This window comes from Ruegeria meonggei (assembly GCF_900172215.1).
Taxonomy (GTDB): Bacteria; Pseudomonadota; Alphaproteobacteria; order Rhodobacterales; family Rhodobacteraceae; genus Ruegeria; species Ruegeria meonggei.
In genome coordinates, this window is record NZ_FWFP01000008.1 from 1 (window position 1) to 57,671 (window position 57,671).

The 57,671-nt window shown below is 57.6% G+C and carries 52 protein-coding genes, 1 other RNA gene and 1 riboswitch (1 of these 54 running past the window's edge); of the genes, 15 read left to right on the forward strand and 38 right to left on the reverse strand.

Annotated elements, in window-relative coordinates:
- From RUM8411_RS13765 to rpsL, 4 genes are all read right to left on the reverse strand, one after another.
- On the reverse strand, positions 1–127 hold a 127-nt coding region (locus RUM8411_RS13765), incomplete at its 3' end, for a GTP-binding protein (RefSeq protein ID WP_234995247.1).
- A gap of 60 nt (positions 128–187) precedes the next feature.
- Positions 188–2,305, reverse strand: coding sequence for an elongation factor G (gene fusA, locus RUM8411_RS13770; protein WP_085823297.1), 2,118 nt, complete (start codon positions 2,303–2,305; stop codon positions 188–190).
- A gap of 18 nt (positions 2,306–2,323) precedes the next feature.
- Positions 2,324–2,794: a 30S ribosomal protein S7 gene (gene rpsG, locus RUM8411_RS13775; protein WP_008756926.1), complete on the reverse strand. Its 471-nt coding sequence runs from the start codon at positions 2,792–2,794 to the stop codon at positions 2,324–2,326.
- Positions 2,795–2,809: 15 nt separating this feature from the next.
- Positions 2,810–3,181 carry a 30S ribosomal protein S12 gene (gene rpsL / locus RUM8411_RS13780; protein ID WP_005621086.1) on the reverse strand — a complete coding sequence of 124 codons (372 nt, stop codon included), beginning with the start codon at positions 3,179–3,181 and terminating at the stop codon, positions 2,810–2,812.
- A gap of 394 nt (positions 3,182–3,575) precedes the next feature.
- Here rpsL and RUM8411_RS13785 point away from each other — a divergent pair, with 394 nt between their 5' ends.
- Positions 3,576–4,382 carry a putative rhamnosyl transferase gene (locus RUM8411_RS13785; RefSeq protein WP_085823298.1) on the forward strand — a complete coding sequence of 269 codons (807 nt, stop codon included), beginning with the start codon at positions 3,576–3,578 and terminating at the stop codon, positions 4,380–4,382.
- Here the strand turns inward: RUM8411_RS13785 and RUM8411_RS13790 are convergent.
- The 3 genes from RUM8411_RS13790 to RUM8411_RS22555 form a co-directional block, all read right to left on the reverse strand.
- Positions 4,367–5,236 (reverse strand): DMT family transporter, encoded by an 870-nt coding sequence (locus RUM8411_RS13790; RefSeq protein WP_085823477.1) that lies wholly within the window; start codon positions 5,234–5,236, stop codon positions 4,367–4,369. The genes RUM8411_RS13785 and RUM8411_RS13790 overlap by 16 nt on opposite strands.
- A gap of 589 nt (positions 5,237–5,825) precedes the next feature.
- Positions 5,826–6,698: a LysR substrate-binding domain-containing protein gene (locus RUM8411_RS13795; protein ID WP_085823299.1), complete on the reverse strand. Its 873-nt coding sequence runs from the start codon at positions 6,696–6,698 to the stop codon at positions 5,826–5,828.
- A 3-nt stretch (positions 6,699–6,701) separates the two neighbouring features.
- Entirely contained in the window at positions 6,702–6,944 is a 243-nt protein-coding gene (locus RUM8411_RS22555) for a hypothetical protein (RefSeq protein ID WP_159453902.1), read from the reverse strand.
- Between RUM8411_RS22555 and RUM8411_RS13800 the strand changes: the two genes are divergently transcribed.
- On the forward strand, positions 6,937–7,380 hold the full coding sequence (locus RUM8411_RS13800) for a hypothetical protein (protein ID WP_234995235.1): 444 nt from the start codon (positions 6,937–6,939) through the stop codon (positions 7,378–7,380). The genes RUM8411_RS22555 and RUM8411_RS13800 overlap by 8 nt on opposite strands.
- A gap of 185 nt (positions 7,381–7,565) precedes the next feature.
- On the opposite strand, the gene rpoC is transcribed toward RUM8411_RS13800, so the two are convergent.
- From rpoC to rplJ, 5 genes are all read right to left on the reverse strand, one after another.
- The gene (rpoC, locus tag RUM8411_RS13805; protein WP_085823300.1) at positions 7,566–11,813 is read right to left on the reverse strand and encodes a DNA-directed RNA polymerase subunit beta'; all 4,248 of its coding nucleotides are present in this window, start codon (positions 11,811–11,813) and stop codon (positions 7,566–7,568) included.
- Positions 11,813–14,380, reverse strand: a complete 2,568-nt coding sequence (locus RUM8411_RS13810) for a hypothetical protein (RefSeq protein ID WP_085823301.1) — start codon at positions 14,378–14,380, stop codon at positions 11,813–11,815. The genes rpoC and RUM8411_RS13810 overlap by 1 nt, the downstream gene beginning before the upstream one ends.
- A gap of 155 nt (positions 14,381–14,535) precedes the next feature.
- The gene (gene rpoB / locus RUM8411_RS13815; RefSeq protein WP_085823302.1) at positions 14,536–18,675 is read right to left on the reverse strand and encodes a DNA-directed RNA polymerase subunit beta; all 4,140 of its coding nucleotides are present in this window, start codon (positions 18,673–18,675) and stop codon (positions 14,536–14,538) included.
- Positions 18,676–18,926: 251 nt separating this feature from the next.
- Positions 18,927–19,301, reverse strand: a complete 375-nt coding sequence (gene rplL, locus RUM8411_RS13820; RefSeq protein ID WP_037314964.1) for a 50S ribosomal protein L7/L12 — start codon at positions 19,299–19,301, stop codon at positions 18,927–18,929.
- Between the two features lie 79 nt (positions 19,302–19,380).
- Positions 19,381–19,899 carry a 50S ribosomal protein L10 gene (rplJ, locus tag RUM8411_RS13825; protein WP_085823303.1) on the reverse strand — a complete coding sequence of 173 codons (519 nt, stop codon included), beginning with the start codon at positions 19,897–19,899 and terminating at the stop codon, positions 19,381–19,383.
- 401 nt (positions 19,900–20,300) lie between these two features.
- Here rplJ and RUM8411_RS13830 point away from each other — a divergent pair, with 401 nt between their 5' ends.
- Together RUM8411_RS13830 and RUM8411_RS13835 are read left to right on the forward strand one after the other, a co-directional pair.
- Positions 20,301–21,266: a phosphotransferase gene (locus RUM8411_RS13830; protein WP_085823304.1), complete on the forward strand. Its 966-nt coding sequence runs from the start codon at positions 20,301–20,303 to the stop codon at positions 21,264–21,266.
- Positions 21,267–21,431: 165 nt separating this feature from the next.
- Positions 21,432–22,457, forward strand: a complete 1,026-nt coding sequence (locus RUM8411_RS13835) for a Hint domain-containing protein (RefSeq protein WP_085823305.1) — start codon at positions 21,432–21,434, stop codon at positions 22,455–22,457.
- A gap of 316 nt (positions 22,458–22,773) precedes the next feature.
- Here the strand turns inward: RUM8411_RS13835 and rplA are convergent, their stop codons facing one another.
- Together rplA and rplK are read right to left on the reverse strand one after the other, a co-directional pair.
- Positions 22,774–23,472 carry a 50S ribosomal protein L1 gene (gene rplA, locus RUM8411_RS13840; protein WP_085823306.1) on the reverse strand — a complete coding sequence of 233 codons (699 nt, stop codon included), beginning with the start codon at positions 23,470–23,472 and terminating at the stop codon, positions 22,774–22,776.
- Position 23,473: 1 nt separating this feature from the next.
- Positions 23,474–23,923, reverse strand: a complete 450-nt coding sequence (gene rplK / locus RUM8411_RS13845) for a 50S ribosomal protein L11 (RefSeq protein WP_085823307.1) — start codon at positions 23,921–23,923, stop codon at positions 23,474–23,476.
- A 391-nt stretch (positions 23,924–24,314) separates the two neighbouring features.
- Here rplK and RUM8411_RS13850 point away from each other — a divergent pair, with 391 nt between their 5' ends.
- On the forward strand, positions 24,315–25,562 hold the full coding sequence (locus RUM8411_RS13850; protein ID WP_085823308.1) for a peptidoglycan-binding domain-containing protein: 1,248 nt from the start codon (positions 24,315–24,317) through the stop codon (positions 25,560–25,562).
- 99 nt (positions 25,563–25,661) lie between these two features.
- Here the strand turns inward: RUM8411_RS13850 and nusG are convergent, their stop codons facing one another.
- The 7 genes from nusG to RUM8411_RS13885 form a co-directional block, all read right to left on the reverse strand.
- Positions 25,662–26,195 carry a transcription termination/antitermination protein NusG gene (nusG, locus tag RUM8411_RS13855; RefSeq protein ID WP_085823479.1) on the reverse strand — a complete coding sequence of 178 codons (534 nt, stop codon included), beginning with the start codon at positions 26,193–26,195 and terminating at the stop codon, positions 25,662–25,664.
- Between the two features lie 201 nt (positions 26,196–26,396).
- On the reverse strand, positions 26,397–26,594 hold the full coding sequence (gene secE, locus RUM8411_RS13860; protein ID WP_085823309.1) for a preprotein translocase subunit SecE: 198 nt from the start codon (positions 26,592–26,594) through the stop codon (positions 26,397–26,399).
- A gap of 81 nt (positions 26,595–26,675) precedes the next feature.
- Positions 26,676–26,834: a cbb3-type cytochrome oxidase assembly protein CcoS gene (gene ccoS / locus RUM8411_RS13865; protein ID WP_085823310.1), complete on the reverse strand. Its 159-nt coding sequence runs from the start codon at positions 26,832–26,834 to the stop codon at positions 26,676–26,678.
- Positions 26,835–26,839: 5 nt separating this feature from the next.
- Complete coding sequence (locus RUM8411_RS13870; protein ID WP_085823311.1) at positions 26,840–29,017, reverse strand: heavy metal translocating P-type ATPase; 2,178 nt, start codon at positions 29,015–29,017, stop codon at positions 26,840–26,842.
- Between the two features lie 3 nt (positions 29,018–29,020).
- Positions 29,021–29,479 carry a FixH family protein gene (locus RUM8411_RS13875; protein ID WP_085823312.1) on the reverse strand — a complete coding sequence of 153 codons (459 nt, stop codon included), beginning with the start codon at positions 29,477–29,479 and terminating at the stop codon, positions 29,021–29,023.
- Between the two features lies 1 nt (position 29,480).
- Positions 29,481–30,908 (reverse strand): cytochrome c oxidase accessory protein CcoG, encoded by a 1,428-nt coding sequence (gene ccoG / locus RUM8411_RS13880; protein ID WP_085823313.1) that lies wholly within the window; start codon positions 30,906–30,908, stop codon positions 29,481–29,483.
- A gap of 101 nt (positions 30,909–31,009) precedes the next feature.
- Complete coding sequence (locus tag RUM8411_RS13885; protein WP_085823314.1) at positions 31,010–31,885, reverse strand: LysR family transcriptional regulator; 876 nt, start codon at positions 31,883–31,885, stop codon at positions 31,010–31,012.
- A 100-nt stretch (positions 31,886–31,985) separates the two neighbouring features.
- On the opposite strand from RUM8411_RS13885, the gene RUM8411_RS22730 reads away from it, so the two are divergent.
- The gene (locus RUM8411_RS22730) at positions 31,986–32,156 is read left to right on the forward strand and encodes a hypothetical protein (protein WP_159453903.1); all 171 of its coding nucleotides are present in this window, start codon (positions 31,986–31,988) and stop codon (positions 32,154–32,156) included.
- Positions 32,157–32,260: 104 nt separating this feature from the next.
- Here the strand turns inward: RUM8411_RS22730 and ccoP are convergent, their stop codons facing one another.
- The 4 genes from ccoP to ccoN are packed head-to-tail and all read right to left on the reverse strand — an operon-like array spanning position 32,261 to position 35,668.
- Positions 32,261–33,124: a cytochrome-c oxidase, cbb3-type subunit III gene (gene ccoP, locus RUM8411_RS13890; protein ID WP_085823315.1), complete on the reverse strand. Its 864-nt coding sequence runs from the start codon at positions 33,122–33,124 to the stop codon at positions 32,261–32,263.
- Positions 33,121–33,306 carry a cbb3-type cytochrome oxidase subunit 3 gene (locus RUM8411_RS13895; RefSeq protein WP_085823316.1) on the reverse strand — a complete coding sequence of 62 codons (186 nt, stop codon included), beginning with the start codon at positions 33,304–33,306 and terminating at the stop codon, positions 33,121–33,123. Before RUM8411_RS13895 ends, ccoP begins: the two co-directional genes overlap by 4 nt.
- A gap of 11 nt (positions 33,307–33,317) precedes the next feature.
- On the reverse strand, positions 33,318–34,046 hold the full coding sequence (gene ccoO / locus RUM8411_RS13900; RefSeq protein ID WP_085823317.1) for a cytochrome-c oxidase, cbb3-type subunit II: 729 nt from the start codon (positions 34,044–34,046) through the stop codon (positions 33,318–33,320).
- Between the two features lie 14 nt (positions 34,047–34,060).
- Positions 34,061–35,668, reverse strand: a complete 1,608-nt coding sequence (ccoN, locus tag RUM8411_RS13905) for a cytochrome-c oxidase, cbb3-type subunit I (protein ID WP_085823480.1) — start codon at positions 35,666–35,668, stop codon at positions 34,061–34,063.
- 196 nt (positions 35,669–35,864) lie between these two features.
- Between ccoN and RUM8411_RS13910 the strand changes: the two genes are divergently transcribed.
- Positions 35,865–36,704 carry a universal stress protein gene (locus tag RUM8411_RS13910; RefSeq protein WP_085823318.1) on the forward strand — a complete coding sequence of 280 codons (840 nt, stop codon included), beginning with the start codon at positions 35,865–35,867 and terminating at the stop codon, positions 36,702–36,704.
- 45 nt (positions 36,705–36,749) lie between these two features.
- Here the strand turns inward: RUM8411_RS13910 and RUM8411_RS13915 are convergent, their stop codons facing one another.
- A complete protein-coding gene (locus RUM8411_RS13915; protein ID WP_085823319.1) occupies positions 36,750–37,001 on the reverse strand; it encodes a GlsB/YeaQ/YmgE family stress response membrane protein in 252 nt (83 codons plus the stop codon).
- 75 nt (positions 37,002–37,076) lie between these two features.
- Positions 37,077–37,820: a transcriptional regulator FnrL gene (gene fnrL, locus RUM8411_RS13920; RefSeq protein ID WP_085823320.1), complete on the reverse strand. Its 744-nt coding sequence runs from the start codon at positions 37,818–37,820 to the stop codon at positions 37,077–37,079.
- Between the two features lie 61 nt (positions 37,821–37,881).
- On the opposite strand from fnrL, the gene hemN reads away from it, so the two are divergent.
- Both hemN and RUM8411_RS13930 read left to right on the forward strand, forming a co-directional pair.
- Positions 37,882–39,237 (forward strand): oxygen-independent coproporphyrinogen III oxidase, encoded by a 1,356-nt coding sequence (gene hemN / locus RUM8411_RS13925; RefSeq protein ID WP_085823321.1) that lies wholly within the window; start codon positions 37,882–37,884, stop codon positions 39,235–39,237.
- Between the two features lie 176 nt (positions 39,238–39,413).
- The gene (locus tag RUM8411_RS13930; RefSeq protein ID WP_085823322.1) at positions 39,414–41,342 is read left to right on the forward strand and encodes an elongation factor G; all 1,929 of its coding nucleotides are present in this window, start codon (positions 39,414–39,416) and stop codon (positions 41,340–41,342) included.
- A 20-nt stretch (positions 41,343–41,362) separates the two neighbouring features.
- On the opposite strand, the gene RUM8411_RS13935 is transcribed toward RUM8411_RS13930, so the two are convergent.
- The 5 genes from RUM8411_RS13935 to RUM8411_RS13955 form a co-directional block, all read right to left on the reverse strand.
- Positions 41,363–42,940 carry an ABC transporter ATP-binding protein gene (locus RUM8411_RS13935; protein ID WP_085823323.1) on the reverse strand — a complete coding sequence of 526 codons (1,578 nt, stop codon included), beginning with the start codon at positions 42,938–42,940 and terminating at the stop codon, positions 41,363–41,365.
- Positions 42,937–44,043: an ABC transporter permease gene (locus RUM8411_RS13940; protein ID WP_085823324.1), complete on the reverse strand. Its 1,107-nt coding sequence runs from the start codon at positions 44,041–44,043 to the stop codon at positions 42,937–42,939. The genes RUM8411_RS13935 and RUM8411_RS13940 overlap by 4 nt, the downstream gene beginning before the upstream one ends.
- Position 44,044: 1 nt before the next feature.
- Entirely contained in the window at positions 44,045–45,130 is a 1,086-nt protein-coding gene (locus RUM8411_RS13945; RefSeq protein WP_085823325.1) for a microcin C ABC transporter permease YejB, read from the reverse strand.
- A 6-nt stretch (positions 45,131–45,136) separates the two neighbouring features.
- Positions 45,137–47,083: an extracellular solute-binding protein gene (locus RUM8411_RS13950; protein ID WP_085823326.1), complete on the reverse strand. Its 1,947-nt coding sequence runs from the start codon at positions 47,081–47,083 to the stop codon at positions 45,137–45,139.
- 178 nt (positions 47,084–47,261) lie between these two features.
- On the reverse strand, positions 47,262–47,771 hold the full coding sequence (locus RUM8411_RS13955; protein ID WP_085823481.1) for a c-type cytochrome: 510 nt from the start codon (positions 47,769–47,771) through the stop codon (positions 47,262–47,264).
- A 119-nt stretch (positions 47,772–47,890) separates the two neighbouring features.
- Here RUM8411_RS13955 and RUM8411_RS13960 point away from each other — a divergent pair, with 119 nt between their 5' ends.
- Positions 47,891–48,724, forward strand: a complete 834-nt coding sequence (locus RUM8411_RS13960) for a prephenate dehydratase (RefSeq protein WP_085823327.1) — start codon at positions 47,891–47,893, stop codon at positions 48,722–48,724.
- A gap of 1 nt (position 48,725) precedes the next feature.
- Here RUM8411_RS13960 and RUM8411_RS23040 read toward each other — a convergent pair whose 3' ends face one another.
- Genes RUM8411_RS23040 through nudC form a run of 4 tightly spaced genes read right to left on the reverse strand, consistent with a single transcriptional unit; the run spans position 48,726 to position 50,701 of the window.
- Positions 48,726–48,944, reverse strand: a complete 219-nt coding sequence (locus tag RUM8411_RS23040; protein WP_234995236.1) for a GNAT family N-acetyltransferase — start codon at positions 48,942–48,944, stop codon at positions 48,726–48,728.
- Between the two features lie 3 nt (positions 48,945–48,947).
- Complete coding sequence (locus RUM8411_RS23045; RefSeq protein WP_234995237.1) at positions 48,948–49,196, reverse strand: GNAT family N-acetyltransferase; 249 nt, start codon at positions 49,194–49,196, stop codon at positions 48,948–48,950.
- 17 nt (positions 49,197–49,213) lie between these two features.
- Positions 49,214–49,681 (reverse strand): SRPBCC family protein, encoded by a 468-nt coding sequence (locus RUM8411_RS13970; RefSeq protein ID WP_085823328.1) that lies wholly within the window; start codon positions 49,679–49,681, stop codon positions 49,214–49,216.
- A 39-nt stretch (positions 49,682–49,720) separates the two neighbouring features.
- Positions 49,721–50,701, reverse strand: a complete 981-nt coding sequence (gene nudC / locus RUM8411_RS13975) for an NAD(+) diphosphatase (protein WP_085823329.1) — start codon at positions 50,699–50,701, stop codon at positions 49,721–49,723.
- Positions 50,702–50,906: 205 nt separating this feature from the next.
- Here nudC and RUM8411_RS13980 point away from each other — a divergent pair, with 205 nt between their 5' ends.
- From RUM8411_RS13980 to rsgA, 3 genes are all read left to right on the forward strand, one after another.
- Positions 50,907–52,748 (forward strand): bifunctional 2',3'-cyclic-nucleotide 2'-phosphodiesterase/3'-nucleotidase, encoded by a 1,842-nt coding sequence (locus RUM8411_RS13980; RefSeq protein WP_268808358.1) that lies wholly within the window; start codon positions 50,907–50,909, stop codon positions 52,746–52,748.
- A gap of 39 nt (positions 52,749–52,787) precedes the next feature.
- Positions 52,788–52,886, forward strand: an RNA gene (ffs, locus tag RUM8411_RS13985) — signal recognition particle sRNA small type.
- A 158-nt stretch (positions 52,887–53,044) separates the two neighbouring features.
- Positions 53,045–54,073 (forward strand): ribosome small subunit-dependent GTPase A, encoded by a 1,029-nt coding sequence (gene rsgA / locus RUM8411_RS13990; protein ID WP_085823331.1) that lies wholly within the window; start codon positions 53,045–53,047, stop codon positions 54,071–54,073.
- 24 nt (positions 54,074–54,097) lie between these two features.
- On the opposite strand, the gene RUM8411_RS13995 is transcribed toward rsgA, so the two are convergent.
- On the reverse strand, positions 54,098–54,955 hold the full coding sequence (locus tag RUM8411_RS13995) for an alpha/beta hydrolase family protein (protein ID WP_085823482.1): 858 nt from the start codon (positions 54,953–54,955) through the stop codon (positions 54,098–54,100).
- Between the two features lie 141 nt (positions 54,956–55,096).
- A riboswitch (cobalamin riboswitch) is annotated at positions 55,097–55,318 on the forward strand.
- Between the two features lie 83 nt (positions 55,319–55,401).
- Between RUM8411_RS13995 and RUM8411_RS14000 the strand changes: the two genes are divergently transcribed.
- Positions 55,402–55,809, forward strand: coding sequence for a hypothetical protein (locus tag RUM8411_RS14000; RefSeq protein ID WP_085823332.1), 408 nt, complete (start codon positions 55,402–55,404; stop codon positions 55,807–55,809).
- Here the strand turns inward: RUM8411_RS14000 and RUM8411_RS14005 are convergent.
- Positions 55,794–56,312, reverse strand: coding sequence for a protein-tyrosine phosphatase family protein (locus RUM8411_RS14005; protein WP_234995238.1), 519 nt, complete (start codon positions 56,310–56,312; stop codon positions 55,794–55,796). The two genes, RUM8411_RS14000 and RUM8411_RS14005, sit on opposite strands and share 16 nt — an antisense overlap.
- A 159-nt stretch (positions 56,313–56,471) precedes the next feature.
- Between RUM8411_RS14005 and RUM8411_RS14010 the strand changes: the two genes are divergently transcribed.
- Positions 56,472–57,671, forward strand: the 5' portion of a protein-coding gene (locus RUM8411_RS14010; RefSeq protein WP_085823334.1) for a DNA polymerase III subunit gamma/tau. Its footprint extends 552 nt past the window's final position; only the first 1,200 of its 1,752 coding nucleotides appear in the window; the start codon lies at positions 56,472–56,474; its stop codon lies off the right edge, out of view.

Here is a 57,671-nt window from a genome sequence, read left to right on the forward strand (position 1 = left end):
CATACGCTTGGAAGTCACCAAAATACTTGGTGATCGCTGCGGTCAGCGTCGTCTTGCCGTGGTCAACGTGGCCAATCGTGCCAATGTTCACGTGCGGCTTGTTACGCTCAAACTTTTCCTTTGCCATGATGGCCTCCTTTGTCGGTAATGAAGGGAGCCCGCTAGTCGAGCTCCCTCAAATCTTCGCTTACGCGTATTTCGCCTGGATCTCGTCCGAGATGTTCTGCGGAACGGGATCGTAGTGGTCGAACTGCATGGTGAACTGGGCACGGCCGGACGACATCGAACGCAGAGTGTTGATGTAGCCGAACATGTTGGCCAGCGGCACAAACGCGTCGATCGCGATTGCGTTGCCACGGTTTTCCTGTCCCGAAACCTGTCCCCGACGCGATGTCAGGTCACCAATGATACCGCCGGTGTATTCTTCCGGGGTAATCACTTCGACCTTCATGATCGGCTCAAGCAGCTTCGCACCCGCTTTGCGCATGCCTTCACGCATACCCATACGAGCGGCGATTTCAAAGGCCAGTACCGAAGAGTCCACGTCGTGGTATTTACCTTCGATCAGGGCAACCTTGAAGTCGATCACAGGGAAGCCAGCCAGCGGGCCGCTATCCATGACGGATCTGATGCCTTTTTCAACGCCCGGGATGTATTCCTTGGGCACCGAACCACCAACAACACGAGATTCGAACGAATAGCCTTCGCCCGGCTCTGTCGGTGTGATGATCATCTTCACCTCAGCGAACTGACCCGAACCACCCGACTGTTTCTTGTGGGTGTAAACGATCTCGGCTTCGTGACCGATGGTCTCACGATAGGCCACCTGCGGTGCACCAATGTTCGCTTCAACCTTGAATTCACGCTTGAGACGGTCAATCAGGATGTCCAGATGAAGTTCGCCCATGCCCTTCATGATGGTCTGACCCGATTCCAGATCAGTTTCCACGCGGAACGACGGGTCTTCGGCGGCCAAGCGGCCCAGACCCTGGCTCATTTTTTCCTGGTCAGCCTTGGTTTTCGGCTCAACCGCGATCTCGATCACCGGATCAGGGAAGGTCATGGTTTCCAGAACCACCGGATCACCGGTCGAACACAGGGTGTCGCCCGTGGTGGTGTCTTTCAGACCTGCCAGCGCGATGATGTCGCCCGCGAATGCTTCCGTGATTTCTTCACGGTCATTCGAGTGCATCATCATCATCCGGCCGATACGCTCTTTCTTACCCTTGGTCGAGTTCAGAAGCGTGTCGCCCTTGGCCAGAGTACCCGAGTAGATGCGGGTAAAGGTCAGCGAACCAACAAAGGGGTCGTTCATGATTTTGAACGCCAGGCCCGAGAACGCCATGTCATCATCCGCACGGCGGGCAATATCACGGGTTTCTTCTTCGTCACCGGGTTTGAAGCCCATGTAATCGACAACGTCCAGCGGGCTGGGCAGATAGTCGATCACAGCGTTCAGCAGCGGCTGAACACCTTTGTTCTTGAACGCAGAACCACCCAGAACCGGAACAAACGCGATTTCCAGAGTACCTTTGCGCAGCAGGGCGCGCAGGGTCGGAACGTCGGGCTCATTGCCTTCCAGGTATTCCATCATCGCGTCGTCGTCCATTTCGACGGCCGCTTCGACCATTTTACCGCGCCATTCGTCAGCCATGTCCTTCAGGCTGTCGCGGATCGGTGCTTTGACCCAGCTTGCGCCCAGGTCTTCGCCCTGCCACAGCCATTCTTCCATGGTGACCAGATCGATCAGACCTTCCAACTCGGTCTCTGCGCCGATCGGAATACCAACCGGAACAGCACGTGCGCCGGTACGGTCTTCGATCATTGCAACGCAGTTGAAGAAGTCGGCGCCGATCTTGTCCATCTTGTTGACGAACACCATCCGCGGAACCTTGTAGCGGTCAGCCTGACGCCACACGGTTTCGGTCTGGGGCTCAACACCGGCGTTTGCGTCAAGAACGCAGACGGCACCGTCGAGAACCGCCAGCGAGCGTTCAACTTCGATGGTGAAGTCAACGTGGCCGGGGGTGTCAATGATGTTCAGGCGGTGCTTGGGCGAGTCAGCCGTTTCACCGTCTTCAGTGCGTTCCCAGAAGGTGGTGGTCGCAGCCGAAGTGATGGTGATGCCGCGTTCCTGCTCCTGCTCCATCCAGTCCATGGTGGCGGCACCGTCGTGCACCTCACCGATGTTGTGGGATTTGCCGGTGTAATACAGGATGCGTTCCGAGCAGGTGGTTTTACCCGCATCGATATGCGCCATGATACCGAAGTTACGGTAGTGATCGAGTGTATATTCGCGTGCCATTTCAATAAGCCTCTGGAATTACCAACGGTAGTGGCTGAAGGCTTTGTTCGCCTCGGCCATCTTGTGGGTGTCTTCACGCTTCTTCACAGCGGTACCGCGGGACTGTACAGCGTCCAGCAGTTCACCGGCGAGGCGTTCTTCCATGGTGTTTTCGTTGCGGCCACGCGCAGCAGTGATCAGCCAGCGGATGGCCAGTGCTTCGCGGCGCTCGGGGCGCACTTCGACCGGAACCTGATAGGTTGCACCACCAACCCGGCGCGAGCGAACCTCGACCGACGGTTTGATGTTGTCGAGCGCTTCGTGGAACACTTCGACGGGTGCGCGCTTGATCTTGCCTTCAACGCGATCAAAAGCGTTGTAGACGATGCGCTCTGCAACCGACTTTTTACCGTCGATCATCAGGTTGTTCATGAATTTTGTCAGAACCTTGTCGCCAAATTTGGCGTCAGGCAGGACTTCGCGTTTTTCGGCGGCGTGACGACGTGACATATCAGCCTCTCCTTCTTATTTGGGACGCTTGGCGCCGTATTTCGAACGACGTTGTTTACGGTCTTTGACGCCTTGGGTATCCAGAACACCGCGCAGGATGTGGTAACGGACACCGGGAAGGTCTTTTACACGACCGCCACGGATCAGAACAACCGAGTGTTCCTGCAGGTTGTGGCTTTCACCGGGGATGTACGAGATAACCTCGAACCCGTTGGTCAAGCGTACCTTGGCAACCTTACGCATCGCCGAGTTCGGCTTTTTCGGTGTGGTTGTGTAAACACGTGTGCAGACGCCGCGTTTCTGCGGGCACTGCTCCAGGTGCATGGACTTCGAGCGTTTTACTTTCGGCTGCCGCGGCTTGCGGATCAGCTGTTGGATCGTTGGCATTCCGGTTATATCCCCGTTTTGCAACACATGACATGCACGCGCGATGCGTGCGGTTAAATTCGCTGCACTCGTGCGTCCACAAGCGCAAAACCCGCGAGCGTTCCCATTCCGAGGTGAACGTCACGGTTTGTTATCAGAGGGCGCGAACGAAAAAATTGTCCGGGCCTTGACCAGTTCATTACTGGAATCGGTTGTGGGGCGGCCCCCGGCACCGAGATGACGCGCGTTCTAGGCGGAGTCGCACCAAGTGTCAACAGCACACCGCGACAAGTGCCCGGCAAAGCCGGATGCGTTGAATTATCAGGGCCTGATCTCGATTTCCAGTGCAGCGGACATTGCGGGTATCTGGCCGCGCGGGCATAGTCCGATCACCAGTTCAAGCCATGGATGAATCATGCAAGTCATCGGCCTGTGCCGCTTTTCTTACCCCGCCGTTGGTGGGTTTCAGGTCGAACATGAAACGATCGAAGACCGCCGCCGATACTTGTACGACCCGGCCCGGCTGGACGAGCGGTTCCGCCTGTTCGAAACCACCACCCTGCCCTGCTTCAAAGAACAGACGGATCAGGATTATCAGTTTCTCATCGTCATCGGAGAATGCCTGCCCAAACCCGCACTGGATCGATTGCACGATCTGACCGCCGGAATAAAGCAGGTACAGATCATTGCACGCGAACCGGCCCGGCACCGCAGGGTGATGAAACAGATCCTGAATGACGCCCGCACGGACGCTGCCAAACCCTGCCTGCAATTCCGCCATGATGATGACGACGCGGTATCTGTGGATTTCGTCGAACGGCTGCGCCTCGCAGCCAAGGACGGCAAGGGGTTGATGGAAAGGAGCAAGACCGTCGCCATCGACTACAATCAAGGATTTCTGGCCCGTTTTGGCGCCGGTGGCATTCAAGCGGCACAAGTGTTTCGCCCCTTGCTTGGCGTGGGCTTTGCCATACACGTGCGTGGCGGGTGCGAGCAGACAATCATGAATTTCGCCCATCACCGGATCGGGAATTTTATGCCGGTGATCAGCTACCCGGACGCGCCGATGTGGGTGCGGACCCTGAACCAGTTTAATGACTCTCCGCATGCCCGCAACAGCACCACCCAACTGTCCGCACTGACGCCCGAACAACAGGGTGAATTCATCGCGCGGTTTGCCATTGATCACGATGCCGTCCGGCGAGTTCACTCGGTTGAATGAGCCGCGCGTTCGCGAAACAGTGTAAACAGGCCCGCACCAACTACCAAAACAACGCCGCACATCGTCACCGCGTCTGGCCAATCCCCAAACACAATCCAGCCTAGGGTCAACGCCCAGATCAGGCTGGAGTACCGAAACGGTGCAATGAACCCGACATCGCCTTCGCGCATGACCAGAACGCTGCACAGATACCCGGTCAAAACGAACACTGCTGCACAAGCCACCATTGCCCCCGCCCCGGATGGCACCACCTGCCATCCCGTAACAGTTGTCGCAATGCCCGCCGCCAACGTGATCGACAAGGACGTCGCCAAAGTAACAACCAGCGAGGGGATACGGGCTGACATGCGCCGTGTGATCAAATCTCTGGCCGTGACTGAGACCACGGCAACCAGCGCATAGAGTGAATAGATGCTGAACCCGTCGGGACCCGGTCGCACAATCAGCAGCATCCCGGCAAATCCCAACCCAATCGCCAGAATGCGACGCCAGCCGATATGTTCCGAGAAAAACAGCGCCGCGCCCAAGGTGACCGTCAAGGGCAAGGCTTGTAGAACCGCCGTCACATTGGCCAACGGCATGTGCAGCAAGGCGGTCAGAAAGAAAAACGTCGCCGCAAGCTCGGCCAGGCACCGGAACGCAACCAGCCATTTGTCGTGACGCGGAAAGTTTAGATGCAGAGCACCCTGATGCCGCGCCAGCAGGAAAATCAGAACGGTCGCCAAGGCACCACGCATGGCGACCATCTGGAACAGAGGCACCTCTCCACCGGCAACTTTTATCAACGCATCGTTAACAGTAAAGGCCGCCATACTGCCCATCATAAGCAGCGCGCCTTTCACGTTCGGGGTCATAAAGCAAAAGTCCAAAGCTAAAATCTCGGCCATTGGCCGGAAACAGTGCCTTGTTGTCAACAACAACGACACCTCTGATCAGGACTAGCTGATCACCGTCGTCCAGTCAGGCGTCAGCCAGAGAAACTAGCCAACATGTGATCTAGGCCCGACAAAGCCGCGTCAATTCGCGGCGCAATCTCGGACTACTCACCGCGTGCAAGACCAGCGTCAACCCGCAGGCACCCGATCCGAGCCGACGGAAAAACCCGCGCGACCGCCTCAAAACACACCGGGATGGCATCGTATTCGACCCTCCTGCCCCGCCCTCGACAATCGAATTGAGCATAACCGACAACAAAAATTCGACGCCTTCATCTACTGGCACGCTGAAAACAGCGCTTGGTGATCCTGTTCTCTGACAGGCATAGAAAAGAAAAGGCTTACGCAGTTCGGTAAACACCGTTGGAATGGCACATACCCGACAAGATGACTCGCACAGTGTAGGATATATAGGCACCAACTTAAGGTCGGCTTTGCGGACGAAGCTGCCACACAAGCCGGAGATTCCAATGTCCGGTCTCAATTCAACGCTGCCGTCAAGCCCGTGTCACGAAACAGCTCGCAGGGGTGCCCTTCCCAGTTTTTCTATCAGAAAGTCGGCCGCTAGGGACACGTGCGCTTCGCAGGTGTTCGGTTGATGAACGGATATCACTACTTCGGGCAGCGAGGGTAAACCTGCCTGTCCGTTAATGATCCTGAGGCCAGGTGGTATTACAGAGGCCTCCATTACGGAAACTGACGATCCGTCAAGAAGGGCTTTCTCGATCAACCCTATGCTGCGCGTGGAATATGCAACGCGCCATCGGCGGTCGATGCGCTTCAATACGTCCAAGGCGATTTCCCTGCACACACAACCAGATGGGAAGAGAACGAGCGAAAGAGGTTGATCGTGATCGTCAATGAAATCGGGCGAGGCAACCCAATGAAGCGGTTCATGCCTCGCGACCTGTCCAGCGACCGCATCTGGACGGTGCGTCGCAACGACCACATCTAGTTGTCCCCGCGTCAAGAAAGGCAGCAGATCGCTGGCATTGTCGCATGTCACCTCGAACTGCAATCGGGGATGCGCTTTCGCCAGAGCGGACAGAATTGGAGGCAGCAGGAAAGTCGCGTAGTCATCAGGCGCGCCGATCCTGATCAATCCTTCCGCCTCTGGGCGTTGCAGATGTGACAGCGCAGCATCGTTCGCGGCCAGAATGCGATTTGCATAGACCAGCAGCGCTTCGCCGGTCTGTGTGATCGACACGGACTGACGGCTCCGCTCAAAGAGGCGTTTCTCCACGATGGTTTCAAGCCGTTTGATCTGAAGGCTGACAGCTGATTGCGTGCGTCCAATGGCCTTTGCTGCATGCGTGAAGTTTCGATGCGCCGCGACGGCGACGAAGGATCGCAGCAGGTCGATTTCGAGATCACGCTTCATGAACTAAGATTTCCATATCTCATCACGCTTAGCAATATTATTCGTTTCCGCAATAATCAGCTCAAGCCTACTGTCGCCGAAGGAGGCCCGCTCAATGCTTGGTTTGATCGCACAAACGATCTTCGTGGCGACACGCATATCACCGCCGCACAATTCGGTTTCAGGTTGTGGCTGGCGTTCATCATCAGGCCCGAGAGGCCATGGCATAAAGAAGATAACGGACAAGGAAATGCAAAGCATGGACATCAACAAACTCAAAACACGCACAGGCACAGTGGAACGCGTATGGCAGATCGAGATTCAGGCGACACCTGAAGATGCGGACAAGATCATCGATAACGTGATGGAGGTCGATCCACTGATCTATGGCCGGTACAAGCGCAATGCATTTGTCAGCGCTATCGGCAGCGAGACTTACTTGCCGGAAGAAAACTCAACCAGTGCCGTGCATCTGGGAGCCGCCAATAAGGTTCAGACCTTCCCAAGCGTCCTTGTCGTTATTTCGGTCGAGCAGAACCCCGAAACGCTTGGGCGCGTTCTGGATGCGATACGCGATGTGCATCATTACGAAGAGCCTTTGATCTTCATCAAGAATTGTTGGGCCAGCCGCGCCAGCTACGACCCACACAATTCCAATCCCAATCGTTGGTGGAACCGCGACAAGGTAAACGCAGGAAACTGATTTCGGAACGATTGCTGTAGGTTGTCACTACCGATGGCTACCCACCCTTGGCAGTCGGTGGAGTGGGCTCGGAACTGCCGTTCGAAGCGAAGGAAGCACTTACAGAAAAACCTCTGGTGACAGTCGTCGACAAAAGAAAAGGCCCCGCGAAGTCGCGGGGCCTCTAATTGGGTATGGCAGACCGTTTACTCGCGGCTTTCCGGTGTTTCCACCAGAACGTCCAGTTCGTCTCCGACCATGTCGTCGTCCATCATCGGCGCAGCCAGGGCAGCGGCGGCTTCGGCCTCTTCCCGACGGGCTTCGATCACGACGTTGTCGCGGCCCTGGGCAACCTGACGCACAGCCTGTGTCGCGCCACCGGTGCCGGCCGGGATCAAACGGCCGACGATGACGTTCTCTTTCAGACCAACCAGCTTGTCTTTCTTGCCCTGAACCGAAGCCTCGGTCAGAACACGAGTGGTTTCCTGGAACGACGCCGCCGAGATGAACGAACGCGTCTGCAGCGAGGCTTTGGTGATCCCCAATAGGATCGGTTCGCCCTGAGCCGGACGTCCACCACGCGAGAGGGTCTTCTCGTTGGCAGCGTCGAACTCTTGCTTGTCGACATGTTCGCCTTTCAGCAGGGTGGTGTCACCTGAATCCAGGATCTCCCACTTCTGCAGCATCTGGCGCACAATGACCTCGATGTGCTTGTCGTTGATCTTCACGCCCTGCAGACGATAAACATCCTGCACTTCGTCGATCATGTAATCCGCCAGCGCTTCGACACCCATGATGGACAGGATGTCATGCGGGGCCGGGTTACCGTCCATCAGGTATTCACCCTTCTGGATGAAGTCGCCTTCCGCAACCGGGATATGTTTGCCCTTGGGCACCATATACTCGATCGTTTCCATCGACTCATCGCCTGGTTCGATGCTAATGCGGCGCTTGTTCTTGTAGTCGCGGCCAAAGCGCACGTAACCATCAGCTTCTGCGATGATCGCGTGATCCTTGGGACGACGGGCTTCGAACAGTTCGGCCACACGCGGCAGACCACCGGTGATGTCCTTGGTCTTGGCACCTTCGCGCGGGATACGCGCAACAACTTCACCAGCTTCGATCTGCTGACCATCTTCGATCGACAGGATCGCATCCACCGACATCGGATAGTGAACCGGGTTGCCCGCGTCGTTGCGGACCGGCTCGCCATCTTCGCCGACCAGAATGATTTCGGGCTTCAGGTCGCTGCCTTTGGGAGCCGCGCGCCAGTCGATCACGATCTTCTGGGTCATGCCGGTTGCATCGTCAGTCTCATCGCGGACAGCAATGCCCGAAACAAGGTCGACATACTTTGCAGTACCGGATTTTTCGGCGATGATCGGCAGGGTGTAGGGATCCCATTCGTACAGCTTGTCACCACGGGCAACCTTGGCACCGTCCTTGACGAACAGCTTGGAACCATAGCCCAGCTTGTGGCTGGCACGTTCCTCGCCGTGTTCGTCTTTGATCACCAGCTTCATGTTCCGGCCCATGACCAGGATTTCACCTGCGGAATTGGCCAGAACCTGCGGGTTCTCGAACGAAACCACACCGTCTTGGCTGGCCTCCTGGAACGACTGCTGACCACCCTGCGCAACACCGCCGATGTGGAAGGTCCGCATCGTCAGCTGAGTCCCGGGTTCACCGATGGACTGCGCGGCAATAATGCCGACAGCTTCGCCTGTGTTGACCCGCGTACCGCGAGCAAGGTCACGACCGTAGCAGGTCGCACAAACGCCTTCCTCGGACTCACAGGTCAGAGGTGAACGGATGCGCATCGATGCAACGGCAGCCTCGTCAATGATGTCGGCCATACGTTCGTCGATCAACTGACCCGCGGCCACCAGCACCTCGTCCGTACCCGGACGCAGAACGTCATCGGCAGAGACACGGCCCAGCACACGTTCGGCCAGCGAAGCAACAACTTCACCGTCGTTGACCGCAGCTTCGGCCGTGATCGCACGCTCGGTTCCGCAGTCGATCTCGCGCACGATGCAGTCCTGCGCAACATCCACCAGACGGCGGGTCAGGTAACCCGAGTTCGCCGTCTTCAGAGCGGTATCCGACAGGCCCTTACGGGCACCGTGGGTCGAGTTGAAATACTCAAGAACGGTCAGACCTTCTTTAAAGTTCGAGATGATCGGCGTCTCGATGATGTCACCGTTTGGCTTGGCCATCAGGCCACGCATACCGCCCAGCTGTTTCATCTGAGTGACCGAGCCACGCGCACCGGAGTGGGCCATCATGTAGACCGAGTTCGGTTCCTGCTCGGATCCATCCTCTGCCCGCTCGGACGACGAGATCGTGCTCATCATCGCCTCGGTGACACGGTCGTTACACTTCGACCAGGCATCGACGACTTTGTTGTACTTTTCGCCCTGAGTGATCAGGCCGTCCATGTACTGCTGTTCAAAGTCTTTCACCTGACTGCGGGTTTCATCAACGATGCCCCACTTGTCGTCCGGAATAACCATATCGTCTTTACCAAACGAGATACCGGCCTTGAACGCCTCTTTGAAGCCCATCGACATAATCTGATCACAGAAAATGACGCTCTCTTTCTGACCGCAATAACGGTAGACGGTGTCAATCACCTGCTGCACTTCTTTCTTGCGCAGCAGACGGTTGACCAGCTCAAACGGGGCTTTGTTGTTCATCGGCAGCAAGGCACCCAGACGCAGACGGCCCGGCGTGGTCTCAAAACGCTGAAGAACTTCGTTGCCCTCTTCGTCGATCTGAGCGATCCGCGCAGTGATCTTGGTGTGCAGATGCACCTCGCCGGAATCCAGCGCGTGCTGAACTTCGTCGATCGATCCGAACACTTTACCTTCGCCGATCATGCCTTCACGTTCCAGGGTCACATAGTACAAACCCAAGATCATATCCTGCGACGGAACGATGATCGGTGCGCCGTTTGCAGGCGACAGAACGTTGTTTGTCGACATCATCAGAACACGCGCTTCCAGCTGGGCCTCAAGGCTCAGCGGAACGTGTACAGCCATCTGGTCACCGTCAAAGTCGGCGTTAAAGGCCGAACAAACCAGCGGGTGCAGCTGGATGGCTTTCCCTTCGATCAGAACCGGTTCAAACGCCTGAATGCCAAGACGGTGCAGCGTAGGCGCACGGTTCAGCATGACAGGGTGTTCGCGGATCACCTCGTCGAGGATATCCCATACTTCGGGACGCTCTTTCTCGACCAGTTTCTTCGCCTGTTTGACGGTCGAAGACAGACCTTTGGCTTCAAGGCGCGAGTAGATGAACGGCTTGAACAGTTCCAGCGCCATCTTCTTTGGCAGACCACACTGGTGCAGCTTGAGTTCCGGGCCGGTCACAATGACCGAACGACCCGAGAAGTCCACGCGTTTCCCCAGAAGGTTCTGGCGGAAGCGGCCCTGCTTACCTTTCAGCATGTCCGACAGCGATTTCAGCGGGCGCTTGTTGGCGCCGGTGATCACGCGGCCACGACGGCCATTGTCGAACAGAGCGTCCACGGATTCCTGCAGCATCCGCTTTTCGTTGCGGACGATGATGTCAGGTGCGCGCAGTTCGATCAGACGCTTCAGACGGTTGTTCCGGTTGATGACGCGGCGATACAGATCGTTCAGATCCGAGGTCGCGAAACGGCCACCATCCAGCGGCACCAGCGGGCGCAGCTCCGGCGGAATGACCGGAATAACAGTCATCACCATCCACTCAGGCCGGTTGCCCGACTCAAGGAAGGATTCAACAACTTTCAGACGTTTGATGATCTTCTTGGGCTTCAATTCACCGGTGGCTTCGGCCAGATCAGCGCGCAGCTGCTCGGCTTCGGCTTCCAGATCAATCTGGGCCAGCATCTCACGAATGGCTTCGGCACCGATGTTGGCGGTGAACGCATCCATGCCAAAGGCATCCTGCGCGTCCATATACTCTTCTTCGGTCAGCATCTGGCCATATGACAGGTCGGTCAGACCGGGCTCGATGACGACATAGTTTTCAAAGTACAGAACGCGTTCCAGATCACGCAATGTCATGTCCAGCATCAAACCGATGCGGGACGGCAACGATTTCAGGAACCAGATATGCGCAACGGGTGCTGCCAGTTCGATATGGCCCATACGTTCACGGCGGACTTTCTGAAGGGTGACTTCAACACCGCATTTCTCGCAGACAACGCCGCGATACTTCATCCGCTTATATTTGCCGCACAGACATTCGTAATCCTTGATCGGGCCAAAGATACGCGCACAGAACAGACCGTCACGTTCAGGTTTGAACGTCCGGTAGTTGATGGTTTCGGGCTTCTTGATCTCACCATAAGACCAAGACAGAATCCGTTCCGGGCTGGCCAATGAGACCTTGATCTCGTCGAAAACCTTCGGCGGGGTCAGCGGGTTGAAAGGATTATTTCCTTGAGTCAATTCCTGGTTCATCACAGGTCTCCAGCAGGTTTGGCCGTCTCGGGTGCTTTGGCATTCAGCCCACGCTTGCGCTCTTTACGCGCTTTAACGTGTCCTGAAAATGCCGTCAGGCCATATTTCAATCGGGCAATTTGTAAGTTGTCGACCCCGCAATATTCCTTTCGAAGTTGCGAAGCGATCGGCGAAGGCGGAAAGCCGGTTTGGGTCACGGCCAGATGGTTCAGTTTGCCACGGACAAAAAAGCCGTCCTGAACCGTGGGCCAACCGTTAAGTTGCATATAGTGCGTGTGTGGGTTTTCTTCCAGTTGGTGCTCAAAACCCCAAGGGTCGTTGACTCCGGCCTCCAGCTTTCGTTCAGCCATCCAGATCAGGTGATCTATGTTCCAGATGGCGGTCACCAGGGAATTGGGAGCGTCCCAGTCCTTTTGCATCGGTGCCAGCTCGACATCGGGTCCGATGATGGTCGGCGCCGAGGTGCGGTCAAAAGTCCAGCTGAAATCGCCCGGCCATGGGAACAGGGCATATTTCAGATCATTCTCGCGCACTTTCTTCATGGCGGTCTCGACAACCTCGGTATCAACCGGGGCCAGAGGGCACAGATCCTCGAGCATCAAAAAGATATGCCGGGTCGACGGGCGATCTTCTTTGATCTTGCGTGCAGTGGCCAACAGAAGCTCGACAAAGGTCTTGTCCTTGAACCGGATGACACCGGGCACATCCAAATCCCCGTCCGTGGCCACGACACATTCGGGGTGACCGGGCCAGAACATGTCCAACGTCTTCAGAATCGCCGGGATATAGTGCTCATTACGCGAATAGGTCGATACTAGAAGAACAGTGTCTTTGAACGCCTCGGCGGGGCCGTCCTCCGGCGCTCGCTTTGTGATCTGCTTCATCATCTTCCGACGTTCTGCAGCCTTGGAGAATCGCCGGGTCACCTTGGCCAGCCCATATTTTTTACGAGCTTTGCGCAAATCATCCGCGCCGCAGTAGTCCTCGCGCAGTTGTGTCATCAAAGAAGACTGCGGGAAATAGGTCCGGGTCACGGCTTTTGGATTGACCTCACCGTCAATCAGGAACCCGCCGTCCAATGTGGGCCAGCCGTTAAGCTGCATGTAGTGAACGGCCGGGCTTTCCGGCAAAGGATGCTGGAACCGGCGGATGTCATGAATCCAAGCCTCTTTCTTGGTATCGATCACCCACTGAAGGTGGTCGATGCCCCAGATCGCAGGTGCGACCGCGTTGATAGTTTCCCAGTAAGGCCGCATCGCCGTAAGCTCTAGGTTCCCTGCCACCACAGAAGGGGCAACTTCGGAATCCAGGGCAATCCGGAAGTCTCCGGGCCACTGAAACAGCACGAACTGCAGATCCTGGTCGAGGACCTTGGTCATCGCAGTTTGCAACATCAGCGTGTCGACCTGACCCAGCGGACAGAACTCATTTGGCAACAAAAAGACGTGGCGCGTATCGGGGTGCTCTTTACGGATCCGCTGTACGGCACCGTCCAGCCTTTGCAGGAACGTTTCTTCCAAATCATCCGGCACCCCGGTGCCTTCACTCTCCCCACCGTGCGCAAAAACACAATTGGGGTGGCCCGGCCAAAACCGATCCAACGTTTCACGGACTGCCGGGATGTATTTCTCGTTGTCGGCTTGTGAAAGGACCAGCAGGATAGTGTTCTTGAATACTTCAGCGGCACCGTCTTCGGGCGTCCACTGTGGAGCGTCTTTTAGCGCCTTGCTGTGCTTTGCTTTTTTGCTTAGGCCGCGCGTTGCCTTGGCCAGCCCGTATTTCTTGCGGGCTTTGTTCAGATCATCCTGTCCGCAATATTCAACGCGCAGCTTCGACGCCAGCGGAGAAGCAGGGAAGTAGCTTCTGGTAATCGCCTTGGGGTTTGCCACCCCGTCGATCAAGAACCCACCATACAGGGTCGGCCAGCCATCTTGCTGCATGTAATGCACAGCAGCGACCGGCACCGGATTCGGGAACCGGTCGGCGTCATGAATCCATGCGCCCATTTTGGCGTCAATCACCGACAACAGGTGATTTATGTCCCAAATCGCTGGAGCGAGTGAGTTGATGCCATCCCGGTTCTGCTGCATCGCCTGCAGGTCCACGCCATCAGCAACCACAGGTGGCGCGACATCGGAATCCAAATAGCTTTCAAAATTCCCAGGCCATTGGAAAAGGACAAATTCCAAATCTTGCGCCTGAACCTCACCCATCGCCGTTTCCAGCATCCGGGTGTCTACCGGTCCCAGCGGACAAAACACGTCGCGCATCAAAAAGATATGGCGCGTTTCGGGACGATCCTTCTGTATCCGGCGCACCGCTTTGTCCAGTTTCTGCAGGAAAGTCACGTTCTGGAAAGTCAGCGTCGCATCATCCTTAAGCGCACCGTCGGTTGCAACGACACAGTCCGGATGCCCCGGCCACAGCAGGTCCAGGTTTTCGCGAATCTCAGGGATGTATGCCTCGGTCTCAGCTTCGGTCACGACCAGAAGCACCGTATCTTTGAATACGGTGGCTGCTCCTGACTCAGAGAGCTTGGAACCGGTCATATGCACGGACTCCGTCATCAAGCGACCTCCCCACTGGGGCGGGCGCACGGGACAGCACGTGTCCCGAACTGGTTTATGAACATGTCATGGCTCATTCAGAACCCTCATGATCTAGAGACAGGGGATGGGCCATTGGCCCATCCCGTAGAACGCATACGGAAAAGGGAAGACCCTTAACCTTCGTCCTCAACTGCATCCAGCAGTTCCATGTTCAGGCCGAGGCCACGGACTTCTTTGACCAGAACGTTGAACGATTCCGGTACGCCCGCTTCAAAGTTGTCCTCGCCCTTGACGATAGACTCGTACACTTTGGTCCGGCCGGCGACGTCATCCGATTTGACGGTGAGCATCTCCTGCAGGGTGTAGGCGGCGCCGTAAGCTTCCAGAGCCCAGACTTCCATCTCACCAAAGCGCTGACCACCGAACTGCGCCTTACCACCCAGCGGCTGCTGGGTAACCAGGCTGTACGGCCCGGTCGAACGCGCGTGGATCTTGTCATCCACAAGGTGGTGCAGTTTCAGCAGGTACTTGATGCCTACGGTCACCGGACGCGCAAACTGCTCACCCGTACGACCGTCGAACAGAACCGACTGACCACTTTCCGAGAAGCCCGCACGCACCAGCGCATCGTTGACGTCAGCCTCTTTGGCACCGTCAAAGACCGGGGTCGCGATCGGAACACCGCGGGTTACGTTGCCCGCCGCTTCGATCAGGTGACCTTCGTGCATGCCGGCAATGCCTTCTTCATAGACATTATCGCCATAGGCCAGCTTCATGGCTTCACGAACCGGGGTCAGGTCGCCGGACCGGCGGTATTCACCCAGAGCGTCATCGATGTTCAGACCCAGACCACGTGCGGCCCAACCCATGTGGGTTTCAAGGATCTGACCAACGTTCATCCGCGACGGAACACCCAGCGGGTTCAGACAGAAATCAACCGGCGTACCATCGGCGAGGAACGGCATGTCTTCCATCGGAACAACCTTGGAGATCACACCTTTGTTCCCGTGGCGACCGGCCATCTTGTCGCCCGGCTGAAGCTTACGCTTCACAGCGATGAAGACTTTGACCATCTTCATCACACCCGGCGGCAGGTCGTCGCCACGGCGGACTTTCTCGACCTTGTCCTCAAAACGGGCGTCCAGAGCACGCTTTTGCACTTCGTACTGCTCGTTCAGAGCCTCGACGATCTGGGCGTCCTTCTCGTCTTCCAGCGCCAGCTGCCACCACTGACCGCGGGTCAGCATTTCCAGCAAGTCCTCGGTGATCACCGAACCCGGCTTGACACCTTTGGGGCCTTTGACCGCGGTTTTACCCATGATCAGACCTTGCAGACGCGCATAGATGTTGCGGTCAAGAATGGCCAGCTCGTCGTCCCGGTCACGGGCCAGACGTTCGACTTCTTCCCGCTCGATCTGCAACGCACGTTCGTCTTTTTCGACGCCGTGACGGTTGAAGACACGCACTTCGACAACTGTCCCGTAATCACCCGGCTTCACGCGCAGCGAAGTATCGCGCACATCAGATGCTTTTTCGCCAAAGATGGCGCGCAGCAGCTTTTCTTCCGGGGTCATCGGGCTTTCGCCCTTCGGAGTGATCTTGCCGACCAGAATATCGCCCGGCTCAACATCCGCGCCGATGTAAACGATGCCCGCCTCGTCGAGGTTACGCAGCGCTTCTTCACCGACGTTCGGAATGTCGCGAGTGATTTCTTCCGGGCCCAGTTTCGTGTCACGGGCGGCGACTTCGAATTCCTCGATATGGACCGAGGTAAAGACGTCATCACGCGCGATACGTTCCGAGATCAGGATCGAGTCTTCGTAGTTGTAGCCGTTCCACGGCATGAACGCGACAACCACGTTCTTACCCAGGGCCAGCTCACCGATATCGGTCGATGGACCATCGGCGACAACCTCACCCTTCTGGACGGTGTCACCCACTTTGATCAGCGGACGCTGGTTGATGCAGGTGTTCTGGTTCGACCGCTGGAATTTGCGCAGACGGTAGATATCCACACCAGCGTCGCCCAGTTCCAGATCCTCAGTCGCACGAATAACGATACGCTGAGCATCAACCTGGTCGATGATACCGGCACGTTTCGCCTGGATCGCAGCACCCGAGTCGATGGCAACCTTTTCCTCGATACCGGTGCCGACCAGCGGCGCCTCGGCCCGCAACAGCGGAACCGCCTGACGTTGCATGTTCGAACCCATCAGGGCGCGGTTGGCGTCGTCATTTTCAAGGAACGGGATAAGCGAAGCAGCGACCGATACCAACTGTTTCGGCGATACGTCGATCAGGTCTACATTCTCGGAAGGCGCCAGCGTATAGTCACCCGACTGGCGGGTCGACACCAGGTCGTTCTTGAACTTGCCGCCTTCGTCAAGCTGAGCATTCGCCTGCGCAACGGTGTGGCGCATTTCCTCGGTCGCGGACATATAGTGGACTTCGTCCGTAACCTGGCGCTCTTTGACAACGCGATAAGGTGTTTCGATGAAGCCATACTTGTTCACGCGAGCAAAAGTAGCCAGCGAGTTGATCAGACCGATGTTCGGACCTTCGGGCGTTTCAATCGGGCACATCCGACCATAGTGGGTCGGGTGAACGTCGCGCACCTCAAAGCCTGCACGTTCGCGTGTCAGACCACCGGGGCCAAGCGCCGAAAGGCGGCGTTTGTGGGTAACTTCCGACAGCGGGTTGGTCTGGTCCATGAACTGCGACAACTGCGACGAGCCGAAGAATTCGCGGACAGCAGCCGCAGCCGGTTTCGCGTTGATCAGATCCTGCGGCATGACGGTGTCGATCTCGACCGACGACATGCGTTCCTTGATCGCGCGCTCCATGCGCAGCAGGCCAACGCGGTACTGATTTTCCATCAGTTCACCGACCGAGCGCACACGACGATTGCCCAGGTGGTCGATATCGTCGATATCACCTTTGCCGTCGCGCAGCTCAACCAGGGCCTTGATGCAGGCCACGATATCTTCGCGACGCAGAGTGCGCAGCGTGTCTGGTGCATCCAGGGCCAGGCGCATGTTCATCTTCACACGACCAACAGCCGACAGATCATAACGCTCACTGTCAAAGAACAGCGTGTCGAACAGGGCCGAGGCCGCTTCGACGGTGGGCGGCTCGCCCGGGCGCATGACGCGGTAGATGTCCATCAGAGCCGTGTCGCGGCCCATGTTCTTGTCCTGCGCCATAGTGTTGCGCATGTAGGGGCCGACATTGATGTTGTCGATGTCCAGAACCGGGATTTCGGTGATGCCTGCGTCGATCAGCTCTTTCGCTGTTCCGCCGATCAGTTCACCGTCTTTGTCGTATTCCAGCGTCAACTCGTCACCGGCTTCGACATAGATCGCACCAGTTTCTTCGTTGATCATGTCTTTGGCGACGAATTTGCCGACGATGTGATCAAATGGAACCAGCAGGTCGGTGACCACACCCTCGTCGATCAGTTTTTTGACTGCGCGCGGAGTGACCTTCTTGCCAGCCTCGGCAATCACTTCACCGGATTTCGCGTCAACCAGATCATAAGTCGGACGGGTGCCGCGAACACGCTGCGGGAAGAACGGTGTGACCCAGCCCTTCTTCTTGTCCAGCTTATAGGACACCGTGTTGTAATAGGCGTCCATGATCGCTTCCTGATCCAGACCCAGCGCATACAGCAGGGTTGTCACAGGCAGTTTACGGCGACGGTCGATACGGGCGAACACGATGTCCTTGGCGTCGAACTCGAAGTCCAGCCAGCTGCCGCGATACGGGATGATGCGGCAGGCAAACAGCAGCTTGCCCGAGGAATGCGTCTTGCCCTTGTCATGGTCAAAGAACACACCGGGCGACCGGTGCATCTGGGACACGATCACACGCTCGGTGCCGTTCACGATGAACGTCCCGTTCGGTGTCATCAGGGGCATATCGCCCATGAACACGTCCTGTTCCTTGATGTCTTTGACCGACTTGGCGCCTGTGTCCTCATCGACGTCAAACACGATCAAACGCAGTGTAACCTTCAGCGGTGCGCTGTAGGTCATGTCGCGCTGCATGCACTCTTCGACATCATATTTGGGTTTTTCCAGATCGTATTTCACGAACTCCAGAACGGAGGTTTCGTTGAAATCCTTGATCGGGAAAACCGATTGGAACACGCCTTTGATGCCTTCGCCGTCTGTGGGCACATCTGCATCGCCGGAGCGCAGGAATAGATCATAAGAAGATTTCTGTACCTCAATGAGGTTCGGCATCTCCAGCACTTCGCGGATTTTGCCGTAATATTTACGAAGACGTTTCTGGCCAAGGAACGTTTGAGCCATGTCAGATGTCACCTTTCGATGTTCTCAGCGGGCAAAGACACCGTCGGGCCCCGGCGCCTTGCACATTAGAGACGACACGTCCGGATCAATTCGTGGCCACCGTCCCGAATGGTGGCCTCCCGATCCGCGAACCGCGTCTTAGAAAACGCCCCAACCCCTGAGGCCCTTTCTAAGACAGGTTCGGCTGGACCCGGATTTCTCCGGATCCAGCCAAATCTTGCGGCGCATCAGTGATGCACCTTTCGAATGGCTTAGGCCAGCTCGACTTCGGCGCCAGCTGCTTCCAGCTTGCCTTTGACTTCTTCGGCTTCGTCTTTCGACACGCCTTCTTTGATCTTGCCGCCAGCTTCGACCAGTTCTTTGGCTTCTTTCAGGCCCAGACCGGTGATGCCGCGAACTTCTTTGATCACGTTGATTTTCGAAGCGCCGGCGTTCTTCAGAACGACGTCGAATTCGGTTTTTTCTTCCTCAGCTGCGCCACCGGCGTCGCCGCCGGCTGCCATGACAACTGCGCCGCCAGCTGCGGGCTCGATGCCATATTCGTCTTTGAGGATGGTTTTCAGTTCTTGTGCTTCCAGCAGGGTCAGACCCACGATGCTTTCTGCGAGTGCTTTCAGATCAGCCATTTTATCAGCTCTTTCCGTTTACAGTGTGTGTTCCAACGTCAGGGTATTCACCCTACGCAGATCAGTCAGTGCCAACCGCTTACGCAGCTTCCGCCTTCTCTTCGATGGTGGAAAGGATGCTTGCGATGTTGCTTGCAGGTGCGCCAATTGCGCCAGCGATGTTCGAAGCAGGTGCGCCCAGCATGCCCGCGATAGTAGCAATAAGCTCCTCGCGCGAAGGCATTTTGGACACGGTTTCGACACCGGCACGATCCAGAGCGTTCTCACCCATTGCACCGCCAAGAATTTCGAACTTTTGGTTCTCTTTGGCGTAATCCTGGGCCACTTTGGCTGCTGCCACAGGGTCCTCGGAATAGGTCAGAACGGTCATCCCTGTCAGCAGGTCAGCTATGCTTTCACACGGCTTACCCTCAAGGGCGATTTTGGCGAGCCTGTTTTTGGCAACACGCACGGAGCCACCCGCGTCACGAGCACGTGCGCGAAGGTCCTGCATCTCGGCAACTGTCAGACCGGCGTAGTGAGCAACCACTACGACGCCAGAGCTTTCGAAGATTTGGCCGAGCTCGTCGACCACTTTCTCTTTCTGGGCTCTATCCACAGTTTTCTCCAAGTTAGGGGCGATATCTCACCCCGGCTCATATTTGCCGCAGCTTTCGCTCCGGCGTTCAGGTCCGTTGTTACGGGATTGCCCAAAATGCGCCCGAGGGTGGGACCCTCAGAAATCTTTGGTCTTACCCGTCTCAGGCAGGGAATTAAGGGGCCAAATGGCACCACCCACCGTCTTGGACGAAACAAAATAAAGCGCACGACGAATCGCACGCTTTACTCCGCAGTTCTCTTTAGGGCAGTTGCGAGGGGTTTCCAAGGGCAAAATGGCCTGCAATATCGGATTGAGCCAAACGGCGCCAAGACCCCTTGTTCAACCTCCGAGATTGACATGCTTCCTGTGCTGAGGTCCTGTCAAGCAACGCCCGCCCTGAGCCAAAAAATCCTGCCCGAATGCTGACCCTGACCGACGATGAACACAACCGCGCAACCGAGTTTGTGCAGGAATTCTCAGACCACACCCTATCCGGGCGGTCGCTGGGGTTTACATGCATCTACCGGTCACATGATTTTCCCTACACGCGCATGGTCCTAAAGCTTACGGGGGCAGTACAGGATTATGCGCTGAAGATCGACACGATGTCCCCGACCTCGGGCAGGTTGCAGAAAGAGTTCGCGCTGTTGACCACTCTGTCGCGCTATTTTGAACAAAACGAATCCGGGCGGGTGATACAGCCAATTTACCTGTCGCAGGGGCACAATTTCTTTGTCACCGAGTTCATCAGCCGCCCAACTGCAGCTGAGTTTATTCATAACAGTCAGGACGACGATCAGGTTGCCCAGATATATCGCCGTGCCGGGGCGTGGCTACATGACCTTCACGGCTTTCAGCCCGCCATAGAATACGTGTTTCGCCCGCGCTGGATGACCCTCAGCATTCACGAGCTTCTGAACGCCGTGCCGCAGGAGATTGTGGCACAATCCCAGGCCATGGCCGACGTGCTGACCGAAACCGCCCAGCATCTGAAAGGCATTGTCGAAGCGCGGGTGTTTTCGCATGGGGATTTTCACGGCCAAAACCTGATTGTCGGTCAAGGCGAGATGATTGGCCTTGATTTCACCGAAGCAAGTGAAAAACTGGCCGTTTACGACATTGTCGATTTCCTGAAATCCGATGTTTTTCGGGATGCACCGGCCTCGGAAATCGATCGAAGCGGGATCATCAAAGCCAACAAGGCGATGTTCATGCGCAAATACAGGCATCCAATTCACCTGGACATCCTGGATTTCTGCATGTGTGCCCGATTGCTGAAAGACTGGTTGGCGCTCTGGCAGATCGGTCACATCTGCAGCCCCTATGAAGAAGACAGGCGACACCGCCTGGGCATTCGACTGCAAGCCGCATTTCAGCACTGGTGACTGATTTGGAACGCATTGTTTAGATGACATAAAAGTGTAGCCCAATTTAGGCGGACTGCCGGTTGACTATACCCCAGTTAGATCACTTATATCGCGCAAAAATCGTGACTGGCTTTCAACAGGATTCGCCAGAGTTAAAAAGTTTCGAAGGGACTGATCGAACAGATGGTACTCCGTAGTTTTTTTGCGCAGGACAGTGATGGCCTTGTCATTGCGTCAGGCTCGCCCTCGGGCACCCCGGGCGATCCGATCATCAACAACTCGGACACGCCGAACGGCACCATCTTTACCTATTCCGGTGGCTTTGGGACAACCGTGACACTGAATGACACCAGCGGCGGGACTAATACATTTAATGATGACCAGACATTTGGCCATGTCATCACCGACGGCGGCGGAATCGTGGCCGACGGCACACCTGTCGAAGCGGAATCGATCATCACTGTGCGTGCCCTGGACACGAACGGGAACCCAATCGGGCCCGAGATCGATGTCTATGTGTTTTCTCAGAACGGAGTAACGTCAGATGTCTGGGGCTTTGCGACCTCGGCGCCGCTGACGCCAGGCACGTCTTATGTCAAAACGACGGGCTCTAACATCGGTACGTCAGATTATACTGACTATATCACCTGTTTCGGCTTAGGCACCTTGATCGAAACCGCAGACGGCGAGGTTCAGGTTCAGGATCTGAGGCAGGGCCAGCGCGTCTGGACCCGGGATGGCGGGCTGCAACCCATACTCTGGATCGCAACCACCGAGGTTCACGGACGCGGCCCTTATGCGCCTGTCGTGATCGAGGCAGGGGCAATCGGAAACACACAAGAACTGGTTGTGTCGCAGCAACACCGGGTGTTGATCACATCCCCGGCCATCGACATGCTGTTTGCTGCGCCCGAGGTATTTGTCGCGGCCAAGCATCTCGCCGGTCTTCCCGGTATTTCGATCCAGGAAACCGAGCGCGTCGCCTATACGCATTTCATGTTCGACCGTCACCACATCGTCCGCTCGAACGGCGCGTTGACGGAAAGCTATTATTACGGCGACACCGCGAAGAACGCGCTCTCGTCGCCTCAACGTGCTGAAATCTTGTCGCTGTTCCCGTCGGTAGATCATGCCAGAGACGCGTTCAGGCATACGGCGGCGGCGACAATCGGGGCGCGTGAAGCCAGTGTAATGCGCGCTTATCTCTGACTTGGGCGATAAACCCGGTGTTTCAGGTGATACCGTGACATTTGCCATCAAAGGTCTGTTCGAATGCGGGGCATCTGAAATCTGTCACCGCAAATGACGCAATTGGACCAGCCGAACCTTCGTCGCTTGTGACCTAAGAAAGCCTACGACGAACCATATGCTTTTCCGCGTATTTTTCCATTGAGATGACGGATTGTCTGTTCAATGTACGCACAACATTTGGAATGTCCGGCCGCCATATTCAGACTCTTCAACAAAAAAGTCCCGGGTGGTTCGCACCACCCGGGACCAAATCTTCGCAAATCTGCGTTAAGGCTTATTCGCCCGAGGCGGTCGCCACGTCCAAAGTCACGCCGGGGCCCATGGTCGAGCTCAGCGCGATTTTCTTCATGTAGGTGCCTTTGGCGCCTGTCGGCTTGGCTTTGGCAACGGCCGAGATGAAAGCACGGACGTTTTCAACCAGCTTGGCTTCGTCGAACGACGCTTTGCCGACACCGGCGTGCACAACGCCGCCTTTTTCCGCCTTGAACTGAACTTCGCCACCTTTGGCTGCTTCCACGGCTGCTTTCACGTCCATGGTCACGGTGCCAACTTTGGGGTTCGGCATCAGGTTGCGCGGGCCCAGAACCTTACCCAGACGACCAACGATCGGCATCATGTCCGGGGTTGCAATGCAGCGATCAAATTCAATGGTGCCGCCCTGGATGGTTTCCATCAGGTCCTCTGCGCCAATGATATCCGCACCGGCCTCTTTCGCCTCGTCCGCCTTGGGGCCACGAGCGAAAACAGCAACGCGCATCGACTTGCCGGTGCCATTCGGCAGACCAACAACGCCGCGAACCATCTGGTCTGCGTGACGGGTGTCAACGCCCAGGTTCAGTGCGATCTCGACGGTTTCGTCGAATTTCGATGTTGCGTGGGCTTTGACCAGTGCAACCGCTTCTTCCACCGACAGTTCTGTCTTGCCAGCGAAAGCTTCGCGCGCAGTGCGCGTACGTTTACCGAGTTTTGCCATCTTACTTCACCTCGATGCCCATAGAGCGGGCCGAGCCCAGGATGATCTGCATTGCGCCTTCGACGTCGTTGGCGTTGAGATCTTTCATTTTGGCTTCGGCGATTTCACGCACCTGCTTCGAGGTCACGGATGCCACGGTCTCACGACCTGGGTTTTCCGCGCCACGAGGGCGGTTACGCTTGCCAACCGGCTTCAGGCCAGCTGCTTTTTTCAGGTAATAAGACGCAGGCGGCGTCTTGATGTCCATGGTAAAGGACTTGTCCTGATAATAGGTGATCACGGTCGGGCAAGGCGCGCCTTGCTCCATGTCTGCGGTCTTGGCGTTGAACGCCTTGCAGAATTCCATGATGTTGATGCCGCGCTGACCCAGCGCCGGACCAACTGGCGGCGACGGGTTCGCCTGACCTGCAGGAACCTGCAGTTTCATTGTACCAGCAAGCTTCTTGGCCATTTGGTTTTCCTTTCAACCTAGGTGAAACGCGTCTCACCCTGTTTATGTTGCGTGGTCCGATCCGGGATCGCGATCCCAGTAACCTCCCACGAGAGAATCTCGCCTGAAGACGATAGAGGCGGCATTTACAGGGGAATTGTAGGGTTGGCAAGTGACCTATCCCGCCCCGATCGGGAACATCGAATCGAACCTAATAGGCTTCCCCCTGTAAAGGAATGCGGCCTGTCGGAGGTGTGGCAGTGCTGTCAGTTACCAAGAATACTAAGAACGCGAAAATACAGCGAAAACTTGAACAAGGAAGCCCGTCGGTTAGGATTTTGGCGCTTGTATCAAAAATACTCGCGGCTGTGCTATACTCTGAAAAAATACTTGTTTTTAGTGGAGGTTGATTATGATCATTCGTTTTATTGCAACACTTGGCATCGCGCTCTCTTTATCAGCGACCGCGCCGCAAACCGCGCGCGCCGATGCTGGCGAAATTTTGGGCGGCGCGGTCGTCGGCGGGGTCATAGGCTACGCGATTGGCAAAGACCAACAGAGGAAACAACAGGCCCGGACGACGACAAGAACTACCCGGACCTACCGGCCGGGCATCCCGTCGACCTCACAAGGTGCTCAGACCCAAACGGCACTCAACTATTTTGGCTACAATGCCGGAAGGGTCGATGGTCAAGTCGGTCGCGGTACCCGAACAGCGATCGAACGCTACCAGGCTTCAATGGGTTATCCTGTAAATGGTTATGACTTCCAGCCTTATCAGTATGACTTCCTGAATCAGGCATATTACTGGGCGACCAGCGGCGGACAGGCCGCGACCCAACTCTCGGGTCAACCTCTCCTGATGGCGTACCGCCGACAGATTCAAACCGGGACTACTCTGGCTGCGACCCCTCAGGTAGCGGCGCCAGCCACCCCGGTTGTGACACCGCAGCAGCCGGTTGTTGCGCCCCAGTCGGAAGTCGCTCCTGCGACCAGCACGACCGAAACTGCATCTAACAGCTTGCCAACGCTTTTTTCCGGCGGGACTGCGCGCCCGTCGCTCGCCAATCGCTGCAGTGCGGTCATGCTCCAAACCTCAACCAATGGCGGGTATACGACATTGGCAAATATGTCCGATCCTGATTTCGCACTCAGTGAACAGTTTTGCCTCGCCCGTAGCTACGCGATGGCGCGTGGCGAGGATCTGATGCAGAACATCCAAGGATTGACGCCGGATCAGGTAAGCGCCCAGTGCGATTCTTATGGTGAAACCTTGGCGCCGCAGGTCATTGCGCTTTCCCTAAGCTCTAAAGCAGACGCTGAAACTCAGATGCGCAAATACGCGTTGGATACTGGACTTAGCCCCGAAGATCTTGCCGCGACAAGCAAGGTTTGCCTGGCGTTCGGCTACCGTCAGGACAATATGAATACTGCGGTTGGCTCTGCTCTGATGTTGGTCGCAATGGGCGAACCTGCCTATGGAGAGCTAATTGGACATCACCTACGTGAAGGATTTGGCGTCCAGGAGCGCCGCGATCTTTCGATGCAGTGGTATGACGCGAGCCTTTCGGCATTGGACGCCGGATCGCAGGCTGTCTTCTTGCCGTCCCAATCCGACCGCCCGCAACTCTTGCGAGCTGCTATGATACAGGCGCAATAAGTCGATACGCGACGCAGTGCCGGCCCTTAATCGGCTGAAACAAAAAAACGCCGCGGTGCCAATGGCATCGCGGCGCTGCTAATTTCACTGAAGGCTTCCTCAGCTCTGCTTGGTAACCTGCATGAAGTCCAGCTCGACCGGTGTTTCCCGGCCAAAGATCGAAACCGAAACTTTCAGTTTCTGGTTGTCGTCGTCCACGCCTTCGACCATGCCGTCGAAATCCTCGAACGGGCCGTCGTTGACCTTGACCTTTTCTCCGATCTCAAAGCTGATCATCAGCTTGGGCGCTTCTTCGCCTTCCTGAACACGGTTGAGGATCTGGTTGACCTCGGCATCGCGCATCGGCATCGGGCGACCCTGGGGGCCTAGGAAACCGGTGACCCGGTTGATCGAGTTGACGAGGTGATAGCCCTGATCTGACATTTCCATATGCACCAGCACATAACCGGGCATAAAGCGGCGTTCGGTCGTGACCTTCTTGCCCCGGCGCACTTCAATCACCTCTTCGGTGGGCACCAGAACCTCGTCGATATCGTCCTCAAGACCCTGCTCGGCCACCGACGTGCGGATCTGCTCTGCGATCTTCTTTTCGAAATTCGAAAGAACGCTGACCGAGTACCACCGTTTCGCCATGAACCTGTCGTCCTTGTTTGCCTTTGGCCGCATCCAGAGTGCCGGACGCGCCGTCATTGAAATTCTGTCACGTCACCCGGAATAAAAAGCGGCGCGCAGCCCGAATCGCCGCACGCCCATTCCGAATAGTTCCGCGTCACCTACTCTGACATTGCGCGCTGTGCAAGGGGGCAGAGGCGTTTCCGCGCGCTCGGTTCGGGCTTATCCGAAGGCGCTCAGCACGAATTGCAGACCCCAGCGAATGCCCAGATCAACCAACGCAAAGAAAACAGCTGTCAGCGCCGCCATGATGAACACCATGACCGTGGTCAGCAGCACCTCGCGACGCGTCGGCCAAACGACCTTCGCAACTTCGGCGCGGACTTGCTGAATGAACTGGATCGGATTCATAGTTGCCATTTGGCTTGGTTCTCTCTGCTAGCGGATAGGCCGGACATAACCGGGCATTGCGGCAATTTCAAGAGCGCTCAGCGCCACGTCTCAGGGCTTGGGATTGTCGTCCCATTCATCGCTCAGGATGCGCCGGGCGTCACCTTCGGGATCGTCATACTGGTTAGAGCGTACCGTGTAGACAAACGCCACCAAGCCAACCCCGCCCAGAAACAGGGAAATCGGTATCAGATAAGCCAGAACTTCCATATCAACTACCTCAGTCGCAGAGCATTCAAGGAAACGGTGATAGACGACGTCGACATTGCCAAGGCCGCAATCAGCGGTGTGGCCAATCCAATAACAGCCAGCGGCACCGCGATGATATTGTAGATGGTCGCAATGCGGAAGTTCTCGCGAATCCGTTTGGTGGCTTTTACAGCCGTATCGCAGGCGTCCGCAATCGGTGCCAGATCGTTGCCCAGCAGAACGATATCCGACGCCACCCGTGCCGCGTCCAGCGCCGAGGCCGGAGAGATCGACACATGAGCCGCCGCCAGCGCGGCGGTGTCATTCAACCCGTCACCGACCATAAGAACATGATGTCCCTGATCCCGCAGGTGCTGTACATGGTCGGCCTTGTCCTGCGGCAGGGCTTGCGCGATCCAGGTTTCGATCCCCAACGTCCCTGCCAGCGCCTTGACCGCTCCGCGGGTGTCACCCGAAATTAGGATGACCTTTTTGTCCGCTTGGCGGAACGCCTGAACGGCCTCGACCGCGCCCGCGCGCAGCGTGTCAGTGAACACAAAGGGAACCGACGCCTGCCCTTCTACGGACAACCAGGCGGCGGTCTGATCGCCTTCGGTACCCCCAGTCCAGGCAGCGCGGCCCAAACGCGCGCGCAGGCCATGATAGGTGCCCTCGGTGCCGTATCCCGGCACCTCGGCGACGTCCTGCACGTTGGCAGGCTTGATCCCGGACGCGCGCGCTGATTTTGAAAGGGCAACGGATAACGGATGTGACGAAACCTCAGCCAGCGCCAGCGCGACCTCAAGATCAGTGCGGGCGTGATCGCCAAGATTAGTCAGTGCGGGCGTGCCGGAAGTAAGCGTGCCGGTTTTGTCGAACACGACCGTGTCCACCTCGGCCAGACGTTCCAGCGCGGTGGCGTGTTTGATCAGCATCCCCTTGCGGAACAAACGACCCGAGGCAGCTGTGGTGACCGCAGGCACGGCCAGACCCAACGCACACGGACAGGTGATGATCAGAACCGCCGCCGCTATGTTCAGTGCGGTGCGGATATCACCGGAGTAAATCAACCAGCCCAGAAAGCTGAGCGCCGCCAGTATATGGACACCCGGTGCGTAAAGCTTGGCCGCCTTGTCAGCCAGCGAGGTATAGCGAGACCGCCCCGACTCAGCTATGGCCACCAGATCTGCCATCCGGTGCAGCGACGTGTCCTCGCCCACTGCGGTTGCGCGGATTGTCAGGGGGCCAGTCAGATTAACCTCGCCGGCGCTGACAGTCAGGCCCGCCTGCGCAAAGACCGGCAGGGTTTCCCCGGTCAACAGGGATCGATCCAGTTCCGACTGGCCCGAGACGATCTCTCCGTCCACCGGCATGCGGCCGCCGGGACGAACAAGAACCAGATCGCCAACGGAAAGCGCCGACACGGCGACGTCCTTTTCCGCGCCGTCGCGTAGCATGACGGCCCGAGGCACCTCAAGTGCGGTCAGTTCTTCGGCGGCGGATCGGGCGGCGGCACGGGTGCGGTAATCCAGATAACGCCCGGCCAACAGGAAGAAGGTCAGCGTCAGGGCCGCATCGAAATAGGCATGTTCTCCGCCAAGGGCGGTTTCCCAAAGCGAAGTGATCAGTGCCAGCAGGATCGCCAGAACAATCGGCACATCCATGTTCAGTCGACGCACGCGCAAGGCGCTCCAGGCGTTGGCAAAGAAAGGCTGGGCGGAAAAGGCAATTGCAGGCAGCGCAATGGCTGCAGAGATCCAGTGGAACATATCACGCGTGGCATCCGCCGCGCCCGACCAGACCGAGACCGACAGCAACATCACGTTCATCGAAGCGAACCCGGCCACTGCCAGCCGCATCAACAGATCCCGCCCGGCCTTGTTTGCCTGCGTGGCCGACAGCGCGCCGGGGTCCAGCTCATGCGCTTCAAAGCCCGCCTGCTCCATCACTGGGATCAGGTCGGCAGCGGTCAGCTCTGGCGCGGCCTTTATCATCGCGCGTTTGAGGGTCAGGTTCACCCGAGCCTCTTCCACACCGGGCTGTGCGTTCAGCTCTCGTTCGACAGTAGCGATACAGGCCGAACAATGGATGCCCGGCAGGGACAGGGCAATCTGAACATCCTGCGGAACAGGTCGCGCCGGTTCCGCTGGGCTTGCAATGCACCCCGGGCACGCCGCCGTACCGGATGAAAGCTGCGTCGTCATCCGCTATCCCTTTACGTACAATGGCACACGCTGGGCGAACTCTGCGCCCTCGCTGTCTTTGGCCACCAGACGGATGTTCCAATTGCCCTTGCCCAGCACCGCAGGCGTGGCATAGGCCTGACCGTCAAAGGTGAAATCGGGCGAGAAGTCATCCTTTACATGCGTGGCCCGCCCCACAACGGCCTGCAATTCGGCCACCTGGACTGGGGCGCCGGTCCTGTCGGTGATATGCAGGATCAACAGCCCGCCCGATACCTCGGCCTGAATTTCCCACCCCAGGGCCTGATGTTCCTGCAGGCGGTCGTTGAACTCCTGACTGGCGACGTAAGAGTTTTTGACCTCGAGCCCCGGAAAGGTTTTGACCGCACTATAGGCCAGCACCAAATTCACAGTAATGATCACGCCGAAGGCCGTGACAAAGACCGCCAAGGCGTGCTTTCCGGTAAATTGACGCTGAGCCATCTTAGTTTCCTCGTCCGTTAAACGTGGTGTCCTTATAGGCACGCTCACCACTTTGCAGGTCTTCCACCCAGATGCGAACCGGCGTTGTGTCCGCGGCCGCCGGGCCGGTATCTTTCAACGCGACGATGTAAACACGCTGCAATTGCGTCGTGTCAGCCGTGACATTCACAGTATCAATGTTCGTCCCCTCGATCATCACCTGCATCGACGGATCGCCGGTCAGGGTCAGTTTGAACAGCCGGTCCTCTCCGTGTTTGTTGCGCAGACGCACATCATAGGTGTTGCGGATTGTGCCATCGGAAAGGGTAACAAAGGTCGGGTTGCGCACAGGCGCCACCGTCAGGTCGATATCCGAGCGGATGAACAGCGCAAACAGCAGGGCAAAGCCAACCGCCGCCCACATCGCTGTGTACATGATCGTCCGGGGCCGCAGGATGTGTTTCCAGATATTCTTGGGCGGGTTCCCTGCCCGTTCACTGGCCTCATCACTCAGCGCCATATAGTCGATTAGGCCACGGGGATTGCCAATCTTGGCCATCATGTCATCGCAGGCATCAATGCACAGCGCGCAGGTGATGCATTCAAGTTGCTGACCATCGCGAATGTCGATGCCCACGGGGCAAACGTTCACGCAGGCCATGCAGTCGATGCAATCGCCCAACTCAGACTCTGCTGTGCGTTTCCCTTTCCCGCGCGGCTCACCCCGCCATTCGCGGTAGCCAACGACCAAAGTGTCCTCGTCCATCATCGCCGCCTGAATACGGGGCCAGGGGCAGGCGTAAATGCAAATCTGCTCGCGCGCGAACCCGCCGAACAGGAAAGTCGTGCCTGTCAGGATCAGCACTGTCGTGTAAGCCACAGGATGGGCATTTCCAGTGACCAGGTCCCGGGCAAGGGTCGGTGCATCAGCAAAGTAAAACACCCAAGCCCCGCCGGTTGCCAGACCGATCAATAGCCAGGTTATCCATTTGGTGACCCGCAACCGCGCCTTGCGGAAATCCAGCTTTTCCTGACGGTGCAGCCGCAGGCGGGCATTGCGATCGCCTTCGATCCAACGTTCAACCAGAATGAACAGGTCCGTCCAGACCGTCTGCGGACAGGCATAGCCGCACCACACACGCCCCAGCGCCGAGGTAAACAGAAACAGCCCCAGACCCGCCATGATCAAAAGGCCCGCCACAAAATAGAACTCATGCGGCCAGATCTCGATCCAGAGGAAATAGAACCGCCGGTTTGCAAGATCCAGCAGAACAGCCTGATCAGGCAAGCTTGGCCCGCGATCCCACCGGAACCACGGCGTCACATAGTAGATGCCCAACGTGACCGCGAGAATGATCCATTTCAGATTTCGGAAAGGGCCGGAAACACGCCGGGGAAAGATGGGCTCCCTTGCAGCGTAAAGGCTGGGGGCGGGGTCGGAATCGCTCACGGGCTGGCTCCAGATATGGCTGTTTTTTTAGCGTCTTGTCCCAGATCACACAGGTAGTCTCTTTGACATGGGTCAAAAGAGCATCGCACAGACACCTTTTGTCACATCTGACCGACCTGTCGCCTGAGCCAGCCCACAAAGGTTTTGACCGCAGGGCGCATGGGCGCGGCACCAATAACTGTATAATATCCGCGCATGCCCGGTTCGCAAAACAATTCGATGATGCGACCTGCTTTGATATCGGCCTCGACAAAATGTCGCGCCGTGACGGTCACGCCCTGCCCGGCGCGCACGCCTTCCAGCAACAGGTTTCCCGGCAATGCGATGCGTCCGGCCCGGGGGCCGTGCTCGACCCCGTGTTCGGCCAACCAGGTGGTGGCCTCGGTCGTACCAAATTCCTCAAGCCAGGGCAGTTGGCTCAGTTCGTCCGGTGTCATCTTGGTCTTGCCACCCAGCAACGCGGGCGCTGCGACGATCACAATCGGGCTTTGCAACAGCAGCTCGGAATCCACGCCCGGCCAGTGCCCCGCCCCGTAACGGATCGCCACATCCACGCCACCCGGGCCCAAACTGACCAGATTGGGCGAGGGGTCCAGCGCCAGGTGAACATCCGGGTGTTGCGCCTGAAACGCTGGCAGGCGCGGCATCAGCCACGAGGCCGCAAACGACGCTGTCAGCGAGATATGAACCGGGCGATCCTCGGTTGCGTGCATCAGATCGCTCACCGCCGCGCCAATTGCCCCGAACCCAAGGTGCAAAGCCCGCGCCAGCACCTCGCCCTCAGGCGTCAGGGTCATGGATTTTCCGGATCGGTCCAGCAGAGCGACATTCAGATGTTTTTCAAGAGCGCGCAATTGTTGGCTGATGGCAGCATGGCTGACATTTAGGGATGCACCAGCCTGCACGACGTTTCTCGCCTCTGCAAAGGCAGAAAAGGCCTTGAGCGCGGCCAGTGGCGGCATCTTCATCCAATCCATATGTAAGCCTTAGTTACATAACTAAATGCCAATTGAGTCGCATTTTCCCGCCCGAAGATCAATCTTGAAACTCAGTAGAACCCAACTGAGGAGAGGTCAGATGCTCTCAATCCTTGCAAGAACATTCATGGTCGCCACCCAAACCCAAACAGGTAGTGGCACAAAGAAACGGGAATGGTTGCCCGAAGATCACTGGTGGAAGGAAAGCAAACGCACGTCGTATCTATCCGAAAGCAAAGGTCCTCTGGACCGGGTCGGATCGGATCAGTAGTCTGAGAAAACAGCACCGGCTGTTCAGGAAACGCGCGAACAGATCGAACAGCCGGTGCCTCAACCTTCGGGCGGCGAACCGTCCGAAGGTATTCTTTTTCGCTGTTACTGGCCGCCACCCAGCTGGTGGACGTAAGCAGTGACAGCGCGGATTTGCGCATCGCTCAGGCGGTTTTCCCACGCTGGCATCACACCAAAACGACTATTTAAAACTGTCTGAGTTACGGCTTCTTGGCTGCCTCCATACAGCCAGATGGCATCAGTCAGATTCGGCGCGCCCTGGAAGACATCGCCAGTCCCGTCTTCGCCGTGACAAGCGGCGCAATTGTCTTCGAAGACAACCTTTCCAGCTTGTGCCGCCGCATCGTCGGTTTGCGCATTGGTCAGCGACATGACGTACTGAACCACCTGCGTGATCTCGTCACGTTCAAGAATCTCACCAAAAGCTGGCATCTCGGAGTAACGCGCATCGTCGCTTTCCTCGTTGCGGATACCATAGGCAACGGTGGTCTCGATATCCTCGAGTGAACCGCCCCAGAGCCAAGCGTCATCCAGCAGGTTCGGGAAGCCCGGCGCACCTTGCGCACCTGAACCGTGACACTGCGCGCACCATGTGCGGAACACAGCACCGCCAGCGTTTACCGCATATTGCTGCAGCTCCGGGTCCTTCGAGATGTCTTCCAGCGGTGTTTCCACCAGACGGGCATTCCACGGCGCGTTGGCCTCCTGGAATGCAACCAGTTCTTGCTGCGCTTCCCCGCGCGAGGACCAGCCGGTCACACCAGCCGTTGCCGACTGAACCAGAGGCCATGCGGGATACATGATCGTGTAGATCACAGCCCAGAAGATCGTGGCGTAGAACGTCCACAGCCACCAGCGTGGCATCGGATTGTCGAACTCTTCGATTCCGTCCCAGGTGTGGCCAGTGGTGTTCGGATCACCCGGCTGCTTTTCAGGTGTCTTGCTCATTTCCTCGCCTCCTCGGATGTGGCGGGTTTGTCTTGATGACGGAACGGGATGTTGGCGGTGTCCTTGTATTCCTTGCTGGCGCCGGGGCGGAAGACCCACACAACGATGCCGACAAAGAAGACAAATAGGACCAGCAGCATCCAGCTATCCGCGAACTGCCGTAAGAGAGTATAGTCTTCCATCACACCCTCCTTTAGCGGTTTGCATCCGGGGTGAAGGTCGAAAAGTCGACCAGCGTTCCCAGCATCTGCAGATAAGCGACCAGCGCATCGGCTTCGGTCAGTTCAGCCTGACCATCGAAGTTACGAATGCTGACCTTTTCACCATAACGTTCCAGCAAACCGTCATAGTCGCTGTCCGGATCCGCCTGAGCCCGGAAATCCGCCTGGGCGTTCTCCAGCATCTCATCGGTGTAGGGCGTGCCAACAAGTGCGTTTGCGGCCAATACATCACCGATATACTTGCCGTCGATGATGCGGTGTTCGAGGAAGCCATATTTCGGCATCACCGATTCCGGCACAACCGACTGAGGATCCCGCAGATGGTCCACATGCCACTGGTCCGAATACCGGCCACCGACACGCGCCAGGTCAGGCCCGGTCCGCTTTGACCCCCACTGGAACGGGTGGTCATACATTGACTCGGCCGCCAGGGAATAATGGCCATACCGTTCGACCTCATCCCGCATGGGCCGGATCATCTGGCTGTGGCAGACATAGCAACCTTCGCGGATATAGATATCACGCCCAGCCATTTCCAAGGGGGTGTAAGGGCGCATACCCTCCACCTTTTCGATCGTGTTCTCAAGATAGAACAGTGGGGTGATCTGTACGATGCCACCGATGGTTACGACCAGAAAGCTGAATACCAGCAAGAGGGTCGCGTTGGTCTCGAGGATTTTATGTTTGTCGAGCATTGCCATTGCGCCGGCCCTCCTTATTCAGCCGGGACCGCGACGGTCAGGCTGGCCTCTTTGGCCGGCGCTTTCCGCACAGTCATCCACAGGTTGTAGCACATGATCAATGCACCAGCGACGAACATCACGCCACCCAAAGCACGCACCACATACATCGGGAACTTGGCAGCTACGGTGTCAGCGAACGAATTCACCAGGAAACCGTTGGCATCCACTTCGCGCCACATCAGGCCTTCCATGATACCGGTGACCCACATCGACGCGGCGTAGAGCACGATGCCGATGGTGGCGAGCCAGAAGTGCCAGCTGACCATCTGCAACGAATACAGCCGTTCACGCTTCCACAGGACAGGCACCAGGAAGTACAGCGCACCAAAGGTGATCATGCCATTCCAGCCCAACGCACCCGAATGCACGTGCCCGATGGTCCAGTCGGTATAATGGCTCAGCGAGTTGACAGCGCGGATCGACATCATCGGGCCTTCGAATGTAGACATGCCGTAGAAGCCGACCGAGATCACCATCATCCGGATCACCGGGTCTGTGCGCAGCTTGTCCCACGCGCCCGACAGGGTCATCAGACCGTTGATCATACCGCCCCAGGACGGCATCCACAGCACGATCGAGAACACCATGCCCAGCGTCGATGCCCAGTCAGGCAACGCGGTATAGTGCAGATGGTGCGGACCAGCCCAGATATACAGGAAGATCAGCGCCCAAAAGTGGATGATCGACAGCTTGTAGCTGAACACCGGACGTTCGGCCTGTTTCGGGATGAAATAGTACATCATACCCAGGAAACCGGCGGTCAGGAAAAAGCCCACAGCATTGTGGCCGTACCACCACTGGATCATGGCGTCTTGAACACCCGACCAGACGATGACCGATTTCGAGCCCCAGATGCTGACGGGGACGGTCATGTTGTTGACCAGGTGCAGCATGGCGACGGTGACGATGAACGCCAGATAGAACCAGTTGGCCACATAGATGTGGGGTTCTTTCCGTCTGACGATGGTGCCCAGATAGACGGCCAGATAGGCCACCCAGACAACTGTCAGCCACAGATCAACATACCACTCAGGCTCGGCGTATTCCTTGGACTGTGTTCCGCCCAGAACATAGCCGGTCGCAGCCAGAACGATGAACAGCTGGTATCCCCAGAACACGAACCACGCCAAGTTGCCGCCCCAAAGACGCGCAGCGCTCGTCCGCTGCACCACGTAGAACGAGGTCGCGATCAACGCGTTGCCGCCAAAGGCAAAAATTACCGCCGAGGTATGTAGCGGGCGCAAGCGGCCAAAGTTCAGGTATCCCTGCGCCCATTCAAAGTTCAGTACCGGAAAGGCCAGCTGAAACGCGATGAAGGTCCCCGCCAGGAATCCGACGACGCCCCAAAAGGCGGTTGCGATCACGCCATAGCGTATCACGCCATCCATATACTCGCCTGAACGATCAGCAAGGATATCTGGCTCATCTGTGTTTCGAAGCGTCCAGATGAACAATCCACCGGCGATCAGCATCACCAGAATTGCATGCACCTGATACGCCAAATCCCGTGCATAATTGGTCCCGATCGCGGCAAACACCACGACCAGCCCAAGCACGATCAGCTTGATGTAATTTGACATATTGCGTCCCTTTGCCATGCCCCACGCGATTCTTTATGTGTCGCAGGACCTGTTTGACTGGCTGCTGTTTTGTCCGACAGAGACCAGTGCTGCTTTGATCTGTGTCAAGACAATACCCTGATTTCTGTGACAATCCTATTTGAACAACTGGGCCAACCGGTCGCAGTCTGACGCGTTTTGAAAGCAAGAGGTCAAAATGGCTTACAAATCTCTTCTTACTGTGTTGACGGACACCAAACAGAGTGAGTCCGCGCTGGCACAGATGGCAGCATTGGCAAGCGCGCAGGACGGGCACGCCGAAGCCCTGTGTCTGGGTGTCGACCGCAGCCAAACCGGCTATTACTACGCAGGTGCAAATGCCCTGATCCTGCAGGAAACGCTGAATCGCGCCAATGCCGAGGCCGAAGAGGTCATGGCCTATGCCAAGGATTACCTGGTCAAGACCGGAACGCGCTGGTCCGCCGAAAGCGGCGTGGCCCAGATTGCCGATATCGGACGTCATATTGCCCACCGCGCCCGATTTTCGGATCTTGTCATTCTGCCGCGCCCCTACGGTCCCGATTGCGGGGCCGAGGCGGAACCCATTGTCGAGGCTGCCATGTTTGATGGCCACGCTCCGGTTTTGATCACACCAGACGAAGCAACACCCTTTGATCGCCCTCGCACAATCACCATCGGGTGGAATGAAAGCGTCGAGGCCATGCGGGCCATTCGCCGCGCGCTGCCGTTCCTGTTACAGGCTGATCTGGTGCGGATCGTAGTGATTGACCCGCCGCGCCACGGCCCTGACCGTTCTGACCCCGGCGGGATGCTGTCGCAAATGCTGGCACGTCACGGAGTAAAGTGCGAAATCGACGTGCTGAGCAAAACCATGACGCGCGTGTCAGACATCTTGAATCGCCATGCCCTGGATACCGAAGCGGATATGATTGTCATGGGTGCGTACGGTCACTCTCGGTTCCGCGAAGCCATTCTGGGCGGTGCCACGCGCAACATGCTGGAACAGGCCTCGGTGCCAGTATTCCTCGCCCACTGATCATCAAGAAACCACAACTTACAAACCGTCCTTCGGAGCAGTTTTTTACTTTCTAACCAAGCCGATCAGAAATAGCAGGATCACCGCCCCAATTGTCGCGAACAGGATCGATGAGAACACGCCACCGCCCACGACAAATCCCAAGGCAGGGAAAATCGTACCGGCAAGAAACGCGCCCACAATGCCAACGATGATATTGCCGATCAGACCAAATCCGCGGCCTTCCATGATCTTGCCCGACAGCCATCCGGCGATTGCACCAATGAACAGCATCGCCAGAATACTACTGAATTCCATAGGGTTGCTCCTGAAGTTCGCGTCGTTCAGCCACACTTAAACACAGCAGGCCCTGCCAGTCACGCGGTAACAGGATCAGACCAGGAAACCGCCATCCGAATCGTCGCCTGCCTCGTCCATCAGGCGCCCCATATCCGGGATGGTGACGTGGCGCTTGCCTTCCAGCTCAATGACTTTGTCTTTCTTCAGCGCTGAAATCTGCCGGCTGACTGTTTCAAGCGTCAGTCCAAGGTAGTCCGCCATGGCCTCACGCGTCAGGGGCAAATCAAAGACGATTGGCTCCGTGCTGGTCTTCGGACCTACTGATGCATCCCTTCGGGCAATAATTGACAATAGGCTAGCAATCTTTTCCCGCGCGGTTTTCCGACCCAGCACCAGCATCCATTCCCGTGCGGCGTCAAGTTCGTCCAGGGTCATCTGCAACAGCCGGTGCGCGATGTGCGGCGTTTTATTCATCAACTCTTCGAACGGTTTCTTGCGAAAACAGCACATGACCAGATCGGTTGTGGCCAGCACATCATAGGGTGCCGAATCCCGCCCCGGTCGCCCGACAAAGTCGCTGGGCAGTAAAAGACCGACCATCTGTGTGCGGCCATCTTCCATGGTCTGGGTCAGCGACGCGATGCCGGACACGACAGAGCCTACAAAGTTCATCTGATCCCCGGACCAGATGATCGTCTGGCCAGCTTCAAAGCTGCGGTAATACTTGATGCCCTCAAGCTCTTCCAGCTCATCTACCTCGCAATGCGCGCACACGGCCCGATGGCGGATCGGGCAGTCAGCACAGTTCGCGTGGTCGATCTTAAAATTTGGTGTCATGCACGTTTCCACTTGATCTCTGTCAAGGTGCCTTTCAGGACCGTCCCATAAAGGTATCGCTATGATAGTGAAACCACAATTGGCACAGCTTGGACTATTTGACGCGAAAGTCCCGCGTTACACAAGCTATCCCACCGCGCCTCACTTCAGTAATGACGTGGGGGCAAGTCTTTATGATGACTGGATTTCCGGGCTCAAACCCGGCAGCGCCGTGTCTCTGTACATCCATGTTCCATTTTGCCGCAGGCTGTGCTGGTTCTGCGCTTGTCGCACGCAAGGCACCCAAACCGACAATCCGGTGATCGCCTATGTGGACGTGCTCAAGGCCGAGTTGGATTTGTTGGCCGCGCGCCTGCCCGAAGGTGTAACCATGTCGCGCCTGCACTGGGGCGGGGGCACACCTACTTTGCTGAATCCTGCCCTGATGCGTGATCTTGCATCACGTATTCTGGACGTGGTGCCGCTGGGCCAGAACGCTGAGTTCTCGGTCGAGATTGACCCCAACGAGATCGACGAAGACCGCTTGGATGCGCTGGCCGAGGCTGGCATGAACCGCGCCTCGATCGGTGTTCAGGATTTCGACGATGAGATTCAGAAAACCATTGGGCGTATCCAAAGCTATGATACCACGCGCAAGGCGGTGGACATGATCCGCGCCCGCGGGATTGCAAGCCTGAATGCCGATATTCTGTATGGCCTGCCCCATCAGACCAAAACGCGGATGACGGAAAGCGTGCAGAAACTGTTGTCTCTCACTCCGGATCGCGTGGCGCTGTATGGGTATGCCCATGTGCCGTGGATGGCCAAGCGACAGCAGCTGATTCCATCAGATGCCCTTCCCACACCGGAACAGCGACTTGACCTGTTCGACACCGCCCGTCGCCTGTTTCTGTGGGACAATTACGCCGAGATTGGTATCGACCACTTTGCCACGCAGGATGATGGTTTGACCCACGCCCTGAAGGCTGGGCGTCTCAAGCGGAACTTCCAAGGGTACACCGATGATCAGGCCGAAGTTCTGATCGGTGTTGGCGCCAGCTCGATCTCTCGGTTTCCGCAGGGCTATGCGCAGAACGCGCCCGCGACATCGGCCTATACCAAAGCGATCCGCGAAGGTAGGTTCTCAACCTCGCGTGGACATCTGTTCAAAGGACAGGACATCCTGCGCTCAAGACTGATCGAAGCGCTGATGTGCGATTTCCAGATCAACAGCGCTGAAATTCTGCGCGATCATGACATCACTGCGGCAGAACTGACCAGCATGTATCAGACAGCAAATGCCACTTTTGACGGCCTGCTGCGCGTCACCGAGGAAGGGCTATACATCCCACCCGAAGCCCGTGCCCTGACCCGGATGATCGCCCGCAGTTTTGACGCCTATGACCTGAGCAAAGCCGGCCACAGTTCGGCGATCTGACACAACAGCAGCACAAGACTTGACGCCGAGGGTCGGTTTTCCCCACACTCTCAGGACGGGCGGCACCCCGCTCCGCGTCCGAGGCAGGCTAAAAACAGACAATCCGCGCCGACGTACCCGCGTTGGGCAACCCCTTTCGTGCAGCTGAACTGCAATTTGAAAGAGGGACTGCACCTATGCGCGTTTTTACCGTCCTTGGCCCCAGCCAATCGGGCAAGACCACTCTGGTCGAGGCCATCAGTCGCCTCGATGGCCGCCCCACCACATTCGATGTATCCGGAACCGTGCATTTGCACGGTTTTTCTTACCTGGACGAACCATGGTGCGCCATAGACGTGGATGGCGGCAGCGACAATCTGGCCTATGTCGGCCCGGCCATGGCAATCTCGGACGCCGCCGTCGTGGTCGTGCCGCCCGATCCAAACGCGGCCGTCCTGTGCGCGCCCTATCTGCGGCTGGTCGAAGAAGCGGGCATCCCCTGCTTTTTATTCATAAACCGCATGGACAACCCCAATGGTCGCATCCGCGACATCATCTCTGCCCTGCAGACCTATTGCACCCAACACATCGCCTTGCGGCAGGTGCCGATCCGCGATGGGGAAACAATTGTTGGAGCGGTCGATCTGATCTCGGAACGGGCGTGGAAGTATCAGGAAGGGCAACCTTCGGCCCTGATTGAACTGCCGCAATCGGTTGAAGACCGGGAACAGGAAGCCCGTACCGAATTGCTGGAAACCCTATCGGATTTCGACGACCACCTTCTGGAACAGTTGATTGAAGATAAACAGCCCCCCAGTGCCGAGGTCTATGATCTAGCCGCGCAGGTGCTGCAACACCATCAGCTGATCCCGGCCTGTCTGGGCGCAGCCAGCCACGGCAACGGCCTGACCCGGTTGATGAAAGCCCTGCGGCATGAGGCACCGGAGTTTGATATCGCCGCCGGTCGCGACGAGGCGGAAGACAACGCCAGGGCCATCGCCGGATTTGCAGATGTGAAGAAACATATCGGCAAGATCGTTGTGCTGCGCGGGCTGGGGGACGGCGTCAAAGCACATGAAAACCTGGGCGGTGACACGGTCGGGAACCTGACGGCTTTGGATGCCAAGACCCAAATTGCAGAGCTTCCTGCCGGGCAAATCGGCCTGGCTGTGAAATCCGATCACCTGAATCCCGGCAACCTGTATGACAGCGGCGTGGCGACCCCATTGCCGGAATGGGCGGCGTCTCATCCGGCGGCCTACCGGCAAATTGTGTCTCCGGCGCATGAGCGCGACGATGTGCGTCTGTCCAACGCGCTGTCTCGTCTGGTTGAGATCGACCCGGGCCTGCATCAGGAACAGGACGAACTGACTGGGCACGCCATTCTGGGCTCGCAAGGCCCGCAACATATGCGGCGCGTCACCGCCAAACTGGCCGAGGATTTCGGGATCGAGATTGCCACCGACCATGTCGAGACCGCCTATCGCGAAACCATTCGCACCTCGGTCGAATATCGCCATCGTCACCGCAAGCAATCCGGCGGTGCAGGGCAGTTTGCCGATGTGGTGATCTCGGTCGCGCCGATGCCACGCGGATCCGGGTTCCAGTTTGAGGAAATCGTCAAAGGCGGGTCGGTGCCCAAGAATTATATCCCCTCGGTCGAGCACGGCGCCAAGGAAGCGCTGGCGCAGGGGCCTGAAGGTTTTCCAGTTGTTGACGTCAAAGTCACGCTGAGCGACGGCAAGCACCACAATGTGGACAGCTCGGATTACGCCTTTCGCATGGCCGGCAAGAATGCGGTCCGCGAGGCGCTGCCACAGGCGAAGCCGGTGGTCCTGCAACCCATCCTGAACGCCGAAATTCACCTGCCGTCAGATTTTGTGGGCGATCTGGTTCCAACCATCAGTTCGCTCCAGGGTCAGGTTCTGGGATTTGAAGGCAACCCGAACGCCTCGGGCTGGGAAATTTTCAACGCCCAACTGCCCGCCGTGGCCGAGGACGAGCTGCACCGCACCCTTGCCAGCGCCACGCGGGGCACCGGCTGGGTCAAGCTGCAGTTCGATCACTACGAAGAACTGCGCGGTCCGGTTCCAAATTCCGCCTCACGCGAAACGGCAAGCGCCTGAATACCAATGGCGGGCCGTTTTCAGCCCGCCGCCGCGATCAGTTCACGGGTATAGTCGGTTTGAGCGTTCTCGAATAACGCCTCTGCCGAACCCATCTCGATGACGTCACCGTTCCGCATGACGATCACGTTATGCGACATGGCACGCACGACCTTGAGGTCGTGGCTGATGAACAGATATGCCAACCCGTATTTGCGCTGCAGGTTACGCAGCAGGTCAACGATCTGAACCTGCACAGTCATGTCCAGCGCACTAGTGGGTTCATCCAGCACCAACAGTTTGGGTCGCAGCACCATGGCGCGCGCAATGGCGATGCGCTGACGCTGCCCGCCTGAAAACTCGTGCGGATACCGATCCATCGCAGCCGGGTCCAAGCCAACTTCGGTCATCACTTCGGCCACCAAATCGCGCGGAGCACGGTGGGGATCGACCTTGTGGATCGCCAGACCCTCGGCAATGATCTGCTGGCAGGTCATCCGCGGGCTGAGGCTGCCGAACGGGTCCTGAAAGACGATTTGCATGTCCTTGCGCAGCCGCCGCAGCTCACGCGTGGACCAGCGGCGCACGTCCTGATCGCGGAAAGTGATGCTGCCCTCGGATGCGATCAGGCGCATGATTGCCAGCGCCAGGGTCGTCTTGCCCGACCCGCTTTCCCCGACGATGCCCAGCGTTTCACCCGCGCGCACGCTGAGCGTGGCGTCGTTGACGGCCTTCACGTGACCGACGGTGCGCTTTAGAAAACCGCGCTGGATCGGGAACCACACTTTCAGGTGATCTGTCCGCGCAACCTCTTCCGCATCCTGTGCCACCGGATCAGGCTGGCCCGCAGGCTCTGCCGCCAGCAGTTTGCGTGTGTAAGGGTGCTGAGGGTTGTCGAATATCTCGGTCGTGGCACCGGTTTCCACGATCTCACCATCTTTCATCACGCAGACCCGGTCGGCAATGCGGCGCACGATGCCCAGGTCGTGGGTGATGAACAACATCCCCATATTCTCGGTCTTCTGAAGGTCGGCCAGCAGTTCCAGAATCTGTGCCTGAATGGTCACGTCCAGCGCGGTTGTCGGCTCGTCCGCGATCAGAACGTCCGGCTTGTTGGCCAGCGCCATGGCGATCATGACACGCTGCCGCTGCCCGCCGGACAGCTGGTGCGGATAGCTGTCCAGCCGCTCGCGGGGGTCGCGGATACCAACCTTAGTCAACAGCTCGACAATCCGGTCGCAGGCTAAATCGCCCGTCAGCCCCTGATGCAAGGCCAGAGACTCGGCCATCTGCTTCTGGATCGTGTGAAGCGGGTTCAGCGAGGTCATCGGCTCTTGAAAGATAAAGCTGATATCGTTGCCGCGCACGTCCATCAGACTGTCCTCAGACGCGCCGATCATTTCCTGCCCGTCATACCGGACCGAGCCTTCGACCACCGCGCTGTCGCCCAGCAGGGATACGGTCGACAACGCAGTAACAGATTTTCCCGAGCCGGATTCACCCACCAGCGCAACTGTCTCGCCCCGGTCCACGGTGAAGGACACACCCTTGACCGCCGCGCTCAACTGCCCGTCCTGCCGAAACGAAACTTTGAGGTTTTGTACGTCCAGCAAGCTCATGAAAAGGTCTTTCTGGGATCAAACGCATCGCGGACACCTTCAAAGATGAAGACCAGCAGCGACAGCATAATGGCAAAGGTAAAAAAAGCGGTGAAGGCCAGCCAGGGTGCCTGCAGGTTCTGCTTGGCCTGCAAGGTCAGCTCACCCAGAGATGGGGCCGAGGAAGGCAAGCCAAAGCCAAGGAAATCCAGCGAGGCCAAGCCCCCGATCGTGCCCGTCACAATGAACGGCATAAAGGTCAACGTCGCCACCATGGCGTTGGGTAGCATATGCCGGAACATAATGGTGCCGTTCCCCACGCCCAGCGCTCGCGCGGCGCGCACATATTCCAGATTTCGCGCCCGCAGGAATTCGGCGCGCACAACGCCGACCAGCCCTGTCCAACTGAAGAGGATCATCAGAGCGACCAATAACCAGAAACTGCGCCCCAAAATGGCGAACATGATGATGATGACATAAAGTGACGGGGTGGCCGACCAGATCTCGATAACCCGCTGGAAGATCAGGTCCAGCCAGCCGCCAAAAAAGCCTTGAATGGCCCCGGCAAAAATACCGATCAAGCTGGCGACACCGGTTACCATCAACGTAAACAGGATCGACAGGCGGAAGCCGTAAATCACCCGCGCCAGCACGTCACGCTTGGTGTCATCTGTTCCCAGCAGGTTTTGACCATTGGGCGGCAAAGGGGCCGCGCCCGGGCGATCCACGCTGGTGGTGTAGGAGTAGGGAATCAACGGCCAGATGGCCCAACCACGTTCGAACCCGTCGGCCTGGAACGTGCCGGCCTGGATCTGGTCAATGATGCCGTCCGGGTCGTCGAAACAGGCTTCAAGCCCACCGCTGTCGATCAGGCATTGCACCTCGGGGTCGCGGTAGATGGCTTCGGTCTGAAAGTCCCCGCCAAAATCAGTTTCGGCATAGAAGTTGAAAACCGGCGTATAGAACTCACCCCGGTATTTAACCAGGATCGGTTTGTCGTTTGCGATGAACTCAGCAAACAGGGACAGGCCGAACAGCACCGAGAAAATCAATAACGACCAGAACGCCCGACCATTGCGCCGGAAATTGCGCCAGCGGCGCTGGTTCAGGGGAGACAGTGCCATGTTACCCCTCCCGCTTTTCGAAATCGATACGGGGGTCGACCACCACATACATCAGGTCACTGATGATGCCGACAACCAGCCCCATCAGGCCAAAGATAAACAGCGTGCCAAAGATCACCGGGTAATCCCGAGCGACAGCGGCCTCAAAGCCCAGACGTCCCAGACCGTCCAGCGAGAAGATGGTTTCGATGATGATCGAGCCGCCAAAAAACACCCCGATGAACACGGCTGGGAAACCCGCAATCACGATCAGCATCGCGTTGCGGAACACATGCCCGTACAGCACCTTGCTTTCGCTCAGCCCTTTGGCACGTGCGGTCATCACGTATTGTTTTTTGATCTCGTCCAGAAACGAATTCTTGGTCAGTAGCGTCAGCGTTGCAAAGGCAGAAATCGTAAGCGCAATAATCGGCAATGCGATATGCCACGCGTAATCTGCGATTTTGCCGAACAGGCTTAGGCTGTCCCAATTATCCGACGTCAGCCCGCGCAGGGGGAAGATCTGCCAGTACGACCCGCCAGCAAACAGCACCAACAACAGGATCGCGAACAAAAAACCTGGAATCGCATAGGCAACAATGATGGCCCCGCTGGTCCAGGTATCAAAGGTCGAACCGTCCTTGATCGCCTTGCGAATGCCCAGCGGGATCGACACCAGATAGGCGATCAGGGTGGACCACAGGCCCAGTGAGATCGAAACGGGCATTTTTTCCAACACCAGATCAATCACGCTGATCGACCGGAAATAACTTTGGCCAAAATCCAGCGTCATGTAATTGCCCATCATCGTCAGGAACCGTTCGAGCGGTGGTTTGTCGAACCCGAACTCCTTCTCCAGATCTTCGATGAATTCCTTCGGCAGACCGCGCGCGCCTATATATTCGCTATCAGAGCCAAAGGTTTCTTCGGCAGGGGCACCTTCGCCGCCTGCAAAACCGGCAAAAACATCTCCCTCACCCTGCATTTGGGCAAGAATTTGTTCGATCGGACCGCCTGGAACAAATTGCACCAGGGTGAAGTTTACGATCATGATGCCCAGCAACGTCGGAATAACCAGCAACAGCCGGCGAAGAATATACGCGCCCAAAGTTCTTTACCTCACCGCGCCTGCGGCTTTGAGTTTCTGATACTTCTCTTCATTGAACCACCAGAAGTCAAACTGCCCAACGGCCAGAGGCGGAAGAACCTCAGGGTGCTCGAACATGTCGTAATAGGCAACCCAGGTATCCGACACATATCCAGTAGGAACCTGAATGCGCATATGCCGTAAGACACGGTCCAACGCCTTTAACGCAGCAATTTCCTCTTCGCGCGATTTGGTTTCGAGCGACGCGTCGATTATGGCATCCACAAGCGGGCTTTGCAGTGATTGAGGATTATAGGACGACACAACCGCCGTTTCCGAGCCATAGGATTGCTTCAGCCCCGTACCCGCCTCCAGAAACGTTTGATTGCGGAAAAATATCATGTCGAAATCTTTGTCGTAATACCGCTGTATCCACTGCGCGCTATCGGCCTTTTCAACAGTCACGCCAACGCCAAAGCTTTCGAGGCTACCGGCATAGGTTGTAACGATGGCCTCAGCCGTGTCCGACGAAGAGGCATTCAGCATGATTGTAACATTCAGCGGATTGCCATCGGAATCCCGCAACTTCCCGTCACCAGAAACTGACCATCCCGCCTCTTCAAACAGCTTCAATGCCGTTCTCTTGTTGCGGCGATCCACGGTGCGAGAGGCGTTTGAATTGTGCGCGCGCACGGCCTCTTCAGAGAATATCTCTGCGGGAACAAGATCGCCCAACGATTCCAGGAAGGCTTTTTCAGCACCGGTGGGTAGCCCATCAGCCGCGACTTCGGAGTTCTCTGCAAAGGAATGGCGCTGTTCCGTTAGGCCATATTGCAGCGACTCGGACGTCCATTCAAAATTGAAAGCCAGCCCAAGCGCCTCGCGCACTTTGATATTGTCAAAAGGCGCGCGCTGCATGTTGAAGATGAAGCCCGTGGGCGAGGGCGGCGTCATGACGGGAATGCTCTCGCGCTTTACGTACCCCTTGTCGACCGCCGGAAAATCATAGCCGGTCGCCCATTTCTTTGTACTGCCTTCGGCCCGGAAATTATAAACGCCAGCTTTGAACGCCTCAAATTCTGCAGCGTCATCTGCGAAATACTCGACCCGCACGGTTTCGAAATTGTGCCGACCGACATTGATGGGCAATTTCCAGCCCCAGTAGTCCGGATTACGCCGATAAAGGATGTACCGGTTCAGTTCAAAATCATCGACCACATATGGACCGCTGCCCATCGGTGTCAGCAGGCTTTGCTTGTCCAACCGCTCGCCTGTTTCTTCATACCAGGCTTTTGAAAACACAGGCGTTCCGCCGACTTGCGAGATCAGAGACCGCCGTGAAATCCCGTCGACAAAATTGAATTTGATCGTATGGTCATCAATGATCTCATACCCTTCGATGCGCTGCTTAACTGCACGCGCATAACTGCGAATACCCTGCTCCAGGAAAAGGTCATGAGTGAACGCCGCGTCATGTGCCGTCAAAGGCGTGCCGTCGGCGAACCGGGCCTCGGGCCGCATGTAAAAGATGCACCATTCCTTGGTGCTTGGGTACTCTACGGCTTCAGCGAGCAGACCATAGGCCTCGGTAATGGAATCCGCCGGTGAGGCTGACCCGAACGGACTGTCTCCAAACATGCTTTCTGCGATCAACCCGGAATAGCGACCGGCTTTGCCCTGCCAGTTAAAGCGATTCATGCCATCAAACGTGCCGCGGGTTGAAACCGAAATCTCGCCGCCAATCGGCGCATCTGGATTCACATAGTCAAAATGCTTGAAATCCGGGGGGTATTTAAGATCACCAAAGTAAGAATATCCGTGCGCCTTGATGATTTTTTCGCTGCCCTCACCTGCGGCAAACACCCCATTGATACCCGGCGTCATCGCGGCCACCGCACTCCCGCCCAACAGCTGCAAGGCAGTCCGCCGTTTTATGGTAGTGGTCTGCGTCGATCTGTTGCGAATCTTTGTCATGCTCGCCTCTCCTACAACCCTATTGGACGTCTTAATGCGCCTAAACCTTGCTAAAAGGCCAGCACTGTCAGTTTCAAGTTTAGAATGCGTGAACGCTTTGTGAAGTTCTTCTTAGACAAAAAAATAAAGCCGCTGCACAGGGCAGCGGCTTTGAAACTCATCGTTGCAGGTCGCAGGATCAGTTGCCGATGGTCTGCAGGTAAGCAATCAGGTCTGCACGGTCCTGTGGCTTTTTCAGGCCTGCAAAGCTCATGGAAGTGCCCGAAATATATGCGCTTGGGCGCGTTATGAACGCATCCAGGGCTTCGGGTGTCCAGTTGCCGCCATGGGCCTGCATTGAGGCCGAATAGCCGGTGAAGCCTTTGGCCGACGCAACCGGGCGGTCGACGACGCCAAACAAGTAGGGTCCAGTGCCGTTTGCGCCATCTTCCAGCTTGTGGCACGCGGTACACTTGCGGAACACTCTGGCGCCCTTTTCCGGATCGGCGGCGGCCAGCATTTCCTCAAACACCACCTCTTCACCGTCAGCGCTTTCACCGGCGCTTTCGGTCTCGATGATGTAGGAAGCTGTCTCACCATGCCCGTCGGCGTGGTAAAGCATTTCGGCGCCCCATTTGGCGAGAAGCAGCACCAGGAAGGTGCCAAACAGGCCTGCCGCGGCCTTGGTAACTGTCATCGTGTCGAACATTGATCGCGTGTCCATTTCAGCTGTCTGCGGGGTGTCTAAGGCTTCCCCTTGCAAGAGGCAAGGTATAGACACCGCGACTAAACGCCCAATTCAAGAACTTGTTGCACGGAATCGACCAAATGACCAAACGTATCGCATTTCAGGGTGAACCCGGCGCCTATAGCCACGAGGCCTGCCGCAATGCCCGCCCCGATATGGAGGCCCTGCCCTGCCGCACGTTCGAGGATGTTATCGAATCGGTTCGGGCCGGTGACGCTGATCTGGCCATGCTGCCGGTCGAAAACACCACCTATGGCCGGGTCGCTGATATTCATCGCCTTCTGCCCCATAGTGGGCTGCATATCATCGACGAAGCTTTTGTCCGCGTGCATATCAACCTGCTGGCAGTCCCAGGTGCAACGTTGTCCGACGTGACCGAGGCGCATTCGCATCTGGTATTGCTGCCGCAATGCGCGGGTTTTCTGAAGGAACACAACATCCGGGGTCGGGTGAGCCCCGACAACGCCCGCGCCGCGCGCGAGGTTTCGGAACAGGGCGATTTGCATTCGGCGGCGCTGGCCAGCGAACTGGCCGGGGAAATCTATGGCCTCAACGTGCTGGCGCGCCATATCGAGGACCGCGACAACAACACGACCCGGTTTCTGGTGATGTCACGGCAAACAGACATGTCACGGCGCGGTGATCACGGCATGATCACCAGCTTTGTGTTTCAGGTGCGCAACATTCCGGCGGCGCTGTACAAGGCGATGGGCGGGTTCGCGACCAATGGGATCAACATGACCAAGCTGGAAAGCTACATGGTCGATGGCTCGTTTACTGCGACCCTGTTTTATGCGGACATCGTCGGTCACCCGGACGACCGGAACGTGCAGCTGGCCATGGATGAGCTGCAGCATTTCACCACCAATGTGGAAATTCTGGGTGTCTATCCGGCAGCGCAACCGCGCGGATAGATCAGGCCGCCGTGTATCGTTTGGACACGGTGCCGGTACCTTGCCGGTAATCGACAAACCCCATTGCGCTGTAATAGGCCAAACCTTCGTCATTCCGGGAGGAAATCGTCGCGTCTATTACCGTAGTTCCTGAGGCCTGCACAGCCCTCAGCGTCGGGTGAAACAAAGCGCGCCCCACGCCGCGGCGGGCAGCGGATGGGCGTATATGTGTCCCGATCACACCTCAGCCTTCGGGGGCGCCGTAAGGATTGCCCTCGATCGTGTGTTTCACCGCTTGAAACCCCAAGACCTGACCCTGTGCATCCAAAGCCAAGTTACAACACAGCTGATCGGGATGCGCGGTGTAATGCGCCAGAGCAAACCTCGCATCGCTGTCCTTTCTGCGTTTCTCTGCAACCGCAAGATCCTGCAATATAGCAGAAATGCCTTCGACATCGTTTGTGGTGGCGTCGCGAATGATCAGCTTATCCATGCCAATGTCCGGTTGAACTAGGTCCCATGCAGGTGCCGCTCTTCAATTTCTCTGGCAAATTCTTTCAGACGCAGCTGGAAACGCCGCCGAAACCGGGTTTGCCCCAGCCGGAAGGATTGCAGCAAAAGCCGCGCAGGCAAGGATTTGGCCGCAAGCGTCATATCCACACTCAGCCGCGTTCTGCGCTGCGACAGGGCCAGAAATTCGATCAGCGTGAATCCGTTCATGCCTTTGCTCGAAGCCTCAAATCGCATGTGTGACGGGGGCTCACACTCGGCCATTTGAATATCAACGTGACGCGGTTTGCCGCGCAGACGGAATTCGGTTTGCCAACTGGTACCGGGTACAACGCCCATATGGCCCGATATACGCCGTACCTCAATCCCACGTCTCATCGCCATGCGTTCAAACCGTTCAAAGTCGGCAACCATCTCGAACACCGCATTTACGGGGGCTTCGATATCTTCGCGCGCTGAAAACTGCATAGTGGTTCTTGGTCTCTTACCTTTTGGCCCAGTATTTTGTCAGTCAAGCGTATCCGCAAGCCAGTTTTGCAGCAGAAAATGTGCGATGGCCCCTTTTCGGGCTGGCAGTATCGTCGGGTGTTCGCCAGCAAAGGCCTGCATCATCTCGGACTTGGTGACCCAGATCGCGTCTTCGATTTCGACCGGGTCTATGGTGATTTCACGCGCCAGCGCCTCACCGGCACAACCGAACATCAGCGAGGCCGGAAAGGGCCAGGGCTGGCTGGACAGATAGCTGACCGCCCCAACAGGCACACCGGCCTCTTCCATGACTTCGCGCCGGACCGCGGCCTCAAGCGTCTCGCCGGGCTCAACAAATCCGGCCAGCAGCGAATACATCCCCTCGGGCCAGCCCGGAGACCGCCCCATCAGCACCGAATCGCCATATGTGATCAACATGATCACCACCGGGTCGGTGCGCGGGAAATGCTGACCGCCGCAAGACGGGCAACTGCGCTGCCACCCGGCCTGCACAAGGTCGCTGGCCGCGCCGCACCGGGCGCAAAACCGATGCGTCTCATGCCAGCCGATCACGGCTTTGGCGGCTGCAGCCAATTCGGCGTCACGGGCGGACAGGCGGGTCATAATCCGACGCAATTCGGCAAACACATGGCCCTGGGGCAGATCCGGGTGCTGTTGTTCTGACCGGTCAAGAAAGGCCCCGACATCGGACAAGTCCAACCCCTCGGCCGTCCAGTCCGAGATATCGAGGGCGAAGACCGGTGCCCCGTCCGACAGGCCCAGAAAGATGGGTTGCTCCACTTGGCCGCCTGGCCCGTTTTCGACCAACCCGTGCGTCATGGGTATGAGGCCCAATTGATCCAGCGCCTCTCCCTGCACCAGCGGTTTGCCGCGCCAGAACAGAAGACATGCCGCCCGAGGATGCGCCCGCGCCTGCGCCATCTGATCGGCGTCGCCCCGCATATGTGCCGCCCGATCCAACCCCGAGCCCCCAAACGTCACAAGTTCTGCGTGTTTCATAGATTATCCTTCGGGTCGTCGGCACAGGGCTGCCATGGCTGCACCTGTGTTGCAATGGCAATTCACGCCCCGGGATCTTTTGGCGCAATATCACCGCATGTGCGCCTTACAAGTTGCATTCATTATACCTTTTGTTGAAAATGATTAAGGAATAACTGCCAGTAGTAGAAATTTGACACGTTCCCCTCCTCTGTTGCACGCCGTCTTGAAACTACGTATTCTTGCGACATCCGATTTACATATGAACCTGAATGGCTTCGATTATTATACCGATGCCCCGGAACCGACGATCGGGTTCACACGTACGGCCAGCCTGATCCGCGCCGCCCGGCACGAGGCCGAGGGTGATCTGGTGCTGCTGTTCGACAACGGAGACTCGCTGCAAGGGACGCCGATCGGCGATTGGGCCATGGGACCAGCAAAAGCGCCGCATATCCTGATGCAGGCGTTCGGCGATCTGGGGTATGACGCGATTGGGCTGGGCAATCACGATTTCGGATTTGGCCTGGATGTGCTGGATCGGGTTCTGGCGGACGCTCCTTGTCCGGTGATCTGCAGCAATGCACACCGTACAGATATGGCCTCGGTCTGGCAGGATCATGTGATCTTGCACCGTACGGCACAGGTTCAGGACCAGAAGATTCCGCTTAAAATCGGCGTTTTTTCGGTTCTCCCATCGCAGACTGCCAAATGGGAAGCGCACCACTTGCGAGACAAGGTTGTCATGGACGATATCCTGACTTGCGCGCGGGATAAGGTGCAGGCCCTGCAAACGCAGGGCTGTGATCTGATCCTTGCCCTTGCCCATACCGGATTGGGATCCGCGGACGCGACACCCGGTTTGGAAAATGCCATTATTCCTCTGGCGGCCATTGACGGCATTGACGCGCTGATCGCTGGGCATTCCCATCTGACGCTGCCCGGTGCCGCGCATGACGGGATTGAACATGTCGATGCTGCCCGGGGTCTGGTGCATGGAAAACCGGTGGTCATGCCGGGATCGGCTGGGTCCTATCTTGGGCTGATCGATCTGAAACTTGGTGCGACAGAAGCGGGCGGATGGTCCGTGCGGGACCGGCGGGCAGAACTGCGGCCCGTGTGCCCCGCACATTCCAAGGGATCGCCAGACCCGGTTGTCGAAGACCCGCGTTTGCTTGGTATTTTCGCCAACAGCCATGCCGAGACCCGCAAACGCGCGGCAGAACCCGTGGGCCGCTCTGACAGGCATTTGCACAGTTTCTTCAGCTTTTGCGCCCAGGATCGCGGGCTTTCTTTGGTTGCGGCGGCACAGGCGGCTGGTTTGCGCCCCTATCTTGTAGACACGCAGTTCAGAGATTTGCCCGTCCTGTCGGCGGTCTCTCCTTCCAAATTCGGCGGCCGTGCGGGCCCTAGGTTTTTTACCAATGTACCACCCGGTGAAATCTGCCTGCGCCACGTGAATGACCTGTATGTTTTCCCTAACGAGCTGCAGGCCGTGGTGGTTACAGGCGAACAGATCCAGGACTGGCTGGACATGTCCGTTGGGGTTTTCAATCAGCTTTCACCGGATCATCAAACCGCTCTGGTCGATCCGAACCGGGCCGGGCACAACTTCGATGTTCTGCAAGGGCTGACCTATCAAATCGACCTGTCCCAGCCGCCACGTTTTGGCGCTGACGGAGGATTAATCGACCCGGGCCATCGGCGGGTTCAGGACATCCGCCATGACGGTCGCCCGTTGATGAACGATCAGCGCTTTGTTGTTGCGTTGAACAATTACCGGGCTATCGGCGGGGGGCTTTTCCCCTTTGTCGATCATGTCGATCGCATCACCCTGCCGGTTTTGTCCATTCAGCGATTGCTACAGGATTACCTGTCAGGACAATTGCCACCCGACCCGCTGGAACAGACCCCACACCCGTTTAGGTTCGCGCCCATGAACGCGTGTCAAACAACCCTAAGAACCGGTCAGGCCGCCCGTCAACATCTGGCAGAAATTGCAGAATTCGAACCACATATAGTTGGCTCGGATGAAGAGGGCTTTCTATTGATCCGATTGACACTCTGACGGGTTGTCTTTCCGCCATCTGTTGCCTATATCCACCCCTGAGAGGTTGGCGCGGGCGAGCGCCTCGCCAACCTGGTCAGATCCGGAAGGAAGCAGCCACAACGAGCCCCGCTTGGGTCGATGTCCAACCTCTCACTTAAACAGACCATCAGCCGCAGGAGGGCTTTTATGATTGTAGCAAAACCCCTTCAGGCAGAGCGTCTCTGAACCCTGTTCCTACACCTGCCTAAACACATCACCGACGGATGCGCGACCGCCATCCCGCCGGTTCGCTGTACCTGAACACAGGCAGACCAATGACCCTTACTCTATCGGACCTGGGATGGTCCTCTCACTTTGCCGCGCAGCATGCGGCCAATCCTTCATGCAATCCTTTTCGCGTTCACGCCGTTCACCGCGATCGCCTGATCGGTGTGAACACACAGGGCGACTTTCCCCTGTTGACCTCGGGCCGGCCCACCGGTGATTTCACGGTCGGCGACTGGGTGCTGGCCGACAGCCAAAACCGGGTCCAGCACCTTTTGGACCGCCGCAGCCTGCTGCAACGTCGCGCCGCAGGCACCAGCGCCGAAGTTCAATTGATCGCGGCCAATGTCGATGTGCTGTTCATCGTCAGCTCGTGTAACGCCGATTTCAATCTGGCCCGGCTCGAACGCTATCTGGCGATGGCGCATCAGGCCGGGTGCTATCCGGTTGTTGTCCTGACCAAGGCTGATACCTGCGCTGACCCGCAGACCTACGCAGGACGCGCGCAATCGCTGGCACCGTTCCTGACCGTTTTGACTGTCAACGCGTTGGACCGCTCGGACGTGCAACAGATCCTGTCTTGGTGTCCTGCCGGACAAACCGCCGCTTTGGTTGGCTCATCAGGGGTTGGAAAGACAACATTGGCCAACGCCATGACGGGGCTCAGCGAAGACACCGCAGGTATCCGCGAGGACGATGCCCGCGGTCGGCACACAACGACGGCGCGAGCGCTGCACCAGATGGTGAATCGGGGATGGCTGGTCGACACGCCCGGAATGCGCGCCTTGCGCCTGCTGGATGCGCAGGACGGCGTGGATGAGGTCTTTTCAGACATTCTGGACTTGGCCGAAGGCTGTCGGTTTTCCGATTGCCAGCATCAGGCCGAACCTGGTTGTGCAGTGCAGAACGCGATTGCGGACGGGGTGCTTGATGCAGACAGGCTGGAGCGCTGGCGAAAATTGCGGCGCGAAGACCAGAGGAACTCTGAATCCGTGGCGCAGTCGCGGGCCCGCGATAAGGCCTTTGGCAAAATGGTGCGATCCGTGATGCAGGAAAAGAAATCCCGCAAAAGGCCGTAGGCACCCGGTGAGCAACCCCGTCAATCAGGCAATCAACTGAGGCCAGATCGCCGCGTTCCGGCGCGCAAAGGCCCCGATATGGCCAATCTCGGGCAAGCCGAACTCACTCGGAGACAGCTCGTGTCGACGTGCCTTTGGCCCATACAAATCAGCAAGCCGCCAGACCGCGTCTGGCGGCACCATCTGGTCATCCTTGAAGGCGAACAGATCCACCGGTGTATTCGACCCCGCCCAGCGCGCATTAGGCAGGGTATCCCCGATCTCTGGTACGTAGTTCAGCGGCGCGGTGCACCATTTGCGCCACTGCCAATACACCGATGCGGGCAGGTTTGCGCCAAATCCCAGCGCTTTGCCCGGCAGATATCCCATGGCCTTCACCGCCAGCGGCGCATGCCCATTCCAGAACATCCACGCCAGCGCCCGGTATGGCCAGGGGTGGTCAGTCAGGGTAACAAGCCCCGAGCAGACACAAATCATCCTGTCGATCTGATCAATATCCGGCTGTATCGGACCCAGCAAGCCGCCGACTGAATGACCAATGCTCCACTGCTGGGCATCGGGAAACCGCCGACGCATCTCTGCCCTTGCAGACGGCATGTCGACCAGTGCCCATTCGGCCATCGTGGCCTTGGACGCCTTCATCGACCCGGTCAACGAGTGTCCAAAGTCGCGGTAGTCATAAGTCAGGCAGGCCATGCCCCGCTCGGCGGCCAGCCAGCGGGCGAAATGCTTGTAGTAATCCCGGGGCACACCTGTCGCACTATGCACAACAACCGCGACCATAGGAGGCGTCGCCGGCAGGTACAGCCGCGCCGACAGGCTGGCCGGGCCCGAGGGGGACAGAAAATCCTCGGTGGTTACCGCGTGTGTGTTGTCCAACATGGCGTCCATGCTCCAATTCTGAACTGTTCGGTTCACCTAAGTGAGTCCGCATGTTTTAAACCCCCGAGTCAAGACCGGCCCAACATGACCACACGTCCGCTTGCGACCGCAAAACCCTGCTTGACTCAGGCCACACACAGCCGCTAGCGATTGGGGGATGGTTCTCGTCCCCGGTCCCCGGGGCGGGATGAAAAGGGAACACGGTGCGGTCCACACCGGCAATGCCGGAACGGATCAAAGCCGCGACTGCCCCCGCAACTGTGAGCGGTGAGCAATGCCGAAACACCACTGGCCCCAAGGCTGGGAAGGTCGGCAAAGCGATGATCCGCAAGTCAGGAGACCTGCCATCCAAACGAAACCGAAACTCGGGCGGGGTGTCCGGGCAGGTTGTCAGCGCGCTGTCACACCTGATCCATGCCCCTCGTTCCACGCGCGGAGGGCGCAGTATGATCTGGAAGACAAAGACCCACGAATTCAAAGCAACCGTGTGCCAGCGCACCGGTAAAACCTGTCCGGCCCTGGCACAGATGGCCCGTGCAATTGTCGACGCGATGAATACCGCAACCCCGGTCACAAGGCCAGAGTTTCAGGTCGAAGGTAGCAGCGAACTAACCCATTGCACGCCTGGCTGTATCGCCCGTTTCAAAGCGCAAAAAGAACGGATCCGTGTGTTCTGCGACACTCCTGACGATACTCTGGCTGACACTCTGGACAGTTATGCGGACATGATGTTTGGCGCCACAATCAACGCAATGCCTGCCGGTCTGATGTCGAACCCGCCCTGTGCGATGCTTGAAGTCGACGCACTGGCACCTCGTCCGGTCGCACGGGTCGACAATCAAGTCGCGCTTTGACCTGAGATGTGATCAAGGCGGGCTGCTTGCGCAGCCCAGGCCGCCTGATCCTTGGTTTCAACCGCACAAGGCCGCACCGCGCGCAAACGCGCCAGCGCGGCGGCGGGTGCCTCGCCATGTGCTACCATAATGCGCAGCACGACCATTCCCGAACGGCCGCAGCCGCCCCGGCAATGCACCAGCACCTTGCCTCTGCGTGACAGTATCTGATCCGCTTGCGTGCTAAGCTCTGCCCACAAGGCATCAATTTCCGGCAACGGAGCACCAAAATCCTGAACAGGCAGATGCGCCCATGCAATATCGTGATCCGCCAGATCGCAGCCAAGCCCTTCGGCCCCGTTCTGGGCCATCTCGGGCGTGGTTGTCATCGAGATCACCAGATCCGGTTGCCAGTCGTGGACTACAGCCAGATCATGCGAATACGCGCCACCGCGCCCCGGCATCGGCGACAAGGCAATGGTGCCGTTTCCAACTGCCAAGGCGTGGATCGCGAAGTCAGTCACAAGGCGCGTCCTTATCCAAATTCCGGCCGCCACAGGGCCATCTTCTGTTTCTATGATCCGCAAAAGGCTTTGCAAACCAAAATTCGCCCAAGCCTGCTGTGGACGCGGACGCCGGGGGTCACTACGCTGCATCCCTGACCCGAATCCGACAGAGCAGATATGAACGACACGCCAAGCCCCGCCTATCAGGTTCTCGCCCGCAAGTACCGCCCTGAAACCTTTGCTGATCTTGTGGGTCAGGACGCCATGGTGCGCACGCTGAAAAACGCGTTCGAAGCGGACCGCATCGCGCAGGCCTTCATTATGACGGGCATCCGCGGTACCGGGAAAACAACCACGGCACGGATCATCGCCAAAGGCATGAACTGCATTGGCCCTGACGGGGACGGCAAGCCCACGACCGAGCCCTGCGGGCAGTGCGAGCATTGTGTCGCTATTATGGAAGGCCGCCATGTCGACGTAATGGAGATGGACGCCGCCAGCCGCACCGGCGTGAACGATATTCGCGAAATCATCGACAGCGTCCGCTATCGCGCCGCCAGCGCGCGCTACAAGATCTATATCATCGACGAAGTTCACATGCTGTCGACCAGCGCATTCAACGCGCTGCTCAAAACGCTGGAAGAGCCGCCGGAACACGTGAAATTCATCTTTGCGACCACTGAGATTCGCAAGGTTCCGGTCACGGTCCTGTCGCGCTGCCAGCGGTTCGACCTGCGTCGGATCGAACCCGAAGACATGATCGGGTTGCTGAACAAGATCGCAGCGGCAGAGAACGCCCAGATCGCGGATGACGCGCTGGCGCTGATCACCCGCGCGGCCGAAGGCTCGGCCCGCGACGCCACATCGCTGCTGGATCAGGCCATCTCGCACGGGGCGGGTGAGACCAACGCCGATCAGGTCCGCGCCATGCTGGGTCTGGCCGATCGCGGGCGTGTGCTTGACCTCATCGACATGATTCTGCGCGGCGATGCGGCGGGCGCCTTGACTGAACTGAGCGCCCAATATGCCGAAGGCGCAGACCCGCTGGCCGTGCTGCGTGATCTGGCTGAAATCACCCATTGGGTATCCGTCGTCAAAATCACACCAGATGCCGCCGATGACCCAACTGTTTCCCCGGACGAGCGCGCTCGTGGCCTGCAGATGGCCGACGCCCTGCCCATGCGGGTTCTGACGCGGATGTGGCAGATGCTGTTGAAAGCACTCGAAGAGGTGGCGGCCGCGCCAAACGCGATGATGGCTGCTGAAATGGCTGTCATTCGCCTGACCCATGTGGCCGACCTGCCCAGCCCTGCTGAACTGATCAAGCGCCTGCAGGACGCACCTTCACCGCCGCCAAATGGCGGGCCCGGAGGCGGT

Bases quoted from the DNA above. Each gene is read 5' to 3' on its own strand.
- RUM8411_RS13885 (WP_085823314.1), bottom strand. From the start codon at position 31,885: ATGGATTGGATGAAGATGCCGCCACTGGCCGCGCTCAAGGCCTTTTCT.
- hemN (WP_085823321.1), top strand. From the start codon at position 37,882: ATGATAGTGAAACCACAATTGGCACAGCTTGGACTATTTGACGCGAAA.
- RUM8411_RS13950 (WP_085823326.1), bottom strand. From the start codon at position 47,083: ATGACAAAGATTCGCAACAGATCGACGCAGACCACTACCATAAAACGG.
- rplL (WP_037314964.1), bottom strand. From the start codon at position 19,301: ATGGCTGATCTGAAAGCACTCGCAGAAAGCATCGTGGGTCTGACCCTG.
- nudC (WP_085823329.1), bottom strand. From the start codon at position 50,701: ATGAAACACGCAGAACTTGTGACGTTTGGGGGCTCGGGGTTGGATCGG.
- ccoP (WP_085823315.1), bottom strand. From the start codon at position 33,124: ATGAGCAAGACACCTGAAAAGCAGCCGGGTGATCCGAACACCACTGGC.
- RUM8411_RS22730 (WP_159453903.1), top strand. From the start codon at position 31,986: ATGCTCTCAATCCTTGCAAGAACATTCATGGTCGCCACCCAAACCCAA.
- ccoS (WP_085823310.1), bottom strand. From the start codon at position 26,834: ATGGAAGTTCTGGCTTATCTGATACCGATTTCCCTGTTTCTGGGCGGG.
- rplK (WP_085823307.1), bottom strand. From the start codon at position 23,923: ATGGCCAAGAAGCTTGCTGGTACAATGAAACTGCAGGTTCCTGCAGGT.
- rpoB (WP_085823302.1), bottom strand. From the start codon at position 18,675: ATGGCTCAAACGTTCCTTGGCCAGAAACGTCTTCGTAAATATTACGGC.
- fusA (WP_085823297.1), bottom strand. From the start codon at position 2,305: ATGGCACGCGAATATACACTCGATCACTACCGTAACTTCGGTATCATG.
- RUM8411_RS13930 (WP_085823322.1), top strand. From the start codon at position 39,414: ATGCGCGTTTTTACCGTCCTTGGCCCCAGCCAATCGGGCAAGACCACT.
- RUM8411_RS13995 (WP_085823482.1), bottom strand. From the start codon at position 54,955: ATGTTGGACAACACACACGCGGTAACCACCGAGGATTTTCTGTCCCCC.
- RUM8411_RS13870 (WP_085823311.1), bottom strand. From the start codon at position 29,017: ATGACGACGCAGCTTTCATCCGGTACGGCGGCGTGCCCGGGGTGCATT.
- RUM8411_RS13940 (WP_085823324.1), bottom strand. From the start codon at position 44,043: ATGGCACTGTCTCCCCTGAACCAGCGCCGCTGGCGCAATTTCCGGCGC.
- RUM8411_RS13875 (WP_085823312.1), bottom strand. From the start codon at position 29,479: ATGGCTCAGCGTCAATTTACCGGAAAGCACGCCTTGGCGGTCTTTGTC.
- RUM8411_RS13910 (WP_085823318.1), top strand. From the start codon at position 35,865: ATGGCTTACAAATCTCTTCTTACTGTGTTGACGGACACCAAACAGAGT.
- rplA (WP_085823306.1), bottom strand. From the start codon at position 23,472: ATGGCAAAACTCGGTAAACGTACGCGCACTGCGCGCGAAGCTTTCGCT.
- RUM8411_RS13835 (WP_085823305.1), top strand. From the start codon at position 21,432: ATGGTACTCCGTAGTTTTTTTGCGCAGGACAGTGATGGCCTTGTCATT.
- rpsG (WP_008756926.1), bottom strand. From the start codon at position 2,794: ATGTCACGTCGTCACGCCGCCGAAAAACGCGAAGTCCTGCCTGACGCC.
- RUM8411_RS13830 (WP_085823304.1), top strand. From the start codon at position 20,301: ATGCTGACCCTGACCGACGATGAACACAACCGCGCAACCGAGTTTGTG.
- RUM8411_RS13850 (WP_085823308.1), top strand. From the start codon at position 24,315: ATGATCATTCGTTTTATTGCAACACTTGGCATCGCGCTCTCTTTATCA.
- RUM8411_RS13960 (WP_085823327.1), top strand. From the start codon at position 47,891: ATGACCAAACGTATCGCATTTCAGGGTGAACCCGGCGCCTATAGCCAC.
- rpsL (WP_005621086.1), bottom strand. From the start codon at position 3,181: ATGCCAACGATCCAACAGCTGATCCGCAAGCCGCGGCAGCCGAAAGTA.
- RUM8411_RS23045 (WP_234995237.1), bottom strand. From the start codon at position 49,196: ATGGATAAGCTGATCATTCGCGACGCCACCACAAACGATGTCGAAGGC.
- RUM8411_RS13795 (WP_085823299.1), bottom strand. From the start codon at position 6,698: ATGAAGCGTGATCTCGAAATCGACCTGCTGCGATCCTTCGTCGCCGTC.
- ccoO (WP_085823317.1), bottom strand. From the start codon at position 34,046: ATGGCAATGCTCGACAAACATAAAATCCTCGAGACCAACGCGACCCTC.
- ccoN (WP_085823480.1), bottom strand. From the start codon at position 35,668: ATGTCAAATTACATCAAGCTGATCGTGCTTGGGCTGGTCGTGGTGTTT.
- RUM8411_RS13790 (WP_085823477.1), bottom strand. From the start codon at position 5,236: ATGACCCCGAACGTGAAAGGCGCGCTGCTTATGATGGGCAGTATGGCG.
- RUM8411_RS13915 (WP_085823319.1), bottom strand. From the start codon at position 37,001: ATGGAATTCAGTAGTATTCTGGCGATGCTGTTCATTGGTGCAATCGCC.
- RUM8411_RS13785 (WP_085823298.1), top strand. From the start codon at position 3,576: ATGCAAGTCATCGGCCTGTGCCGCTTTTCTTACCCCGCCGTTGGTGGG.
- RUM8411_RS13810 (WP_085823301.1), bottom strand. From the start codon at position 14,380: ATGACGGAGTCCGTGCATATGACCGGTTCCAAGCTCTCTGAGTCAGGA.
- RUM8411_RS13955 (WP_085823481.1), bottom strand. From the start codon at position 47,771: ATGTTCGACACGATGACAGTTACCAAGGCCGCGGCAGGCCTGTTTGGC.
- RUM8411_RS22555 (WP_159453902.1), bottom strand. From the start codon at position 6,944: ATGTCCATGCTTTGCATTTCCTTGTCCGTTATCTTCTTTATGCCATGG.
- RUM8411_RS14000 (WP_085823332.1), top strand. From the start codon at position 55,402: ATGATCTGGAAGACAAAGACCCACGAATTCAAAGCAACCGTGTGCCAG.
- fnrL (WP_085823320.1), bottom strand. From the start codon at position 37,820: ATGACACCAAATTTTAAGATCGACCACGCGAACTGTGCTGACTGCCCG.
- RUM8411_RS13895 (WP_085823316.1), bottom strand. From the start codon at position 33,306: ATGGAAGACTATACTCTCTTACGGCAGTTCGCGGATAGCTGGATGCTG.
- nusG (WP_085823479.1), bottom strand. From the start codon at position 26,195: ATGGCGAAACGGTGGTACTCGGTCAGCGTTCTTTCGAATTTCGAAAAG.
- secE (WP_085823309.1), bottom strand. From the start codon at position 26,594: ATGGCAACTATGAATCCGATCCAGTTCATTCAGCAAGTCCGCGCCGAA.
- RUM8411_RS13935 (WP_085823323.1), bottom strand. From the start codon at position 42,940: ATGAGCTTGCTGGACGTACAAAACCTCAAAGTTTCGTTTCGGCAGGAC.
- rpoC (WP_085823300.1), bottom strand. From the start codon at position 11,813: ATGAACCAGGAATTGACTCAAGGAAATAATCCTTTCAACCCGCTGACC.
- RUM8411_RS13970 (WP_085823328.1), bottom strand. From the start codon at position 49,681: ATGCAGTTTTCAGCGCGCGAAGATATCGAAGCCCCCGTAAATGCGGTG.
- rsgA (WP_085823331.1), top strand. From the start codon at position 53,045: ATGACCCTTACTCTATCGGACCTGGGATGGTCCTCTCACTTTGCCGCG.
- RUM8411_RS13800 (WP_234995235.1), top strand. From the start codon at position 6,937: ATGGACATCAACAAACTCAAAACACGCACAGGCACAGTGGAACGCGTA.